This is a genomic window from Amycolatopsis sp. cmx-11-32 (genome assembly GCF_047608695.1).
Taxonomy (GTDB): Bacteria; Actinomycetota; Actinomycetes; order Mycobacteriales; family Pseudonocardiaceae; genus Amycolatopsis.
In genome coordinates, this window is the sequence record NZ_JADNQN010000012.1 from 56616 (window position 1) to 114006 (window position 57391).

Annotated in this window: 50 protein-coding genes and 2 pseudogenes (2 of these 52 only partly in view); 23 read left to right on the plus strand and 29 right to left on the minus strand. The window is 69.3% G+C overall.

Going from position 1 to position 57391, the window contains the following annotated elements:
• Window positions 1-3054, plus strand: partial view of an SNF2-related protein gene (locus ACM6LR_RS29885; RefSeq protein ID WP_414945002.1) — the 3' portion only. Its footprint begins 189 nt before the window's first position; the window shows 3054 of its 3243 coding nt (coding positions 190-3243); its start codon lies off the left edge, out of view; the stop codon is at window positions 3052-3054.
• A gap of 84 nt (window positions 3055-3138) precedes the next feature.
• Here the strand turns inward: ACM6LR_RS29885 and ACM6LR_RS29890 are convergent, their stop codons facing one another.
• The 3 genes from ACM6LR_RS29890 to ACM6LR_RS29900 all read right to left on the minus strand — a co-directional run bounded on the left by ACM6LR_RS29890 (window position 3139) and on the right by ACM6LR_RS29900 (window position 8755).
• A complete protein-coding gene (locus ACM6LR_RS29890; protein WP_414945062.1) occupies window positions 3139-6516 on the minus strand; it encodes a pyruvate carboxylase in 3378 nt (1125 codons plus the stop codon).
• Between the two features lie 88 nt (window positions 6517-6604).
• Complete coding sequence (locus ACM6LR_RS29895) at window positions 6605-7528, minus strand: S8 family serine peptidase (protein ID WP_414942097.1); 924 nt, start codon at window positions 7526-7528, stop codon at window positions 6605-6607.
• Between the two features lie 51 nt (window positions 7529-7579).
• Window positions 7580-8755, minus strand: coding sequence for an erythromycin esterase family protein (locus tag ACM6LR_RS29900; RefSeq protein WP_414945003.1), 1176 nt, complete (start codon window positions 8753-8755; stop codon window positions 7580-7582).
• 31 nt (window positions 8756-8786) lie between these two features.
• Between ACM6LR_RS29900 and ACM6LR_RS29905 the strand changes: the two genes are divergently transcribed.
• Window positions 8787-9392 (plus strand): TetR/AcrR family transcriptional regulator, encoded by a 606-nt coding sequence (locus ACM6LR_RS29905; RefSeq protein ID WP_414942095.1) that lies wholly within the window; start codon window positions 8787-8789, stop codon window positions 9390-9392.
• Window positions 9393-9449: 57 nt separating this feature from the next.
• Here the strand turns inward: ACM6LR_RS29905 and ACM6LR_RS29910 are convergent, their stop codons facing one another.
• The 4 genes from ACM6LR_RS29910 to ACM6LR_RS29925 all read right to left on the minus strand — a co-directional run bounded on the left by ACM6LR_RS29910 (window position 9450) and on the right by ACM6LR_RS29925 (window position 15733).
• Window positions 9450-11516 (minus strand): caspase, EACC1-associated type, encoded by a 2067-nt coding sequence (locus ACM6LR_RS29910; RefSeq protein WP_414945004.1) that lies wholly within the window; start codon window positions 11514-11516, stop codon window positions 9450-9452.
• A complete protein-coding gene (locus ACM6LR_RS29915; protein ID WP_414942093.1) occupies window positions 11513-11893 on the minus strand; it encodes a hypothetical protein in 381 nt (126 codons plus the stop codon). Before ACM6LR_RS29915 ends, ACM6LR_RS29910 begins: the two co-directional genes overlap by 4 nt.
• Before the next feature lie 98 nt (window positions 11894-11991).
• Window positions 11992-14145: an ATP-dependent DNA helicase RecG gene (recG, locus tag ACM6LR_RS29920; RefSeq protein WP_414945005.1), complete on the minus strand. Its 2154-nt coding sequence runs from the start codon at window positions 14143-14145 to the stop codon at window positions 11992-11994.
• 4 nt (window positions 14146-14149) lie between these two features.
• Complete coding sequence (locus ACM6LR_RS29925; protein WP_414942091.1) at window positions 14150-15733, minus strand: DAK2 domain-containing protein; 1584 nt, start codon at window positions 15731-15733, stop codon at window positions 14150-14152.
• 132 nt (window positions 15734-15865) lie between these two features.
• On the opposite strand from ACM6LR_RS29925, the gene rpmB reads away from it, so the two are divergent.
• On the plus strand, window positions 15866-16057 hold the full coding sequence (gene rpmB / locus ACM6LR_RS29930) for a 50S ribosomal protein L28 (protein WP_007031450.1): 192 nt from the start codon (window positions 15866-15868) through the stop codon (window positions 16055-16057).
• A 127-nt stretch (window positions 16058-16184) separates the two neighbouring features.
• Here the strand turns inward: rpmB and ACM6LR_RS29935 are convergent, their stop codons facing one another.
• The 3 genes and pseudogenes from ACM6LR_RS29935 to ACM6LR_RS29945 all read right to left on the minus strand — a co-directional run bounded on the left by ACM6LR_RS29935 (window position 16185) and on the right by ACM6LR_RS29945 (window position 17787).
• Window positions 16185-16862 carry a uracil-DNA glycosylase gene (locus ACM6LR_RS29935; RefSeq protein WP_414945006.1) on the minus strand — a complete coding sequence of 226 codons (678 nt, stop codon included), beginning with the start codon at window positions 16860-16862 and terminating at the stop codon, window positions 16185-16187.
• Between the two features lie 160 nt (window positions 16863-17022).
• A pseudogene (locus ACM6LR_RS29940) lies at window positions 17023-17341 on the minus strand (gamma carbonic anhydrase family protein); the annotation flags it as partial.
• On the minus strand, window positions 17317-17787 hold the full coding sequence (locus ACM6LR_RS29945; protein ID WP_414942089.1) for a GNAT family N-acetyltransferase: 471 nt from the start codon (window positions 17785-17787) through the stop codon (window positions 17317-17319). The pseudogene ACM6LR_RS29940 and the gene ACM6LR_RS29945, both read right to left, overlap by 25 nt.
• Window positions 17788-17997: 210 nt before the next feature.
• On the opposite strand from ACM6LR_RS29945, the gene ACM6LR_RS29950 reads away from it, so the two are divergent.
• On the plus strand, window positions 17998-18279 hold the full coding sequence (locus ACM6LR_RS29950; RefSeq protein ID WP_414942088.1) for a hypothetical protein: 282 nt from the start codon (window positions 17998-18000) through the stop codon (window positions 18277-18279).
• Window positions 18280-18427: 148 nt separating this feature from the next.
• On the opposite strand, the gene ACM6LR_RS29955 is transcribed toward ACM6LR_RS29950, so the two are convergent.
• Entirely contained in the window at window positions 18428-19384 is a 957-nt protein-coding gene (locus ACM6LR_RS29955) for a thiamine-phosphate kinase (protein WP_414942087.1), read from the minus strand.
• A 133-nt stretch (window positions 19385-19517) separates the two neighbouring features.
• Between ACM6LR_RS29955 and ACM6LR_RS29960 the strand changes: the two genes are divergently transcribed.
• Together ACM6LR_RS29960 and ACM6LR_RS29965 are read left to right on the plus strand one after the other, a co-directional pair.
• Window positions 19518-19751, plus strand: a complete 234-nt coding sequence (locus ACM6LR_RS29960; RefSeq protein WP_414942086.1) for an Lrp/AsnC family transcriptional regulator — start codon at window positions 19518-19520, stop codon at window positions 19749-19751.
• A 19-nt stretch (window positions 19752-19770) separates the two neighbouring features.
• Window positions 19771-20313 carry a DUF3515 domain-containing protein gene (locus ACM6LR_RS29965; protein ID WP_414942085.1) on the plus strand — a complete coding sequence of 181 codons (543 nt, stop codon included), beginning with the start codon at window positions 19771-19773 and terminating at the stop codon, window positions 20311-20313.
• Window positions 20314-20349: 36 nt separating this feature from the next.
• Here the strand turns inward: ACM6LR_RS29965 and ACM6LR_RS29970 are convergent.
• Window positions 20350-21267, minus strand: a pseudogene (locus ACM6LR_RS29970) (zinc-binding dehydrogenase); the annotation flags it as partial.
• Window positions 21268-21300: 33 nt separating this feature from the next.
• Window positions 21301-22662, minus strand: coding sequence for a PLP-dependent aminotransferase family protein (locus ACM6LR_RS29975; protein WP_414945007.1), 1362 nt, complete (start codon window positions 22660-22662; stop codon window positions 21301-21303).
• Window positions 22663-22753: 91 nt separating this feature from the next.
• On the opposite strand from ACM6LR_RS29975, the gene ACM6LR_RS29980 reads away from it, so the two are divergent.
• Window positions 22754-23407 (plus strand): pyridoxamine 5'-phosphate oxidase family protein, encoded by a 654-nt coding sequence (locus ACM6LR_RS29980; protein WP_414942082.1) that lies wholly within the window; start codon window positions 22754-22756, stop codon window positions 23405-23407.
• Window positions 23408-23978: 571 nt separating this feature from the next.
• Here ACM6LR_RS29980 and ACM6LR_RS29985 read toward each other — a convergent pair.
• Both ACM6LR_RS29985 and ACM6LR_RS29990 read right to left on the minus strand, forming a co-directional pair.
• Complete coding sequence (locus ACM6LR_RS29985; RefSeq protein ID WP_414945008.1) at window positions 23979-25415, minus strand: sensor histidine kinase; 1437 nt, start codon at window positions 25413-25415, stop codon at window positions 23979-23981.
• Complete coding sequence (locus ACM6LR_RS29990; RefSeq protein ID WP_414945009.1) at window positions 25412-26110, minus strand: response regulator transcription factor; 699 nt, start codon at window positions 26108-26110, stop codon at window positions 25412-25414. Before ACM6LR_RS29990 ends, ACM6LR_RS29985 begins: the two co-directional genes overlap by 4 nt.
• 117 nt (window positions 26111-26227) lie before the next feature.
• Between ACM6LR_RS29990 and ACM6LR_RS29995 the strand changes: the two genes are divergently transcribed.
• The gene (locus ACM6LR_RS29995) at window positions 26228-27541 is read left to right on the plus strand and encodes a ferric reductase-like transmembrane domain-containing protein (protein WP_414945010.1); all 1314 of its coding nucleotides are present in this window, start codon (window positions 26228-26230) and stop codon (window positions 27539-27541) included.
• Between the two features lies 1 nt (window position 27542).
• Here ACM6LR_RS29995 and ACM6LR_RS30000 read toward each other — a convergent pair whose 3' ends face one another.
• Window positions 27543-27683 (minus strand): hypothetical protein, encoded by a 141-nt coding sequence (locus ACM6LR_RS30000; RefSeq protein ID WP_414942152.1) that lies wholly within the window; start codon window positions 27681-27683, stop codon window positions 27543-27545.
• Between ACM6LR_RS30000 and ACM6LR_RS30005 the strand changes: the two genes are divergently transcribed.
• The 6 genes from ACM6LR_RS30005 (at window position 27618) to ACM6LR_RS30030 (ending at window position 31030) form a co-directional block, all read left to right on the plus strand.
• Window positions 27618-27953, plus strand: a complete 336-nt coding sequence (locus ACM6LR_RS30005) for an FMN-binding protein (protein WP_414942078.1) — start codon at window positions 27618-27620, stop codon at window positions 27951-27953. The two genes, ACM6LR_RS30000 and ACM6LR_RS30005, sit on opposite strands and share 66 nt — an antisense overlap.
• Window positions 27950-28084 carry a hypothetical protein gene (locus ACM6LR_RS30010; RefSeq protein WP_414942077.1) on the plus strand — a complete coding sequence of 45 codons (135 nt, stop codon included), beginning with the start codon at window positions 27950-27952 and terminating at the stop codon, window positions 28082-28084. The genes ACM6LR_RS30005 and ACM6LR_RS30010 overlap by 4 nt, the downstream gene beginning before the upstream one ends.
• The gene (locus tag ACM6LR_RS30015; RefSeq protein ID WP_414942076.1) at window positions 28035-28676 is read left to right on the plus strand and encodes an FAD:protein FMN transferase; all 642 of its coding nucleotides are present in this window, start codon (window positions 28035-28037) and stop codon (window positions 28674-28676) included. The genes ACM6LR_RS30010 and ACM6LR_RS30015 overlap by 50 nt, the downstream gene beginning before the upstream one ends.
• Window positions 28677-28718: 42 nt before the next feature.
• Complete coding sequence (locus ACM6LR_RS30020) at window positions 28719-29099, plus strand: VOC family protein (protein WP_414942075.1); 381 nt, start codon at window positions 28719-28721, stop codon at window positions 29097-29099.
• The gene (locus tag ACM6LR_RS30025) at window positions 29096-29920 is read left to right on the plus strand and encodes a class I SAM-dependent methyltransferase (protein ID WP_414942074.1); all 825 of its coding nucleotides are present in this window, start codon (window positions 29096-29098) and stop codon (window positions 29918-29920) included. The genes ACM6LR_RS30020 and ACM6LR_RS30025 overlap by 4 nt, the downstream gene beginning before the upstream one ends.
• Window positions 29921-30019: 99 nt before the next feature.
• Complete coding sequence (locus tag ACM6LR_RS30030) at window positions 30020-31030, plus strand: asparaginase (protein ID WP_414942073.1); 1011 nt, start codon at window positions 30020-30022, stop codon at window positions 31028-31030.
• 81 nt (window positions 31031-31111) lie between these two features.
• Here the strand turns inward: ACM6LR_RS30030 and ACM6LR_RS30035 are convergent, their stop codons facing one another.
• The 3 genes from ACM6LR_RS30035 to ACM6LR_RS30045 form a co-directional block, all read right to left on the minus strand.
• Entirely contained in the window at window positions 31112-31591 is a 480-nt protein-coding gene (locus ACM6LR_RS30035; protein ID WP_414942149.1) for a cysteine dioxygenase, read from the minus strand.
• Between the two features lie 269 nt (window positions 31592-31860).
• Complete coding sequence (locus tag ACM6LR_RS30040) at window positions 31861-32886, minus strand: NAD(P)H-dependent glycerol-3-phosphate dehydrogenase (RefSeq protein ID WP_414945011.1); 1026 nt, start codon at window positions 32884-32886, stop codon at window positions 31861-31863.
• Window positions 32886-33590 (minus strand): lysophospholipid acyltransferase family protein, encoded by a 705-nt coding sequence (locus ACM6LR_RS30045; RefSeq protein WP_414942071.1) that lies wholly within the window; start codon window positions 33588-33590, stop codon window positions 32886-32888. Before ACM6LR_RS30045 ends, ACM6LR_RS30040 begins: the two co-directional genes overlap by 1 nt.
• 105 nt (window positions 33591-33695) lie before the next feature.
• On the opposite strand from ACM6LR_RS30045, the gene cofC reads away from it, so the two are divergent.
• Genes cofC through ACM6LR_RS30060 form a run of 3 tightly spaced genes read left to right on the plus strand, consistent with a single transcriptional unit; the run spans window position 33696 to window position 37619 of the window.
• Entirely contained in the window at window positions 33696-34325 is a 630-nt protein-coding gene (cofC, locus tag ACM6LR_RS30050) for a 2-phospho-L-lactate guanylyltransferase (RefSeq protein WP_414942148.1), read from the plus strand.
• Window positions 34326-34383: 58 nt separating this feature from the next.
• The gene (locus ACM6LR_RS30055; RefSeq protein ID WP_414942070.1) at window positions 34384-36687 is read left to right on the plus strand and encodes an RNA degradosome polyphosphate kinase; all 2304 of its coding nucleotides are present in this window, start codon (window positions 34384-34386) and stop codon (window positions 36685-36687) included.
• Complete coding sequence (locus tag ACM6LR_RS30060) at window positions 36684-37619, plus strand: NUDIX hydrolase (protein WP_414942069.1); 936 nt, start codon at window positions 36684-36686, stop codon at window positions 37617-37619. Before ACM6LR_RS30055 ends, ACM6LR_RS30060 begins: the two co-directional genes overlap by 4 nt.
• Window positions 37620-38423: 804 nt before the next feature.
• Here ACM6LR_RS30060 and ACM6LR_RS30065 read toward each other — a convergent pair.
• The 3 genes from ACM6LR_RS30065 to leuC all read right to left on the minus strand — a co-directional run bounded on the left by ACM6LR_RS30065 (window position 38424) and on the right by leuC (window position 41399).
• Window positions 38424-39092, minus strand: a complete 669-nt coding sequence (locus ACM6LR_RS30065; RefSeq protein WP_414942068.1) for an HU family DNA-binding protein — start codon at window positions 39090-39092, stop codon at window positions 38424-38426.
• A 253-nt stretch (window positions 39093-39345) separates the two neighbouring features.
• On the minus strand, window positions 39346-39948 hold the full coding sequence (gene leuD, locus ACM6LR_RS30070) for a 3-isopropylmalate dehydratase small subunit (RefSeq protein WP_414942067.1): 603 nt from the start codon (window positions 39946-39948) through the stop codon (window positions 39346-39348).
• A gap of 32 nt (window positions 39949-39980) precedes the next feature.
• Entirely contained in the window at window positions 39981-41399 is a 1419-nt protein-coding gene (leuC, locus tag ACM6LR_RS30075; RefSeq protein WP_414942066.1) for a 3-isopropylmalate dehydratase large subunit, read from the minus strand.
• A gap of 79 nt (window positions 41400-41478) precedes the next feature.
• Here leuC and ACM6LR_RS30080 point away from each other — a divergent pair, with 79 nt between their 5' ends.
• Window positions 41479-42180, plus strand: a complete 702-nt coding sequence (locus tag ACM6LR_RS30080; protein ID WP_076162773.1) for an IclR family transcriptional regulator — start codon at window positions 41479-41481, stop codon at window positions 42178-42180.
• Window positions 42181-42250: 70 nt separating this feature from the next.
• On the opposite strand, the gene ACM6LR_RS30085 is transcribed toward ACM6LR_RS30080, so the two are convergent.
• The 6 genes from ACM6LR_RS30085 to eccCa form a co-directional block, all read right to left on the minus strand.
• Window positions 42251-42643, minus strand: coding sequence for a hypothetical protein (locus ACM6LR_RS30085; RefSeq protein WP_409490076.1), 393 nt, complete (start codon window positions 42641-42643; stop codon window positions 42251-42253).
• Between the two features lie 255 nt (window positions 42644-42898).
• Window positions 42899-44107: a hypothetical protein gene (locus tag ACM6LR_RS30090; protein WP_414942065.1), complete on the minus strand. Its 1209-nt coding sequence runs from the start codon at window positions 44105-44107 to the stop codon at window positions 42899-42901.
• A 34-nt stretch (window positions 44108-44141) separates the two neighbouring features.
• Window positions 44142-44558 (minus strand): hypothetical protein, encoded by a 417-nt coding sequence (locus ACM6LR_RS30095; protein ID WP_414942064.1) that lies wholly within the window; start codon window positions 44556-44558, stop codon window positions 44142-44144.
• Window positions 44559-44570: 12 nt separating this feature from the next.
• Window positions 44571-46064: a hypothetical protein gene (locus ACM6LR_RS30100; protein ID WP_414945012.1), complete on the minus strand. Its 1494-nt coding sequence runs from the start codon at window positions 46062-46064 to the stop codon at window positions 44571-44573.
• A gap of 9 nt (window positions 46065-46073) precedes the next feature.
• The gene (locus ACM6LR_RS30105) at window positions 46074-46457 is read right to left on the minus strand and encodes a hypothetical protein (protein WP_414942062.1); all 384 of its coding nucleotides are present in this window, start codon (window positions 46455-46457) and stop codon (window positions 46074-46076) included.
• Between the two features lie 90 nt (window positions 46458-46547).
• Entirely contained in the window at window positions 46548-50522 is a 3975-nt protein-coding gene (eccCa, locus tag ACM6LR_RS30110) for a type VII secretion protein EccCa (RefSeq protein ID WP_414945013.1), read from the minus strand.
• 142 nt (window positions 50523-50664) lie between these two features.
• Here eccCa and ACM6LR_RS30115 point away from each other — a divergent pair, with 142 nt between their 5' ends.
• Window positions 50665-50967: a hypothetical protein gene (locus ACM6LR_RS30115; protein ID WP_414942060.1), complete on the plus strand. Its 303-nt coding sequence runs from the start codon at window positions 50665-50667 to the stop codon at window positions 50965-50967.
• 10 nt (window positions 50968-50977) lie between these two features.
• Window positions 50978-51274 carry a hypothetical protein gene (locus ACM6LR_RS30120; protein WP_414942059.1) on the plus strand — a complete coding sequence of 99 codons (297 nt, stop codon included), beginning with the start codon at window positions 50978-50980 and terminating at the stop codon, window positions 51272-51274.
• Window positions 51275-51560: 286 nt separating this feature from the next.
• Here the strand turns inward: ACM6LR_RS30120 and mycP are convergent, their stop codons facing one another.
• On the minus strand, window positions 51561-52841 hold the full coding sequence (gene mycP, locus ACM6LR_RS30125) for a type VII secretion-associated serine protease mycosin (protein WP_414942058.1): 1281 nt from the start codon (window positions 52839-52841) through the stop codon (window positions 51561-51563).
• Between the two features lie 118 nt (window positions 52842-52959).
• On the opposite strand from mycP, the gene ACM6LR_RS30130 reads away from it, so the two are divergent.
• The 3 genes in view from ACM6LR_RS30130 to ACM6LR_RS30140 are tightly spaced (at most 16 nt apart) and all read left to right on the plus strand, a layout consistent with a single transcriptional unit that may run on beyond the window.
• Window positions 52960-53331, plus strand: a complete 372-nt coding sequence (locus ACM6LR_RS30130) for a YbaB/EbfC family nucleoid-associated protein (RefSeq protein WP_414945014.1) — start codon at window positions 52960-52962, stop codon at window positions 53329-53331.
• Window positions 53328-53672 carry a hypothetical protein gene (locus ACM6LR_RS30135; protein WP_414942056.1) on the plus strand — a complete coding sequence of 115 codons (345 nt, stop codon included), beginning with the start codon at window positions 53328-53330 and terminating at the stop codon, window positions 53670-53672. Before ACM6LR_RS30130 ends, ACM6LR_RS30135 begins: the two co-directional genes overlap by 4 nt.
• Window positions 53673-53688: 16 nt before the next feature.
• Window positions 53689-57391, plus strand: partial view of a toxin glutamine deamidase domain-containing protein gene (locus ACM6LR_RS30140; protein WP_414945015.1) — the start only. The gene runs 5249 nt beyond the window's last position; only the first 3703 of its 8952 coding nucleotides appear in the window; the start codon lies at window positions 53689-53691; the stop codon falls past the right edge of the window.

Genomic DNA, 57391 nt, shown 5'->3' on the forward strand with positions numbered 1-57391 from the left:
GGCGACCGACGCGAGACCTTCGAGGCGGGTAGCTGCACCTGCCCGGTCGGCTACAACTGCAAACACGTCGCGGCCCTGGTCCTGACCGCGATCGGCTCCCGCCCGGTTCGAGAAGCCAAGCCGAAGGTCCCCGCCTGGGAGTCGGTGCTGCGGCCGCTGCTCGGCACGGAACCGAAGACCGCGTCCGGCACCATACCGATGGCACTCGAGCTGACCGTCGTTCCCGGCTCGCGGAACCAGCGCGGCAGGCAGGGGCACACGCCGGCGCGGCTTTTCGCCAAACTGATGCAGCCGGGTAAGAAAAAGGGCTGGGTCAGTGGCAACCTGGCCTGGCACTCCGTCGGTTACCTCGGCTATCAAGGCCTCGACCCCACGCACGTGCGCATACTCAACGAGCTGTACGCCCTGTATCAGGCCGGAGGCTACGGCTATCAGTCCTATCAAGCCAAAACGATCGACCTGTGCTCGTTCCAGAGCGGGCGGCTCTGGCCGATCCTGGAGGAGGCACGGGCTGCCGGGTTACGCCTGATCCACTCGCACAAACACCTTGGCGACGTCGTCCTCGCCGAGGGCGCCGAGTACTCGTTGGACGCCATCCAAGCCACGGCGTCCGGGTCACTCTCCATCACGCCTGCCCTCACCGTCGGCGGATACCCGGTCGACGCCGTTCCGCTCGGTTTCTTCGGAACCGAAGGCCATGGGCTGCTGTACAACGAACGCGCGGACGCCGAGGCGGAACCCGATCCCACCCGCCGTCCGCTTCGGCTGGCACGGCTCGCCACGCCCGCCCCTCAGGCACTTCAGCAGCTGGTGCTCGCCAACGAGCGGATCGCGATTCCAGCAAAGCAGGTGACCAGGTTCCGCGAAAGCTACTACCCGCGGCTGCGTCATATCGCGCCGATGATCTCCTCCGACGAGTCGTTCGTCCCTCCGGTGATCTCCGATCCGAAACTGAGGCTGAACGCCGCCTACGGGTCGGGGCACTCGGTCGACCTCAGCTGGGAGTGGACCTACACGGTCGGGGACTCCCTGCTGCACGTCCCGTTGAACCAGGCGGAACAATCGGACAGCGGGTACCGCGACCTCGCCAAGGAAACCGAAATCCTGGCCGGGCTCGACCTCGCCTTAATCTCGAACCAGCCGAAAACTTTGCGTGGCAACGAAACCCTCCACTTCACCACGGAATCGCTGCCGCTGCTCGCGGACCGGCCGGAAATCGACGTCGAGATCAGCGGCGACCCCGCCGACTACCGCGAGGTGAGCGACACGCTGTCGATCGGCGTGTCCACCGAAGAGATCCACGGCGAGACAGACTGGTTCGACCTCGGCATCACGATCACCGCCGAGGGCCGCGAGGTCCCGTTCACCGAGGTGTTCCTGGCTCTGGCCGCGGGGCATCCCCATCTGTTGCTGCCGGACGGCGCCTACTTCTCCCTGGAGAAGGCCGAACTGCGGACCTTGCGCACCCTGATCGAAGAAGCGCGCGCCTTGCAGGACTCGCCTGGCGACCCGCTGCGGATCAGCCGGTACCAGGTCGGTCTCTGGGACGAACTGGCCGCGCTCGGCGTCGTCGGCCGCCAGGCGAAGCAGTGGCAGCGCCAGCTCGACGCGCTGCGCTCGGTCGACACCGTCGACGTCGTCGAACCGCCGGACACACTCGACGCGACCCTGCGCCCGTACCAGCTCGATGGGTTCCGCTGGCTGACTTTCCTGTGGAGGTTTCAGCTCGGCGGCATCCTCGCGGACGACATGGGGCTCGGCAAGACACTGCAGTCGCTGGCGCTGATCTGCCACGCCAAGCAGCAGGACCCCGATCTCCCACCGTTCCTGATCATCGCGCCGACCAGCGTCGTGTCGAATTGGGCTGCCGAATCGGCGCGGTTCTCCCCTGGACTGAACGTGGTGGCGATCTCGGACACCGCGCGACGCCGGGGTACGGCCCTCGACGAGATCGCCGAGGGCGCGGACCTCGTCGTCACCTCACATACCTTGTTCCGGCTCGACTTCGACGATTACGCCGCACTGTCCTGGTCGGGGCTGATCATGGACGAAGCGCAGTTCGCCAAGAACCACCACTCGCGGATCTACCAATGCGCGCGAAGGCTGCCGGCACCGGTCAAGCTCGCGATCACCGGCACCCCGATGGAGAACAGCCTGATGGAACTGTGGTCGCTGCTGTCGATCACCGCGCCGGGCCTGTTCCCCCACCCCACGCGGTTCGCCGAGTTCTACGCGCGCCCGATCGAGAGGGACGGCGACACCGACCTGCTCGCCCAGCTGCGACGGCGGATCAAACCGCTGATCACCCGTCGCACCAAGGAACAGGTGCTCACCGATCTGCCCGCGAAACAGGAGCAGATCCTCGAAGTCGAGCTGCCGCCGCGGCACCGCAAGATCTATCAAACGCATTTGCAACGGGAACGGCAGAAGGTGCTCGGCCTGATCGACGACCTCAACCGGAACCGGTTCACCATCCTCCGCTCCTTGACTCTGCTTCGGCAGCTGAGCCTGCACGCCGGGCTGGTGGACGAGAAGCACCGGAATCTCGCCAGTGCCAAGGTCGACGCCCTCCTCGAACAACTCGGCGACGTCGTGGCCGGGGGGCATCGGGCGCTGGTGTTCAGTCAGTTCACCGGGTTCCTCGACATCGTTCGCACCCGGCTGGACGCCGAAGGTGTCGAATACTGCTATCTCGACGGGAAGACGCGGAACCGGGCGTCGGTGCTCAAGAGATTCAAAGAGGGAACGGCGCCGGTGTTCCTGATCAGTCTCAAAGCGGGCGGGGTCGGGCTGAACCTGACCGAGGCGGACTACTGTTTCCTGCTCGACCCGTGGTGGAACCCGGCGACCGAAGCACAGGCCGTGGACCGGACGCATCGCATCGGGCAGACCCGCAACGTGATGGTCTATCGCCTCATCGCCAAGGACACCATCGAAGAAAAGGTGATGGCGCTCAAGGAGAAGAAGGCCGAGCTGTTCGCCGGTGTGATGGACGACGGCAACGCGTTCGGTGGCTCACTCGACGCCGACGACATCCGCGGCCTGTTCGGCTGAGCTGAAGGGGACTTTCCCCTCGTAAGACGCGACGAAGGGGCCCTTCACCGCATCGCATGCGGTGAAGGGCCCCTTCGGCTCACGTCACTCCAGGACCAGCAGCAGGTCTCCGCCTTCGACCTGCTGGACGGCGTTGATCGCGCGCCGCGACACCTTGCCGCCCGTGGAAGCGGTGATCGAGGCCTCCATCTTCATCGCCTCGATGGTCGCGACCGTCGCACCCGCCTCGACCTCGTCGCCCTCGGACACCTGCAGTGTGACCACGCCCGCGAACGGCGCGGCGACCTGCTTCGGATCGGACTTGTCGGCCTTCTCCGTCGCCGGGATGTCCGACGCGATCGAGGTGTCGCGGACCTGGATCGGGCGCAACTGGCCGTTGAGGGTGGACATCACCGTGCGCAGACCGCGCTCGTCGGCCTCGCCGATGGCCTCCAGCTCGATCAGCAGCCGGACACCCTGCTCCAGGTCGACCGAGTACTCCTCGCCAGGGCGCAGCCCGTAGAAGAAGTCCTTCGACGGCAAGACCGAAGTGTCACCATACTGCTCGCGGTGCGCCTCGAAGTCCTTCGTGGGCCCGGGGAACAGCAGCCGGTTCAGCGTCGAACGCCGGTTCTCGGCCAGCCCCTGGCGGTCCTCTTCGGACAGTTCCTGCACCGGCTTCGGCTTCGCGCGGCCTTCGAGGGCCTTGGTGCGGAACGGCTCCGGCCAGCCACCGGGCGGGTCGCCCAGCTCACCGCGCAGGAAGCCGATCACCGAGTCGGGGATGTCGAACTTGTTGGGCTCCGCCTCGAAGTCCTCCGGCGAAACGCCGGCGCCGACGAGGTGCAGCGCGAGGTCACCGACCACTTTGGACGAAGGCGTGACCTTCACCAGATGTCCGAGGATCCGGTCCGCGGCCGCGTACATCGCCTCGATGTCCTCGAACCGCTCGCCGAGGCCGAGCGCGATCGCCTGCGTGCGCAGGTTCGACAGCTGCCCGCCCGGGATCTCGTGGTGGTACACGCGCCCGGTCGGCGACGCGAGACCGGCCTCGAACGGCGCGTAGATCTTGCGCACGCTCTCCCAGTACGGCTCCAAGTCACCGATGGCCTGCAGGTCCAGCCCGGTCGGCCGGTCCGAGTGGTCGGTGGCGGCGACCAGTGCCGACAGCGACGGCTGCGAGGTCGTGCCCGCCATGGAGGCGACGGCGCCGTCGACGGCGTCCGCCCCCGCCTGGATCGCGGCGAGGTAGGTGGCCAGCTGCCCACCGGCCGTGTCGTGCGTGTGGATGTGCACCGGGAGGTCGAACTCCTTGCGCAGCGCGGAAACCAGTCGTGCCGCCGCCGGTGCCCGCAGCAGGCCCGCCATATCCTTGATGGCCAGGACGTGCGCCCCCGCGCCGACGATCTGCTCCGCCAGCTTGAGGTAGTAGTCCAAGGTGTACAGCTTCTCGGCCGGATCCGAAAGGTCCGAGGTGTAGCAGAGCGCCACCTCGGCGACCGCGGAACCGGTCTCGCGGACGGCTTCGGTCGCCGGGCGCATCTGCTCCACGTCGTTGAGCGCGTCGAAGATCCGGAAGATGTCGATACCGGTCGCCGTCGCCTCCTCGACGAAGGCGTGGGTCACCTCGGTGGGGTACGGCGTGTAGCCGACGGTGTTGCGGCCTCGCAGCAGCATCTGCAGGCAGATGTTCGGCACCGCTTCCCGCAGCTTCGCCAGCCGCTCCCACGGGTCTTCCGCCAGGAAGCGAAGGGCGACGTCGTAGGTCGCGCCGCCCCAGCACTCCAGCGAAAGCAGCTGCGGCGTGGTCCGCGCGACGACCGGCGCGACGGCGAGCAGGTCCTTCGTCCGCACGCGGGTGGCGAGCAGCGACTGGTGCGCGTCACGGAAGGTGGTGTCGGTGACACCGATGGTCGGCGACTCCCGCAGCCAGCGGGCGAAGCCGTCCGGGCCGAGTTCGGTGAGCTTCTGCTTCGAGCCGGGCGCCGGTTCGAGGTCCTTGGGCAGCTTCGGCAGCTTGACCTGCGGTTCGAGGGTGCGCGGACGCTCGCCGTGCGGCTTGTTGACCGTCGTGTCGGCGAGGTAGGTCAGCAGCCGCGTCCCACGGTCGGCCGAGTGGCGCGCGGTGAGCAGATGCGGGCGCTCCTCGATGAACGAGGTCGTGACGCGGCCTTCGCGGAAGTCCGGGTCGTCGAGGACGGCCTGCAGGAACGGGATGTTCGTGGCCACCCCGCGGATCCGGAACTCGGCGACGGCACGGCGGGCGCGGCCGACGGCGGTCTGGAAGTCACGGCCACGGCAGGTGAGCTTCACCAGCAGCGAGTCGAAGTGCGCGCTGATCTCGGTGCCGGAGAACGCGGTCCCGCCGTCGAGGCGGATACCGGAGCCGCCGGGCGAGCGGTACGCGCTGATCATCCCGGTGTCCGGGCGGAAACCGTTGGCGGGATCCTCGGTGGTGATGCGGCACTGCAGGGCGGCGCCGCGCAGGTACACCTTGTCCTGCGAGAGCCCGAGGTCGTCGAGTGTCTCGCCGGAGGCGATACGCAGCTGCGACTGGACGAGGTCGACATCGGTGACCTCCTCGGTCACCGTGTGCTCGACCTGGATCCGCGGGTTCATCTCGATGAAGACGTGGTTGCCGTCCTTGTCGAGCAGGAACTCGACGGTGCCGGCGTTGCGGTAGCCGATCTGGCGGGCGAACTTCACCGCGTCGGCGCAGATCTGATCCCGCAGTTCGGACGGCAGGTTCGGCGCCGGGGCCAGCTCGATGACCTTCTGGTGCCGTCGCTGGACCGAGCAGTCGCGCTCGAAGAGGTGGATCACGTTGCCCTCGCCGTCGGCGAGGATCTGGACCTCGATGTGGCGGGGCTCGACGACGGCCTTCTCGATGAACACCGTCGGGTCGCCGAAGGCCGACTCGGCCTCGCGCGCGGCGGCCTCGATGGACTCGCGCAGCACCGCCGGGTCACCGACGCGGCGCATCCCGCGTCCGCCACCGCCGGCGACGGCCTTCACGAAGACCGGGAAGCCGATCTTCTCGGCCGCGGCGATCAGCGCGTCGATGTCGGAGGACGGCTCGGAGGAGCCCAGCACCGGAACCCCGGCCTCGCGAGCGGCCTTGACCGCGCGGGCCTTGTTCCCGGTCAGCTCGAGGATGTCCGCGCTCGGCCCGACGAAGGTGATGCCCTCTTCCTCGCACGCGCGCGCGAGGTCCGGGTTCTCGGAGAGGAAGCCGTAGCCGGGGTAGACGGCGTCCGCGCCCGCCTTCTTGGCGGCCGCCACGATCTCCTCGACCGACAGATAGGCCCGCACCGGATGACCGGGTTCGCCGATCTCATAGGCCTCGTCGGCCTTCAGCCGGTGGAGCGAATTGCGGTCTTCGTGCGGGAACACAGCCACCGTGCCCGCGCCGAGCTCGAATCCGGCGCGGAACGCGCGGATGGCGATCTCACCCCGGTTGGCGACCAGTACCTTGCGGAACATGCCGGTCCTTCCCATCTTCGGATCGGTAGGTGGGGCACGTTACCTGCTCGGTCTCGGACGGCGGGAGTTGTTGCCCAGGTGATGGACGTCATCCCCGCCCGAGTTGCGCGCCAGGACTCTGGAGCAACCGGTTCGCCGTGCCCGCGTGGACACCGGTCAGCACGTCGGCCGAAGCGAGGTCCACGAGCACCTTCGTGACGTCCGTCGCCGAGACCGCGGGGTGCAGGGCGCGGTACAGCGCGGCCACCCCGGCGACGTGCGCGGCGGCCGACGAGGTCCCGCTGAGCAGCCTGCCGCCGCTGCCGCCGACGTTGGGTCCCGGCACGTCCACGCCGGGAGCGAACAGGTCGACGACCTGGCCCTGATTCGATGTCGGGTCGATCCGGTCACTCGCGTCGGTCGAGCCGACGGTGAGCGCCTCGGCCACCCTGGCGGGTGAGAACTGCCCCGCGTCGGTGGCCTCGCCGCCCGCCGGAAGGGCGACCGGGACGACCGCCGCGAGCGCGCGGACGGCGGCGTCGAGCCGGTCGTTGGGCGCGCCGCCGATGCCGAGGACGGCGACCGCGGGCTGCCGTGCGTTCTGCGTCACCCAGTCGATACCCGCGATGATCTTGTTCATCGACCCGCCACCCTGCGCGTCGACCACCCGGACCGGGACGATCTGCGCGCCCTTCGCGACGCCGAACGTCCTCGACGCGGCGACGCCCGCCAGGTAGGTGCCGTGGCCGTTGGTGTCGGAGGTGTCCGTGCCGCCGTCGAGGAAGTCCTTACCGGGCTTCACCCGTCCGACGAAGTCCGGATGCGCCGCGTCGACGCCGCTGTCGATCACGTAGACGGTGACGTCCTTGGCGTCGGTCTCGTAGTGATAGAGCTGATCCAGGCCCGTTCGCTGGTCGATCCGGTCCAGCCCCCAGTTCGGCGGGTTCTGCTGGACTTCCGTCGCGGAGGCGGGCTGCGCCAGAAGCACCACGAGGGGCAGCGCGGCCATGACCCGTACCAGTCGAATGATCATGCCTCGGGCCTACGCCTGTCACTCGCGGGTGGCAACCTCAACCTCCGGTCGTCACCCGATCGGTTGGGGCTGGTCGGAGGTGAGGTGTCCACTGACCGTCGATTCCGGGAAGCAGACCAATGCGTCGAAGGCGTTGACGACATCGACGGGGTTGAACATATGCGCGTGACGGATGCTCTGGGGTCCCTCGGTTCCGCGTCGCGCGCGGAGGTCCATCAGCCCAGGCCCCTCGGCTTCGACGCTGCCGTCGGCGGGTGCGTCGAGTTCCTGGCGGTACACGGTGAAACCGAGCCGAGCGGCCGGATCCGGCTTGAGGCCGGTGGTCTCACCTTCGACCGCGGTGAGCGCCAGCGCGAAGTAGTCGTCGCCGAACTCGGCCGCGAGGTGTGTTCCGGCCGAGGGTGAGGTGAGTCCGGGGAACGGCGAGAACGGCACACGCTGCAAGTGTCCGTTGTGGAGCATCACGACGATCTTCGTGTCGTCGCCGTGCAGCCGCCTGATCAGTCGCACGGTTTCGGCAAGGTACGTGTCGCGCGAACCGCTCTGCAGGGCGGGTGCGTCGCCGGACATCATCGCGGCCACCTCGGCGAGGTAGGTGTCGACGCGCAGTGCGCCTTCGGCGTGGTGCTCCGCGACGGCTTGCGCATCGGTGTTCCCGTACACTGGGCGCAACGAGGTGAGATGCGCCTTGAGCCTGGTGAGCGCCGCGGTGGCCCTGTCTTTCGCGACCGCGTCGAGTGCGGCGTACTTGGCCGGGGATTCCGCGCTGCTGACCGACGCGTAACCCGCTGTCGCCTCGATCGCCGCGTCGACAAGGCTCACGGCAGGCTCGTCCACAGTGGACAGATAGGCGCGGACGGCTGCCAGCGATGGCACGGGCGAGCCCGCGGAACTCGGCACGTCGAGGCCGAAGTACCGGACGTCGCCGCGTTCGCGAAGCCAGGTCAGCATTTCGTGCGCCTCGGGCGACTCGCCGAGCGAGAAGGTGAAGCCGTCGCGGCCGATGTCGGTGACGTCTCCAGGAGCGCCGTTCAGCCACTCGTCGACGAGCTTCCCCTCGGCGAAACCGGATTCGAAACCGACCACGCGGAAACCGCGATGCTCGACGAGGTGGCGGAGCAAACGATTGCGCAGGTCCCCGAACTCGTGGAGGTGGTGGTTGTTCTCACCGATGGCGACGATCTTCGCGTCCCCGATGATTTCGGCGATCTTCGCTGGGTCTGACATACTGGCCACACTAACGCAACAGGAGTAGCAATTGGCAACCTCCGGTACCCAGCGGCCCGGTGGCCGGACCGAACGCACGCGCCAGGCCGTTCTGCACGCCACCCTCGAACTGCTGGCCGAACGCGGCTTCAGCGAACTGACCGTGGACGCGGTCGCCGAGCGGTCCGGCGTGCACAAGACGACGGTGTACCGGCGGTGGACGTCATCGGACGGCCTCGTCGCCGCCGCGCTGCAGATGGGCGCGGAGGATGACTGGAAGGCGCCCGACACCGGATCTCTCGAGGACGATCTGTACGGGGTGGCGGCCGAGGTGGTGCGATACTTCACCGAGCCGGCGCTGAAGGAACTGCCGACGGCGTCGGTACTGGCGGCCTTCCAGTCGCCGCAGGCGGCCGAGGCACTCCACGATTTCTATCAGGACCGGCATGTGCGGATGGCGCCGATCGCGGAGCGGGCCGTCGCGCGGGGCGAGGTCCCTCCCGGCACGGATGGCGACGAGATGATCCGGGCGGTGTGCGGACCGCTGTTCTACCGGCTGTTCTTGTCGCGGGAGGGTGTCACGGTGGCGGACGCCCGGGTCACGGCACGGGCGGTGGCGGTGGCGGCGCGGGAAGGCGCTTTTGTGCCGGGTCCGTGAAGGACTCCTTGAGGGACTCTCGGTCCCTCAAGGAGTCCTTCACGGACCGCGATCCCGTTAGGCCTTCGCCGGCTTTCTGAACGCGGCGAAGCCGGTGACGACGGCGAGCGCCAGCACCGCCCCCAGTGCGGTCCACCAGCCCGCACCGGTCACGGACGAACTGCTCGGGAGCGCGTAGGACAGCACGCACACCATGACGAGGCCGCCCCCGGCAACACCGCCGAGGAAGGCGGTCCCGAACGCCGCCGGCCGCAGAAGCGCGCCGAGCACCGTCCCGAGCAGGAGAACCACCGAGACCATGAGGTAGCTCGCGGCCTCGTCGGCGCGACTCGACGAGTAGCCGATCAGCTCGCCCGCCTGGATCGCCAGCCCGGCCATGGTGACGACGGCGAGAACGATGGCGGTCACGGCGAAATTGTCACGAGGTTTGCCCAGTCCGAGCCGGAAACTCCGGTCACGCCGCAGCGCGACCAAGGCGCAGATGGCGGCGATGAGCAGGCACCCGTCGGCGAGCACGAAGACGGCCGAGCCGGACGGGGTCGCCGTGAGCAGCGCCAGCCCGCACAGCGATCCCGGACCGATCATCCGGCGCGTCTTCGGGGCGAGCATCGCGACCGCCACACCGAGAGCGAGCACGACGAGCGGGATCACGGTCCAGCCACCGTCCTCGAAGAAATCCTCCATGCTGCCACCGAGTGTGGACGCGATGACCACCAGGTAGATCGCGGCCACGATCGCGAACCCGCCTGCCACGCGGGTGAACGGATCGGCCTTGGCCCGTGGAACCACGGATCCGGCCTGCCGCACGGGTTCGGGCGGCGGCGGGAGAACGGGAACCGGCGCTGGTTCAGGTTCCGGCGCGGGTGCCGGACGCGTCGCCGGTTCCTGGACGAGCTGCCCCTCGACCCGCACCACCAGTTCCCCGGTCGGCCCGGTCACGGTGATTTGCCCGTCGAACGCCCCGATCTCCAGTAGATCCAGTGAAATGTCGGCTCCGCCGGCGACTTCGGTCACCTGCAGCCAGGCATGCGACGACGCGAACCGGCAGGCCCGCGCGATCGGCGGTCCCTCCAGCCGGATCCTCGCCACCGGACGCGATCCTCGGACGACTTCACCGAAGCGCACCACGTCGGACTCGGCGCGCACCCGTGCTTCCCGGCGGGCGAGATCGGCGGCCTCGGCGAGGTGCTGGATGTCGGTCTGCGCCATCGTGGTGAGGACTTCGTGGGCTCCGATGGCGACGGAGAGGTTGTCGCTCGCCAGCCGCCGCTGGAGTTCCGTCACCGCGCCGAGGCGGGTGAACATGTTCGGATCCTCGCTCGCCGCGCGCAGATCGGCGGGGACCGGGGCCGGTTTGATCCGGCGGCGCCTGCTCCTGGCCAGATACAGCTCGCCCTGCATCTCGATGTCGCGGCTGGGCGTCTGGTTCGGGTTCCGCTCGCGGACACTGTCGAACAGGTAGTCGTAGAGCTCGCCGAGCGCGATCCAGCCGTCTTCGTCACGGTCCGCGTCGCCCGTCCGGAGACCGTCGACCAGTGCCGAGGTGAACACCGACGGCCGGACGTGGTCGTCGGCGAGGTGATCACCCTCGAAGGCGTACTCGATGGAGTTCGACGCGGTGATCACCGCACGGCCACGGCCGCCGAAACCGCCGCCGGGGAACGCGTCGAGCACGTTGGCCTCACCGGAGGCGCGTACCGCGACCCCTTGGCTGAATGCGCCGCCGTAGCAGCAATCCAGCAGGAGAACGATGCTCCGTGACCGGCTCATCCGCATACAGCGCTGGACGAAGTCGGCGGGAACGGCACTCGACGCCAGCCGCTCCGGCCGGGTGTTGCGCGCGGCGAAGAACAGCTCACCGGACTCGCTTTTCAAGCCGTGACAAGAGAAATGCACCAGCAGGACGTCGTCCGGCGCGCTGTCGGCGAACAGGTCCTCGACCCGGCTCGCGATCACGTGCGCGGTCTCGTCGCGCACCACCTGGACGTCGAACTCGCTGATGTCGCGGTCGGCGAGGACCTCGGCGAGCGCTTCGGCGTCGGCCGCCGGGGACCGAAGCGCGCTCAGCCCGGGGTTGTCGTACTCCCCGTTGGCGATGATCAAGGCCCGCCGCTCGCCGGTCATGACGCCGAATGCCTGCTCACGAAGAGGTCGACAAGCTTGTCCTGGTCGGTGAGGCTCGCTTCGGACAGCTCCAGCACGTCGCCGTCGATCTCCAGCCGGACCGTGCGTTTGACCCGGCCGCCGCGCGAAAGCCATTCCCGCACGGCCGTGACGACCGAGCGCAGACCCTCGGCGGACTGTCCCAGCGTGACCAGCAGTCCGCCCACCGTCGCGACATCGAAGGCGCGCGAGCCGAGCGGCGCCGGACCGGCGGGCAGCGCCTTGACCTCGGCGACCCCGCGATCGATCAGTTCGCTTCGGAGGTACCCGGCGAGCTGATCGACCCGCTCGGCGTCGGCCCCGTCCTCACCGAGCTGAACCCGCACCGCTGACGTCATCCCCAGCCTCCCTCGCGCGCACAGAACGAGGCTGTGCAGAACAAGGAAAGCCCTTGGCCCGTCCGGCTACAAGGTCCGATCGGGCAGAGATGTTCACGTCAGCTTTTTTCCAGATACTCCACACGATCTTCATCGACGACGTCGGCGATCATATGCGCGAGCCCCAGGTAATTCCCCAAAGCCGGATCCTTCTCGACGATTTCCAACGCGCGAGCCCTCGCCTCGGCGATGACGTCCTCGTCCTGCAGGAGCGACAGCAGTTTCAGGGTCGACTTCTTGCCCGACTGCGCGGCACCGAGGATGTCGCCCTCGCGGCGCAGTTCCAGGTCCATTCTGGACAGTTCGAAACCGTCCGTCGTGGACTCGACGGCGGCGAGCCGCTCGCGAGTGATCGTCCCGTCCAGGGTCTCGGTGACCAGCAGGCACAGCCCCGGCACACTGCCCCGGCCGACCCGGCCACGCAGCTGGTGCAGCTGGCTGATGCCGAACCGGTCGGCGTCCATGATCACCATCGCGGTCGCGTTCGGCACGTTCACACCGACCTCGATCACCGTGGTCGCGACGAGCACGTCCAGGTCACCCTTGGCGAACGCCCGCATCACGGCGTCCTTGTCGTCGGCGTGCATCCGGCCGTGCAGGACCCCGATCTTCAACCCCTTCAACGGTCCTTCGGCCAGCTCGGGTGCCACCTCGAGTACCGCGAGCGCCGGCCGCTTGTCGCCCTTGTCCGACGCCGGTTCGTCGCCGATGCGCGGGCAGACGATGTAGGCCTGGTGCCCCTTGCCGCATTCCTCGCGGACCCGCTGCCACGCCCTGTCCAGCCACGCGGGCCGCTCCGCGACCGGCACGACCGAGGTCGCGATCGGCGACCGGCCGACCGGCATCACGCGCAGGGCGGAGATCTCCAGGTCGCCGTAGACGGTCATCGCGACCGTACGCGGGATGGGCGTCGCCGTCATGACGAGCACGTGCGGGCTGGTCTCGTCGGAGCCGCGGGAGCGCAGCGCGTCCCGCTGCTCCACCCCGAAGCGGTGCTGTTCGTCGACCACGGCCAGGCCGAGGTCGGCGAAGGACACCGTGTCCTGGATCAGCGCGTGGGTGCCGACGATGATCCCGGCCTCGCCGCTGACCGTCTCCAGCAACGCCTTCTTGCGTTCCTTGGCACCCATCGAACCGGTCAGCAGGGTCACCCGGGTCGCGTTGTCCGCGCCGCCGAGTTCACCGGCCTGCCCGAGGTCGCCGAGCATCTCGCGCAACGACCTCGCGTGCTGCGCGGCGAGGACCTCGGTGGGCGCCAGCATCGCCGCCTGCCGCCCGGAATCGACTACCTGCAACATCGCGCGCAGCGCCACCACGGTCTTGCCGGAACCGACCTCGCCCTGCAGCAGCCGGTTCATCGGGTGCTCGGTGGACAGATCCCGGGAGATCTCCTCGCCGATCTCCTGCTGGCCCGAGGTCAGCGCGAACGGGAGCCGCTTGTCGAAGGCGTCGAGGATGCCGCCCTCGGTGTGCGGGCAGGCTTTCGCGGGCCGGGAGACCAGGGAATGCCGTCGCTGCGCGAAGATCAGCTGCACCGCCATGGCTTCGTCCCATTTGAGCCTGCGGCGCGCGGAGTTCAGCGCGTCCCAGCCCGACGGGCGGTGGATGCCACGCAGCGCGCTTTCGAGGTCCGGCAGGCCGTACCGGGCGAGCAGTTCGGTCGGCATCGGGTCCTCGTCGACCTCCAGCACGTCCAGCACCTGCCGCACGCTCTTGGCGATCACCCAGGTCGGGATCCCCTGGGCCGCCGGGTAGACCGGGATGATCTCGGCGAGGAAGTCGTCCAGCGCCTCGGCTTCCCGGTCGGCTTCGAACAGCTCGTACTCGGGGTTCGCCAGCTGCAGGACGTCACGGAAGGCGGTGACCTTGCCCGCGAAGAGTCCGTTCTTGCCGGGCACGAGGTCCTTTTCGCGCCAGGCCTGGTTGAAAAAGGTGCACTGCAGGCGGCGTTTGCCGTCGGTGATCACCATTTCGAGCAGCGTGCCGTTGCGGGCCTTCATCCGGCGCTTGTTGACCCGCTCGATCCGCGCCATCACGGTCGCGTGCTCACCGAGTTCAAGCCCGGCGATGTCGGTGAGCTGGCCGCGTTCGGCGTAGCGGCGAGGGTAGTGGCGCAGCAGGTCGCTGACCGTCTCGATCTTGAGGCCCTTGGCGAGTGCCTTCGCCGTCGCCGCGCCCACGACCAGCTTCAGGTCCGCGCGCAGGTTCGTCATGCGGTCACTCCACCCCCATCAGCAGCACGGCGTCGGGCTGGCCGCCGGCGTAACTCGTCAACTCGATCTCGGGATGTTCCAGGCGGAGCTGATCGGCGACCTCGCCGGGCAGCCGGACCGGCACGTCGACACCGGTCAGCACGGTGACCAGCTCGCCGCCGAGGGCCAGCATCCGGTTCAGCACGCTGACCGCGGCCGCGACCAGGTTCGTCTCCGAGGCGGGCGCGGGCTCGATCAGCACGACCTCGCCGTCCACGAGGCCGACGACGTCGCCGGCCTGCGCCCTGCCCACCCAGGTTAGCGACTCCTCCTGCGCGATCCGCAGCTCACCACGCCTGGTGGCGGCGGCCGCTTCCGCCATCGCGACGACGTCGTCGTTGGTGCGGCGGTCCGGGTCGTGCACGGCCAGCGCGGCCAGCACCTGAACGGGGGAGACGCACGGGATGACGACGACGTCGCGGTCCGCGGCCATCGCGTGGCCCGCCGCCGCGTCGGCGGCCGCCGTCAGCCGCTGGCCGCCGGGGAGGACGGTGACGTGGTGCCCGGCGGCCTCGTTGATCAGGCCCAGCATCTCTTCGACCGTCGGCGAGCCCCCCGGCGGCACGGACAGCACCGCGACACCCTCGGCCCGCAGCAGTTCGGCCAGCTGCCCGCCGTGGACCACGGCGACCACCGAGCGGTCGATACCGCCGCCGACCTCGACCGGCGTGGGCGTGATCAGCGGTTCGACCCGAACTTTCCGGGGGCGGCCCAGCTCGATCCCGGCCTCCAGCGCCGCGCCGATGTCCGCGCAGTGCACGTGGACGGCGAAGCTTCCCGCGCCGTCACCCGCCACGGTGACGCTGTCGCCGAGCCCGCTGAGGGTTTTGCGCAGCGCGGGGAGGCTTTCCTCTTCGACGCCGTCGAGCAGGTACATGACCTCCCACGCCGTCGGTGCCTCGATCGTGTGGTGGTGATGCGCCTCGAGCGGGTGTGCCGGCTCGGTGACGCCGCCGGAGAGCACGCCGGAAAGGGCGTCGAGGACCGCGACCAGGCCGCGGGCACCCGCGTCGACCACCCCGGCCACGGCCAGCACGGGCAGCTGTTTGGGGGTCTCCTCCAGAGCCTCGGCGGCGACACTCGCCGCCGAGGCGGCCACCTCTTCGAGTGACCCGGTCGCGTCGCGGACGGTCGCGGCGACGGTGTGGAGGACGGTCAGGATGGTCCCGGCGACCGGACGGCTCACCGCACCCGTGGCGGCCCTGTCCGCGCACCCGAGCGCCTCCGCGAGCCCAGGTCCGTCGATCTCCCTGGCCGCCGCCGACTCGGCGATCCCGCGCACGACCTGCGACATGATCACGCCGGAGTTGCCCTTGGCCGCGGCGACCGCGCCCCTGGCGAAGACCGCCAGCGCCTCGGCGGCGGTCCTCGGCTCGGCCTCCGCCAGCGCGTCGCGGGCCGCGGTCATGGTGAACAGCAGGTTGGAGCCGGTGTCGGAGTCGGCGACCGGGTAGACGTTGATGCCGTCGATCACCGGCCGCAGCACCGACAGGCTGTGCACACAGGCCGCCGACCAAGCCGACACCGCCGCCACGTCCAGCACCCGCACGCCGTAACCTCCTCGCTGTTCCAGCGAGGGTATCGACCCGGTGCCGGAGGGCTCTGAGCCACTGGTTACTATGGTCGAGTTGCCCAGCGTGCTGGGCACCATTCTTTCGTCCCATATCCAGAGGAGTTCGACGTGGCTGCCGTGTGCGACGTCTGTGGCAAGGGACCGGGCTTTGGCAAGTCGGTCTCGCACTCCCACCGGCGTACCAACCGCCGGTGGAACCCGAACATCCAGACCGTTCACGCCAAGATCGGTCTGTCCCAGCGCAAGCGCCTGAACGCCTGCACCTCGTGCATCAAGGCGGGCAAGGTCGTTCGCGGCTGAGCCGGGGTTTTGGGGAATGGCGGGTGCTCTTCGGAGCACCCGCCATTTTTTATGCCCGTTTAGTCCTCTGGTTGCGGTAGTTGCGCGTGCAAGTACCGCAACTAGAGGACTACTTGCGGGGGGTCGGTCAGGGGAGCTTCCAGTCCACGGGACCGGCGCCCTGGTCGGCGAGCAGCTGGTTCGCCCGGCTGAAGGGACGCGAGCCGAAGAACCCGGCGTGCGCCGAAAGCGGGCTCGGGTGGGCCGACTCGATGCACGGCACCTTCCCCAGCATCGGCTTCAGGTTCCGCGCGTTGCGGCCCCACAGGATCGCCACCATCGGCTCGTCCCGCGCCGCGAGGGCCTTGATGGCCTGCTCGGTGACGTCCTCCCAGCCTTTGCCCTGGTGCGAGTTCGACTTGCCCGGCTGCACCGTCAGCGCCCTGTTGAGCAACAGGACACCCTGGTCGGCCCACGGCGTCAGGTCGCCGTTCGACGGCAACGGATGCCCGAGGTCCTCGCAATACTCCTTGTAGATGTTGATCAGGCTCTTCGGGATCGGCCGGGTGTCCGGCGCCACCGAGAAGCTCAGCCCGACGGCGTGCCCGGGCGTCGGGTACGGGTCCTGGCCGACGATCAGCACCCGGACGTCGTGGAACGGCTGCTGGAAGGCCCGCAGCACATGTTCCCCGGCCGGGAGGTAGGTCCGGCCCGCGCCGATCTCCGCGCGGAGGAACTCTCCCATCGCGGCGACCTGAGGCGCCACCGGTTCGAGGGCTTGCGCCCAGCCTGCTTCGACGATGTCCTGCAGCCGTCGTGCGGTCACGGCGAGCGAGCTTACCCAGGCCGGTCGGGGCCGGTTCTTCCGCCCGCGTTGAGACGCCGGTCACCAGCGAGTGCGCTCTACTCCACGGGTTTCGCGTGATCGGAGAGCGAACTCGCGTGCTTAGACGGCGATCTCGCGTGATTGGAGGGGGAAGACGCTGGTCCAGCCGCCGGAATTCGACCCGGAACCGGGCCGCACGCTCGACATACCCGTCGACGACCATTCCCGCCGTCCTCGACGACAGTTCCGTTCGGCACCACCGATCCCGACGCGATCAGGCAGCCCTCGCCGATCTCGATGTGTCCGTGGTCGCCCCGCAACACCGTCTACGGCCACACCGAAGCGAACGCCGCGATCCGGACGTCGCCGATCACCGTCGCGTCGGGGTGGACGTAGGCGGCCGGGTGGATCGAGGGTTCGAGGTCGCCCAGTGCGTAGACCGGCTTGCGTTCTCCTAGACCAGCGCCTTGCCGAAGCAGATGTTCTCCGGTTCGTCCTTGTAGTACCCGAAACTCGGTATCTCCCGGTAACCCGCCGACCTGTACAGCGCGATGGCCTCCGGCTGCTTGTCACCTGTCTCGAGCACCATGCGCAGCCGTCCGGCCTCGGTGGCAGTCCGCTCCAGGCCGGCGAGGATCGCCCGCGCGATCCCTCGCCCCCGTGCCGAGGCCAGCACGAACATGCGCTTGATCTCGGCGTCGCCGGGCAGCAAGGGGTCGGGCCCGTCATGCGACCGCCAGGCGCCGCACGCGACCGGGGCGTCATCGAGGTACGCGGCCAAGAACAGTCCCCGCGGCGAGGCGAACTGGGCCGGATCCATCGGCGTCGCGTCTTCGCTGCCGTACCGGGCGGCCAGCTCGAGCTGGGCTTCGGCCAGCAGCTTCACCGCGTCGGGGTGGTCATAGGGCAGCACACGAAGGTCCATGAGCGCGAGATTAGCGAGCAGCCGTGCCGCGGGGAAAGCTCGTGCCGTCCGGGATCGGCCCATACGGACGCCGCGTGATCGGCACTGTCGCCGAAGCCGTTCCGCACCTGGGGTTCCGGTCATGTCGACCGAAGCCGGGGCGCCACTGCGCCAGGCCCGCAACCCCCCGCCGCGTTCCGGGCCGCGACCGGCCGGTCCCGCGGCCACGAGGTGATCCGCCGTCGCGGTTTCCTCGCCGTCGCCGGTGACGAGCGCCCGGGACTGCGTGTCCTGATCCAGGAGCCCGACCTCACCGCCGAACCCGCGATGGAGGTAGTCCGGGGGTACGCGGAGACGGACCTGCGGGCGGCCGAACGCGCGGTGATCACGGGCTTCGAGCCCTACCGCGCGCGTGAGGTGTTCCCCACGGCTCTGCTCGGACATCCGGCGGTCGAGGTGTTCGTCGCGCGACTCGACGGCGAAGTCGCCGGGGCGTGCGTCACGGCCGTCTAGAACGGCTTCGGCAGCCATTACTGGGTCGGCACTCCGCAGGCCTTCCGCTCTCGCGGCGTCGGACGGGCGGTGATGCTCGGCTCCCTGGCCAGGCGGCCGGTCACCCTCACCGCCCAGTCGACCTGGTGGGCCGCACGCTGACCCGCGCCTAGCGCCAGTGCTCCCAGCCGCCGCTGTGTCCGTACTGCTTTCCGTCCACCGTCACCCCTGAATCGGGCATGGTCACCACGCCGATCTCGGCCCAGCCCTCCGGCAGGTCGGCGAAGGCGGGGAAGGTGGCCGCGAACGCGTGGTCCTCGCCGCCGGTGAGCACCCACTTCAGCGGGTCGGCGCCGAGCGCGGTACCGACTTCGGTCAGCCTGCTCGACACGTCGAGATCCGCCGTCCGCACGTCGATCCCCACGCCGGAAGCCGAGGCGAGGTGGCCGAGGTCGGACAGGAGCCCATCGGACACGTCGATCATCGACGTCGCGCCGCCGTCGGCCGCGCGGACGCCCGCCTCGTAGTCCGGTTCGGGGCAGCGCTGCGCGTTGACCACGCTGACCGGTGAGCGGAAACCTCGGCCGAGCACGGCGAGCCCGGCGGCCGCCCAGCCGAGCCGTCCGCAGACCGCGACGACGTCGCCGGGGCGGGCGCCGGAGCGCTTCACCGGTTCACGACCGCCGAGGTCACCCAAGGCGGTGACACTGATCACGATCTGATCGGCACGCACCATGTCGCCGCCGACGATCCCGACGCCGGCGCGGTCGGCTTCGGCCCACATGCCCTGCGTGAGTTCGGTGACGAGCGACGTCTCGGTGTCCGGTGGACAGGCGAATCCCATCAGGACGGACGTCGGGCGCGCCCCCATCGCGGCGATGTCGGTCAGGTTCACCGCGACCGCCTTGCGCCCCACCTGTTCCGCACTGGACCAGTCGAGGCGGAAGTGAACACCCTGCACGAGGACGTCGGTGGAGACCACCGTCCGGCCATCGGGGGTGGCCACGACGGCCGCGTCGTCCCCTGGTCCGAGCAGTGTCGTCTCCGGCTGTTTCCGGCCGGACGTCACCGCTTCGATCAGCCGGAACTCACCGGTCCCGGCGACCGTGCTGTCCTTCGGTGACACCCGTCACCTCCACTTTCCCTTGTCCGGACAAATGTCGATCACCGATAGTCGGAAGCCCTAGGTTTTTCCCGGGGCTGGCGATACGTTGCTACAACGTTCCTACCTTGAGCCGACTTTTACGAAGGGGCGCGCCGTGGTCCACGCATACATCCTCATCCAGACCGAGGTCGGTAAAGCCGCCGCGGTCGCCGCGGAGATCTCCACCATCTCCGGTGTCACCAGTTCGGAGGATGTCACCGGCCCGTACGACGTCATCGTCAAGGCCGCGGCCGACAGCGTCGATCAGCTCGGCCAGCTCGTGGTCGCCAAGGTGCAGAACGTGGAGGGCATCACCCGTACGTTGACCTGCCCGGTGGTGAATCTGTAAGAGGTGGTGTAGTGGTCCGGTGGCTGACACGGACACCGGCGCTCCCCCGAAACCACTGCTGATCGCGGCCGCCTGCCTGGCGGTCCTGCTCGTCGCGGGCGTGGCCGTCTTCGGGCTGACCCGCGGCGCGGACTCCGTCGCCCCGGCCGCCGACGGCCCCCTCCCGCTCGTCCCGGTTCCGGCGCCGCAGTCGGGATCCCCGGAATGCGCGAAGCTCGTCGGCGCGCTCCCGCACGAGCTCACGTCGTCCGGGAACACCCTGGTCCGGCGGAAACTGGCCGACCCCGCCCCCGAGGCGACGGTCGGCTGGGGCACCGGTGACCCGGTGGTCCTGCGGTGCGGGCTCGGCAAGCCGCCGGAGCTGACCCAGACCTCGCAACTGCGGACGATCAACGGCGTCCAGTGGCTGCAGGTCGAGGGCGAGGGCACCGCGACGTGGTTCGCGGTGGACCGGCCCGTCTACACGGCGCTCACCGTGCCGGACTCCGCGGGGACGGGACCGCTCCAGACCATTTCGGACGTTCTCGCCGCCAACCTCCCCGCGGTGCCGCTGCGCTTCTGATCGCGGACAGGGCAGGAGCAAACCCTTCCCGACGTACCGCCGCGCCTCGATGTCGCGGTGCGCGGCGGACGCCTCCGCCAGCGGATACGTCCGGCCGATGATCGGCGTCAGCGTCCCGGCGGCCGCCAGCCGCAGCACTTCCCGCACACGCCGCGGCGTCTCGGGCCAGAACTCCGGGAGCTGCGCCATGTCCACAATGGTCAGCCGGTTCCGGTCTTCGGCACCGATCACGGTCTCCGCGCCACTGGACATGCCGTAGCCGGAGAACCGGCCCCCGTCGGCGAGCAGCGCGACGGCCGACGCGCCGAGGGTTCCGCCGACGCCGTCGAACACCACGTCGAACTCGCCGCCGGTGGTCCGTTCGCTCGCTGAATAGTCGAGGGCTTCGGCGCCGAGTTTCCTCGCGATGGCCGCCTTTTCCTCACCGCGTACCGCCGCGACGACGGTGGCGCCCGCCGCGTGCGCGAGTTGCACCAGCAGGCTGCCGAGACCGCCGACGCCCGGCGCAACCAGGATCCGCTCCCCGGCCTGGACCGGGGTCTTCTCCAGCAGCGCCAGCGCGGTGCTGCCGTCGTCGAGCAGGGCGACCGCCTGCTGGGGATCGAGACCCGCCGGGATCGGGAAGGTGTCGTCCGGCAGCGCGATGACCGTATCCGCGTATCCTCCGCCGTAGCCGCCGGCCGCGCTGGAGACGACCGACTTGCCAAGCCAGGTCTCGTCGACTCCGGCGCCCACCGCCTCGACGGTGCCCGCCACCGCGCCACCCGGCACGTACGGCGGCTCGATCCCGAACACGGCGGGACCGTCACCCCGCCGGATGAGGGCGTCGAGCCAGCCGACACCGGCCGCCGCCACCGCGACGCGAAGCTCGCCCTCCGCGGGTTCGGGGGTGGGCAGTTCGACCTGTTCGAGAACGCTGGGATCGCCGAATCGGGACACTCTGATGACCTTCATGATCGCAAGGTATGACCTCCAGCGAGGTGGAGGTCAACCGCCGAGGACGGCGAGCAACGGTTTGAGCGAGGAATGGAGCGCTTCCCGCGAGCAACCCGCGTAGCCGATGAGGCTCCCGAACACCGTCGGTGTCCCGGCGAAGTGCCGGGCCAGCCCGTCGAGCCGGATCCCGGCGCGTTCCGCCGCCGCCAACCGCGCCGCTTCCTCGTGAGCCGATCCACAAGGGACGACCAGATGCGCGCCCGCGTCGTCGCCGAGCACCGGGATCCCCGCCGACGTCAGCGCGGCCGAAACCAGCGACCGCCGCTCCGAAAGTTCCCGCCGGAGCCGCCGCAGGTGCCGCCCCAGGTCGCCGTGGCGCGCCAGTTCGGCGAGCACCCGCTGCCCCGCGGGCGACGGGCGCGTTCCGGTCCCTTCGCGGTACTCCAGCACCGCGGCCGCGATCTGTGGCGGCGCGACCATCCAGCCCGCGCCCAGCGCCGGGGTGAGGATCTTGCTCGTGGTCCCGAGATGCGCGACGACGTCGGGGGCGAGCGCGGCCAGCAGCGGCAGCGGCGCGACGTCGAACCGCAGCTCACCGTCGTAATCGTCCTCGATCACCAGCATGCCCTCGGCACGGGCGAGTTCGACCAGTTCGACCCGGCGGGACGCGCTCATCCGGCTGCCGAGCGGATACTGGTGCGCGGGCGAGCAGTACACCGCGCGCACGTCGGGCGGGACGGCGTCCGGGCGCAGGCCCTCCTCGTCGACTTCGGTGGCGACGACCTCCATCCCCGCCCGCCGGAACGCCTGTACCGCGCGCTGGTAGCCCGGCTCCTCGATCGCGACCCGGTCGCCGCGCGAGAGCACCGCGCCCGCGAGTTCGATCACCGCCGCCGTCGTCCCGCCGGTGGCCAGCACGGTTCCGGCGGAAAGGCCGCGGTGGCGCAGCAGGTGCTCGGAAACGGCGTCCCGATAGGCGGGCAGCCCGGCTCTGTCCTCGCGATAGGTCGGACGCGGGTCGGCGGCGGCCCGCCACGCGCGGCGCCAGGCCGACTTCTCAATGCCGTCGGCCCACGGAACGCCAGGGGTGAGGTCGACCAGCGTGAGCGGTGCGGCGGCCACACCCGGCGCGAGTCCTTTCGACGGCCTGTCCGCCGGTGGTGTCGTGGTGACGTAGGTGCCGGAGCCGTGACGGCCCGCGATCCAGCCCTCCGCGTGAAGCTGCTCGTACGCGGCCGACGTCACCGTGCGGCTGACACCGAGCCGGTGCGCGAGGGCCCTGGTCGAGGGCAGCCTGTCGCCGCCGCGCAGATGCCCGTCACCGGCGGCGGCGCGCAACGCGTCGGCCAGCTGGACCGCGAGCGGGACAAGCGAATCGCGGTCGAGACTGACGGGCAGAGCGGTGTCGGACATGCTGTACTCCACGCTCCCGAGAAAGTGGCCTTCTCAAGCATAGGAGAATTGGACGTTATTACAGGCCACTCTCGTGGGTGAGACTGCTCGCATGTCCACCCCGCTCTCTCCCACCGACCGGACCACTCTCGGCCGCAAGAAGAACCGCGCGCTCACCGACCGCTCGGCGCTGTACGCGGTACTCGACGAAGGCCTGATCTGCCATCTCGGCGTCGTGCGCGACGGCGTTCCGCTGGTCGTCCCGACCGGCTACGGCCGCGACGGAAACACGCTCTACCTGCACGGATCCACCGGGGCGAAGAGCATCCGCGACTCCGACGGCGTCGACGTCTGCGTCACGGTGACCCTGCTCGACGGCATCGTCTACGCGCGTTCGGTCAACAACCACTCGATGAACTATCGCAGCGCGGTGATCCTGGGCAAGGCGGCCATGGTCACCGACCGCGAGCGGAAGACGCACGGCCTGCGCGTGCTGACCGACCACCTCGCGCCCGGCTCCTGGGAGCACGCGCGCGATGTCAACGCGAAGGAGTTCGCGTCGGTTTCGGTGCTGGAACTGGACCTCACCGAGGCGTCGGTGAAGATGCGCGGTGAGGGTCCCGACGATCCCGAGGACGAGGTCGCGGCCGATGTCTCGTGGGCGGGGGTGCTGCCGGTGCGGACCGTGTTCGGGGAGCCGGAGCCGTCGGTGGACCTGGTTTCGGAGTGGGTCGTGCCGGACCACGTGAAGGGGCGGGTCGGGTAGGCGCCTTTTGCCAAGTACCTGAAGGCCCCCTTTTCTTGTACCTAGGCGCAGGGTCCCGGCAGAGTCGCAGAGCTGGTCAAGCGGGTCGTGAGTGGCGATTCGGTTTCTGCCCGACCTGTCTTTGCCTACTGGCTGAAAAAGGTGTCATCCTCCCCACTCGACCGAGTTGACCTTGATCAACGGAGGATCGGGGACGTCGAGTGTCCCCCATCCTCCGTTGATCAAGGTCCCTAACCCAAATCGTCACCCCCGACCGAAACGTGACTCAGACGTCAAGCGCGGCCGCCCCCTGGTGTCGCGAAAGCCACTTTCGCGACACCAGAGGTCCCGAAAGTGGCTTTCGCGACACCGAACGGCAATTGCGCGACTTTGCCGGAGCCCTGTACCTAGGGCGCAAGGAAGGGGCCTCATGTACTTCGAACCGAGGGCGCCGTACTGAGTCGGCCCACCTTGCTGCGGTGACGTGGGAGCGGAACACCCACAACCTCGCCACGCGAAGGACGCTTTCCCCGCATCGGATGCGAGGAAAGTCCCCTTCAGCCCCAGCCAGGACGAAAGGTGCCATGAAGGGCTACGGACGTCGCCGCGGCAGCCGGACGGTGAACGTCGTCGTCCCCGGCGCGCTCGCGACGTCGATCGTGCCGCCGTGCGCGGAGACCAGCGAGAGCACCACCGAAAGCCCGAGCCCGGTCCCGCCGTTGCCGCGCGTGCGGGCGGTGTCGACCCGGAAGAACCGGTCGAAGATCCGTTCCCGCGCTTCCGGCGGGATCCCCGGCCCCGCGTCACTCACCCGCAAGAGGACATCCGAACCCGAGACCGAAGCCGAAAGCGTCACCGCCGTTCCGGGCGGCGTGTGCACCGCGGCGTTGGCGAGCAGGTTGTCCAGCACCTGTCGCAGACGCACCGGATCCGCTTGCAGGACAACATCTTCGGGTAGCGGCTCGATGGTCAGCGGATGCTCCGGGCGGCCGGCGGCGAAGGCCTCCCCCGCGTCGGTGATCAGCTCGGCGAGGTCGACGTCGACCAGCCGCAGCGGCGCTTCGGTTTCCGGCGCGTCGAGGCGCGCGAGGAGCAGGAGGTCGTCGACGAGCACGCTCATCCGCTGGGTCTCTTCGCGGATCTTCGACAGATGCGCCTCGCGTTCGGCGGGTTCGTTCGCCGCCGCGTAGCGGAAAAGCTCGGCGTAGCCACGGATCGACGTCAGCGGGGTGCGCAGTTCGTGTGAGGCGTCGGCGATGAACCGCCGCAGCCGTTCGTTGGCCTCCCGCCGCGCGGCCAACGAGGAATCGAGGTGCGCCAGCATCAGGTTGAACGCCGTCCGCAATTCCTCGACCTCGGCGCCACCGCCGTTGGCCCGCGCGCGCACCGGGAGATCGGCGTTCGTGGTCAGGTCGTGCGACGCGATGTCGTGCGCCGTCCCGGCCATGTCGCTCAGCGGCCGCAGCCCGCGCCGCAGCACCAGCCGTCCCGCGATCACCAGCACCGCCAGCGCCAGCAGGAACGCGACGACCTCGACCATCACCAGCTGGCTCACCGTCCGGTCCAGATCCGCCTGCGGCGCGGCGCTGACCAGGACGATGTTCCGGTCGCGCTCGATCGGGCAGGCCCGGACGCGGTAAGTGCCCTTGTCCTCGATGTAGACCGTGCGCAGCACCTCGGTCCGCGTGGCGTCTTCGGCGACCTTTTCGAGCGCCTTCGTATCCGGCGGAAGGGAACCACCCGCTTGCGGCAGCGCGTCGCCGTTCTGCACCGAGAAGACCGCCGAGAACCAGCCGTAGGCCTGCTGCGGTTTCCCGCCGTGTGTGGTGCGCAGCGACGGCACCTGGCTGATCTGGGTCTTGGCGAGTTGTTCGTCGAGCCGGTCGTTCAGGTAGCCCTTCATGATGCCGACCATCGCGGTGCCGACGACGGCGAACACGACCAGCGCCAGCACGCCGAGCCCGAGCGCCAGCCGGGTGCCGAGCCTCGACCGGCGCCAGGCGTCGTACCACCGGCGCAGCATCTTCATCTCGCCGCCTGCCGGACGACGTAGCCGACACCGCGCACGGTGTGGATCAGCGGCTCGTGGCCGGCGTCGAGTTTGCGGCGCAGGTGCGAGATGACGAGTTCGACCACATTGGACCGGCCGCCGAAGTCGTACTCCCAGACGTGGTCGAGGATCTGCGCCTTCGTCAGTACCGAGGGCGAACGCCGCATGAGGTAGCGCAGCAGTTCGTACTCGGTCGGCGTCAGCTCGGCGGCGTCGCCGTCACGGGTGACCTCGCGGGTGTCCTCGTTCATGGTCAGGTCACCGACCCGCAGCAGGGCGGCAGGCCTGGCCTGGCTGCCACTGCGCCGAAGGACGGCGCGCAGCCGCGCCATCAGTTCCTCCACGGAGAAGGGCTTGACGAGGTAGTCGTCGCCGCCGCGGGTGAGCCCCGCGACACGGTCCGCGGTCGCGTCCTTCGCGGTGAGGAAGACAACGGGCACCGCGGTCCCGGACTCGCGAAGCCTGTCCAGCACGGTGAACCCGTCTATCCCGGGCAGCATCAGGTCGAGCACGACGATGTCGGGCCCGAACTCGGCGGCCCTGGCGAGCGCGGCCTCACCCGATCCGGCGGTGACGGCCTGCCAGCCCTCGTACCGGGCGACGGTGGCCACCAGGTCGGCGATATGCGGCTCGTCGTCCACCACGAGCAGGCGGACGGGGTTTTCGGTGTGCACAGGGCCCATCCTCCGTGAACCCGCGCGCGAGGGCGAGGCGGGAGCGCACACGACAGGAAGCCGACAGCTTCCGCCGAGAAGGTCACCGCGGTTGAACCGGATCGGAGGGGACCGCGTGTGACCACCATGACGCAGACCGCCGTGAGACCGCGCCCGGCGATCCGTCCCAGGATCGCCGCACGCTCCGGGCTCTTCCTCTTCATCGTGGCCAACGTGGCCGCCGTGACCATGCTCTTCTTCGCCGCCGGGCCGTCGGACAACGTCCTCATCGGCGTCGGCAGGCTCGCCGGGCTGTACGGGGCGCTGACGATGGCGTTCCAGCTGCTGCTGGTCGCCAGGCTGCCGTGGCTCGACCGCCGTCTCGGCATGGACCGGCTCACCGGCTGGCACCGCTGGACCGGGTTCAGCCTGCTGTGGACGCTGCTCGCGCACCTCGTCTTCATTGTCTTCGGCTACGCGCGGGTCGAGGACAACGGCGTGGTGGACGAATTCGTCACGATGGTGACCGAACTGGAGGGAATCCTGCGCGCGGTCGTCGCGTTCGCCCTGATCCTGCTCGTCGGCGCCGTGTCCGCGCGCTTCGCCCGGCGTCGGCTGCCGTACGAGACTTGGCATTTCCTCCACCTCTATATCTATGCCGCGGTCGTACTGGCGTTCAGCCACCAGATCGCGCTGGGCGGATCGTTCGCGTCGTCGCCGGGCGCAGAGGCCTACTGGTGGGCGGTGTGGGGCGTCGCGCTCGGTTCGGTGGTCGCGGGCTGTGTGGTGCTGCCACTGGCGCGGAACCTGCGTCACCGGTTGAAGGTCGTCGCCGTCGTCCCCGAATCCCACGACGTCGTCTCGGTGTACATGACCGGCGAGCACCTCGACAAGATGCCCGCGAAGGCGGGGCAGTTCTTCCTCTGGCGCTTCCTGACCAGGGATCGCTGGTGGCAGGCCAACCCGTTCTCCCTTTCGGCCGCGCCGGACGGCCGGACCCTGCGGCTGACCGCGAAGGCCGCCGGTGACGGCAGCGCGTCGTTGCGGTCGCTGAAGGTCGGCACGAGGGTGTTCGCCAAAGGACCGTACGGCGCGTTCACCACGATGCACCAACGAAAAGCGGACGCGCTGCTGGAGGAGATCTCCGGAGATGTCGTGGTGCTTTACCGCGTCCGTGACGAACGCGACGCCGTCCTGCTGCCGGAGCTGAGAGGGCTGGCACAGGCGCGGGGAGCGGTCGTACATGTCCTCAGTGGACCGTCAAATCCGGCCGGTCCACACGGCCCGGTGCTCGGCGCGCACAGCCTGCGACGGATGGTCCCGGACGTCCGAAACCGGGACGTCTTCGTCTGCGGCCCGCCCGGGATGACCTCGGCGACGCTGCGCGGCCTGCGCGAACTGCGGGTGCCGAACCAGCAGGTCCACGCTGAACGCTTCCGTCTCACCGCCTGAGTCAGGGAGTCCCGATCATGAAGAAGACCATCGTCGCCGCCACGGTCGCCCTCTCGGCCGCCGGTTTCCTTGGCGTGTGGCTGTACGAACCGGGCCCGCTCGGTTCGGAGACCGTGGCCGTCACCGCCCCGAGCTCGTCCATTTCGGACGGTGGCGCTTCCGAAGGTGCGGAGCGCACCGTGGACGGGTCGGTCGAGAGCAACCGGTACGGCACCGTCCAGGTGCAGGTGGTGATCTCGCCCGAGGACAGGATCTCCGAGGTCCGGCTGCGGCGGCCGGCCAGCGGGCGCGGCGTGGCCGCGATCCCCGTGCTCCGGCAGGAGACGCTGACCGCATCGACACCGTCTCAGGGGCGACCTCGACCAGCGAGTCGTACGTCAACTCGCTGCAGGCGGCGCTGGACGCCAGATGAACCGCGTCGAACAGGTGATGGGACTACCGGTCTCGGTCGACGTCCGGGCCGGTGGTGCCCTCGTCGAGCACGCGATCGACGGTGTCTTCGGCTGGCTGCGGGAGGTCGACGCCCGGTTCAGCCGACAGTGAGGTCTGCCGTTACGACCGCGGCGACCTCGCTCCGTCGGAGCTGAGCGACGACCTGCTCGAGGTGCTTTCGCTGTGCGAGCACTACGAACGGCTGTCCGGCGGGGCGTTCACCGCCCGGCTCCCCGGACGGCGGCTCGACCCGAACGCGGTGGTCAAGGGCTGGGCGGTACAGCGCGCGGCGGCACTGTTGCGGGCCGAGGGCCTGGACGTCTTCTGTGTCAACGCCGGTGTGGACGTGATCACCTCCGGCGAACCGGAACCCGGTCGCGCCTGGCGGGTCGGCATCCGGCATCCCGAACGGCCCGACGCGATCTGCGCCGTGGTGGAGTCGTCCGGCGGCGCCGTCGCGACCTCGGCGGAATACGAGCGTGGCGCGCACAGCCTGGACGGCCGGACCGGGCGCCCGGCGACCGGGCTGCTGAGCGTCACGGTCGCCGCCGACGACCTCGTCACAGCGGATTCCCTGGCCACGGTCGCTTTCGCGAGGGGAACCGAGGGAATCGCCTTGGTCGCGTCACAGCCGGGTTGCCAGGTGCTGATCATCGACGCGGAACGACAGGTGCACCGGTCGCCGGGGCTGCGGCTGGTTTAAACCGTTGGCCGGGTTTCGTGGGCTCGGGCAGACTGCGGCTCCATGACCTCTGTCGTACAGAATTTCTTCTTCGATTGCGCCGACGCCTACGAGCTGGGGCGGTTCTGGAGCGGCGTCGTCGGCAAGCCGATGGCCGATGACGACGTGCCCGGCGACCCCGAGGCGATCATCGTGCTGGACAACGGCGTGACCCTGTTCTTCGGGCAGGTTCCCGAACCCAAGACGGTGAAGAACCGGATCCACCTCTGCCTGGAGCCCGACATCCCGCGCGACGAAGAGGTGGAACGCCTGCTGAAGCTGGGCGCCACCCTGCTGCACGACCGGCGCAACCCCGACGGCACCGGCTGGGCCGTGTTGGGCGATCCCGAAGGCAACGAATTCTGCGTACTGCGCAGCGCCGCCGAGAAGGGTGCGACGTCGTGAACGAGTACCTCACCGTCAATCGCGCGAACTGGGACGAACGCGCTCCGGCGCACGCCGCGTCGGCGGATTACGGCTACGAACGGTTCGTGAAGGACCCCGCGCATCTCAGCGGTGTGGTCACCTTCGACCGGCCGCTGCTCGGCGACGTCTCCGGTGCGCGCGGTGTCCACCTGCAGTGCCACATCGGCACGGACACGCTTTCCCTGTCCCGCCTCGGCGCCCGGATGACCGGACTCGACTTTTCCCCACCGGCGCTGGAGATCGCGCGACGGCTCGCCGCCGAGACCGGCGCGGAGATCGATTACCACGAGTCCGATGTGTACAGTGCCGCCGACGTGCTGGGCGCCAGGGAGTTCGACCTGGTCTACACCGGGATCGGCGCGATCTGCTGGCTTCCCGACATCGCCCGCTGGGGACAGGTCGTCGGCTCATTGCTCAAACCGGGCGGACGGCTGCTCATCCGCGACATGCACCCGATGCTGGGAACCCTCGACGAGACGCAGCCGCAGATCACCCCGCGCTACCCGTACTTCGAGCAGGCCGAACCGCTGGTGTTCGACGAGCCGGGGACCTATGTGGACACCGACGTGTCGTTCGAGCAGAACCGGACGCACGAGTGGAACCACGGGCTGGGCGAGATCGTCACGGCGCTGCTCGACGCGGGGCTGACGCTGACGAAGCTGGTGGAGCACGACAGCGTGCCGTGGAACGCGCTGCCCGGGTTCATGAGCCTGGACGCGGCGACGGAGGAATGGCGGCTGGCGAAGGATCCGCAGCGACTGGCGGCGAGTTTCACCATCGAAGCGGTCAAACGCCCCTGAGGCCCCGGTGCTCGCGTTTCGTCCTCTAGTTGCGGTGGTTCGGACTACCAACTACCGCAACTAGAGGACTAAACGCGGCGACAAGTGAAGAATGGACGTATGTCGAGTGAGTTCAGGCGGCCACTTGTCGCCGTCGCCGCCCTGGGCGGCACCATTTCCATGGTTCCCGGCGACGGCGAAGACCACGCGGTCCCCCGGCTCACCGCGGCCGATCTGCTCGGCGACCTCGGCGAGAACCTGGCGATGGACGTCCGCGCGGAGACGCTCGCGGGGATTTCCAGCGCGTCGATGGACTTCGCGACGCTGGTCAAGACCCGCGACTGGGCCGCGCGAGCCGTCGACGAAGGCGCGGAAGGCGTCGTCGTGGTCCAGGGCACCGACACGCTCGAAGAGACCGCGTACTTCTTCGAGCTGACGTGGGCTTCCGAAGCCCCGATCGTGATCACCGGCGCGATGCGCAACCCCAGTCTGCCCAGCGCCGACGGGGCGGGAAACCTGCTCGCGGCGCTGACCGTCGCCGCCGAACCCCGGAGCCGGGGCCGCGGCCCGCTGGTCGCGTTCAACGACGACGTCCACCTAGCCCGCTGGGTCCGGAAGGCGCATTCGAGCCACGTCGAGGCGTTCTCCTCGAACCCCGCCGGACCGCTCGGGCTGCTCGCCGAGGGCGCGGTGCACTATTTCCACCCGGTCGCGGAGCGCCCGCCGGCGCTGTCGCTGGAGAACGCGGACTTCTCCGGACTGGTGCCGATCGTCGAAAGCGGCGTCGAGGACACCGGCGAACTACTGGAGACGCTGGTCAAGGCCGGGGTCAAGGGTGTGGTGCTCGCCGCGAACGGCGCCGGGCACGTTTCGGCCGGGTCCGCCGACGTGGTCGAGCGGGCGTTGCCGGAGGTGCCGATCGTGGTCGCCGGCCGCACCGGCGCCGGGCCGACGTTCCGGGGTACCTATGGCTTCCGCGGTTCGGAGTCGGACCTGATCGCGATGGGCGCGACCATGGCGGGCTGGCTGGACCCGCGCAAATCCCGGCTCCTGCTGCACACCCTGCTCGCCACCGGTGCCTCGCGAGACCGCGTCGAAGCCGAATTCCGCCTGCGCGGTGACCTCACCTAGCCTCATCTACCGCAATTCGTCCTCTAGTTGCGGTAGTTGCGTGTGCAAGGACCGCAACTAGAGGACTAATTGCGGAGAGGGCTAGTCCCGGATCGGGCCCGAGATGGGGTCCAGGTGGTACGGGCGCATGGCGCGGGGCTGGTGCCGGTAGACGTGCACGCTCACGGCGGGGTCCGGGCCCTCGTTGCGCACTTCGTGGATGTAGCCGGGGCCGAAGACGCGCGACTGGCCCGCCGACAGCGAATGCAGTTCCGTCACCGCCCGTCCGTCGGACGCGCGCCGGGCGACGGTCTCGCTCAAGTGCCCGCTGACGACGGTGAACGCGCCCGCGGCGAATTCGTGGTCGTGCAGGTCGGTGTGCTGGCCGGGCAGCCAGCTCATCAGCCAGACCTCCTGCAGTTCGTCGCTGTCGACGAGCGCGGAGAACCGCTCCTCGGGGTCGTAGCGCAGCAGGTGCCGCCAGCGGTCACGATCCGCCGCGAACTCGATCGCGACGCGCACCGGGTGGCGCAGGGCGGGGTTTTCGGGAATGACGAGCGTGTTGTCCGGGACGGCGAACATGAAGGAGTCCTCGCAGAAGGAAGTGGTGTCGAGCTGGGCCGGGGCGGGGTTCACCGACAACAGGAACACGACGCACACGCCACAGCGCCAAGACCCGAGAGGCCCCGCGACACAGTCATCCCACGTGCGAACATGCCCTCAGCGAACCAGTGCGGAGCCCGGCGGTCAACCGATCTCACCCCGTGGACCGTGAGTTCTGCACCTGCCGACCATGCTGGCAGCACGAATCCGCCCTGGTCTGTCTCGTTCGTGCGGTCTTCCTTGCGTTCTCAGGACCACTCGTGCTTTTGCGACCGTCCGAGCAGCTCGGCTCCGGCCCGCCGGGGGTCGACCCCTTCGTGGCACACGCGGTGCATCGCGTCGGTGATGGGCATGTCGACGCCGAGGCTCAGCGCGAGTTCCCGGATCGACGTGCACGACTTGACGCCCTCGGCGACCTGCCCGCCCCCGGCGTCCAGCGCCTGCCGCAAGGTCTCGCCACGGCCCAGCCGCTCACCGAAGGTCCGGTTGCGCGACAACGGCGACGAACATGTCGCCACCAGGTCTCCGACGCCGGCGAGTCCGGCGAAGGTCAGCGGGTCGGCGCCGAGTCTCGCGCCGAGCCGCGCCATCTCGGCCAGCCCGCGGGTGATCAGCGTCGCCATCGTGTTGGTGCCGAGCCCCAGCCCGGCCGCCATCCCGCAGCTCAGCGCGATGACGTTCTTGCACGCGCCGCCCAGTTCGCAGCCGACGACGTCGGTGTTGGTGTACGGCCGGAAGTACTGGTTGAAGCTCGCCCGCTGGATCGCCTTGGCGTTGTCGTGGTCCGTGCACGCGAGCACCGCGGCCGACGGCTGCCCCAGCGCGATCTCCTTCGCGAGGTTCGGCCCGGAAACGACCACGATCTGGCCGTCGTCGACCCGCGCGATCTCGGCGATGACCTCGCTCATCCGCTTGAGGGTGCCCAGTTCGACGCCCTTGGCGAGGCTCACCAGGATCGTCCCGGACGGCAGCAGACCGGACCACTCCGAAAGATTGGTCCGCAGTGTCTGGCTCGGCACCGCGAGGACCACGGCCTGCGCGCCGTCGAGCGCCTCGGCCGGGTCCGCCGTCGCGGTGATCCGCGCGGGCAGCTCGATATCGGGCAAATAGGACGAATTGCGGTGGCGGTCCCGGATCTCCGACGCGACCTCCGGCCGCCGGGCCCAGATGGTCACGTCACGTCCGGCATCGCCGAGCACCTTGGCGAACGCCGTTCCCCACGACCCCGCGCCGAGCACGGTCAGGCGCTGGACCTCGGCGGCGGTTCCGGCCATCAGGCGTCGTCCCCCGGCTTCTTCGCGGGCGGTTCCTCCTGGCGGATTTCCGCGAGCAGGGCGGTGATCTCGGTCATCATCAGCTCGGTGACCTCGCGCAGCTTGGACGCGCCGCGCGTCGACCCGTCCCGGTAGGCGGACAGGTCCATCGGCTCCCCGACCAGATGGGTGATCTTCTTGCGCGGGAACGGCGTGAACTTCTTCGTATAGCCGTTGAAAATGTGGTTCGTGCCCCAGCGGGCGATCGGGATCACCGGCACGTCGGTCTCCAGCGCGAGCCGCGCGGCACCGGTGAAGGGCTTCTTGGGCCAGCCGTCGGGGTCCTTGCTGATCGTCCCCTCGGGATAGATCACGACGACCTTGCCGTCCCGCAGCGCCTGGTGGGCGGCCTTGAGGCTGTCGCCTGCGGCGGCCGAACCACGGGAGACCGGGATCTGGCCCGCGCCGACGAAGATCTTGCCGAAGACCGGCGTCCTGGTCAGCGCCTCCTTGCCGAGGAAACGCGGCACCCGCTTCTGGCGGTGCACGAACACCGCGTCCACCGCCGGGTCCATATGGGACACGTGGTTGAGCAACAGCAGCGCGCCGCCTTCACGGGGGATCCGCTCGGTGTTGCGGTAGACCCGCTTGCCGATGGCCGTCGCCGGGTAGAACAGTGCGGCGGCGATGCCAACCCAGATGCCGCCCTTCTCACGCCGGGCCAAATCGTCCTCCTCGAAGTCACACGTGTCGTCCCAAGCCCTTGATCCTGCCGCGCGCACGCGAGCGCGGTCCAGGGAGGGTCGGGTAAGAAGAGAGATGTGGACAGTGTGGGCATCGACCTGATCGTGCCGATGAAACGCCCGGCGGAGGGCAAGTCGCGGCTTCGCGGCGCGGTCGTGCCCGAGCGGCACCCCGAACTGGTACTGGCGCTGGCCTACGACACGCTGTCGGCGGCGACCTCGGCGGACGGGATTCGCCGGGTGTTGGTGATCGCAGCCGACCCGGCGTCGGTGGCGGATCTCACCGAGCTGGGCGTCGAGATCGTCGCCGAGCCGTCGCGAGGCGGGTTGAACGCGGCACTGCGGCACGGCGAGGAGTTGCTGCGCCGGGACACGCCGTCCGGTCTCGTCGGTGCCCTGCAGGCCGACCTTCCCGCGCTGCGGACCGAAGATCTCACCGCCGCGCTCGCCGAAGCCGCCGGGCATCGGGCATTCGTCGCGGACCGGCAGGGAACGGGCACGACACTATTGCTCTCGGGGGCGGGCCGTCCGCTGGAACCCCGGTTCGGCGGGGGTTCCGCGCGGGCGCACACCGCGTCCGGTGCGACCCCGCTCACGCTCGCGGGCGGATCGCTCCGCGCCGACGTGGACACCGCGGATGATCTCGCTCACGTCCGCACCCTGGGTGCCGGAAAGCGCACCTCAACGCTGTTGGGGACACCCTGCGTGGTGATGTGACGAGAGTTCACCCCGACGACCCGCGCGCGGTGCACATAATCGGGCCGAGTGGTGAACAATGAAGCCCGTGAGCACAAACGACGGCGGCATCCCGAACTCGGCAAGGAAGCGGAAGACCTCCGCCGCGAAACCGGAACCGGACAACGGCGCGACCAAGCCCGTCAGGGCGAGAAAGACCAGTCCCGCGAAGAGCAACGGCACCCCCCGTGCGACCCGCGGCGGTTCGGCGAGCCGTCCAGCCCAGGAGTTCCACGCGCTACCCACCGCGCCTCCCGCGGTGACGTCCGCGCCCACCGCCGTCGAGACACTGCCCGACGACCGGTACTTCAACCGTGAGCTGTCATGGCAGGACTTCAACGCGCGCGTGCTCGCACTGGCCGAGGACGAATCGCAGCCGCTGCTCGAACGCGGCAAGTTCCTGGCGATCTTCGCGTCCAATTTGGACGAGTTCTACATGGTGCGGGTCGCCGGGCTGAAGCGCCGCGACGAGACGGGCCTCCCGGTCCGCAGCGCGGACGGGCTCACCCCGCGCGAGCAACTGGCGTACATCGCCAAACGCAACCAGGATCTGGTCGAGCGCCACACGAAGGCCTTCGAGCTGCACCTTCGGCCGCAGATGGCCGCCGAAGACATCCACATCGTCGGCTGGAACGACCTCACCGGCGCCGACCAGCTCCGGCTGTCCAACTACTTCAGCGAGCAGATCTTCCCGGTGCTCACACCGCTGGCCGTCGATCCCGCGCACCCGTTCCCCTACATCTCGGGTCTTTCGCTCAACCTCGCGGTCACCGTCCGCGATCCGGAGGGCGGCACCGAGCGGTTCGCGCGTGTCAAGGTGCCGAGCAACGTGCCGCGCCTGATGCGGATCGAGCAGCAGCCGCGAGAGAGCCGCACCGGGACGTTCCTTCCGCTGGAGGAACTGATCTCCGCCCACCTCGGCGAGCTGTTCACCGGCATGGAGGTCACCGAGCACCACGTGTTCCGGGTCACCCGTAACGCGGACTTCGAGGTCGAAGAGGACCGGGACGAGGATCTGCTCCAGGCACTGGAACGGGAACTGGCCCAGCGCCGGTTCGGGCCGCCGGTGCGGCTCGAAGTCGCGCAGGACATGAGCGAGCACATGCTCGAACTGCTGCTGCGCGAACTGGAGGTCGACCCGCGTGACGTCGTCGAGGTCCCGGGTCTGCTGGACCTGACCTGCCTGCACCAGCTTTCCGGTGTCGACCGGAAGGAACTCAAGGACCGTCCTTTCGTGCCCGCCACGCATCCGGCGTTCGGTGAGCGCGAGACGCCGAAGTCGGTGTTCGCGACGCTTCGCGAGGAAGACGTCCTCGTGCACCACCCGTACGACTCGTTCTCCACCAGCGTCCAGCGGTTCATCGAACAGGCCGCCGCGGACGACAAGGTGCTGGCGATCAAGCAGACGCTGTACCGCACCTCCGGCGACTCCCCGATCGTCGACGCGTTGATCGACGCCGCCGAGGCGGGCAAGCAGGTCGTCGCGCTGGTCGAGATCAAGGCGCGGTTCGACGAGCAGGCCAACATCACCTGGGCCCGCACACTGGAACGCGCGGGCGTGCACGTGGTCTACGGGCTCGTCGGGCTGAAGACGCACTGCAAGGTGTCGATGGTGGTGCGCCAGGAGGGTTCGACCATTCGCCGCTACTGCCACATCGGCACCGGCAACTACAACCCGAAGACCGCGCGCCTCTACGAGGATCTCGGCATCCTGACCGCCGACCCGACGATCGGCGCGGACCTGACGGATCTGTTCAACGTGCTTACCGGGTATTCCCGCCAGGACACCTACCGCAACATCCTCACGTCACCGCACGGGATCCGCCGCGGCATCGTGCGCGCGATCGGTGAGGAGATCGAACTCGCCCGCGCCGGCCAGACCGCCGGGATCCGGATCAAGTGCAACTCGCTCGTCGACGAGCAGATCATCGACGCGCTGTACCACGCTTCGCAGGCCGGAGTGCCGGTCGATGTCGTGGTACGCGGCATCTGCGCACTCAAGCCGGGTGTGGAAGGGCTGAGCGAGAACATCCACGTGCGCTCGATCCTCGGCCGTTTCCTGGAGCACTCGCGCATCTTCACCTTCCGCGCGGGCGGCACGCGGTGGATCGGCAGCGCGGACATGATGCACCGCAACCTCGACCGCCGCATCGAGGCGCTGGTGCGGGTCAAGGATCCGAAGCTGACGGCGCAACTGGACTACATCTTCGAATCCGCGCTGCATCCGGCGACCCGGTGCTGGGTGCTGAACTCGACCGGCGAGTGGACACCGTTCCCCGCGACCGGCGACGACGTCCGCGACCACCAGGTCGAACTGGCGAAACGACACGGAGCCGCCGGATGAGCGGGGTCGTGCGGGCGGCCGGGGCCGTCCTCTGGCGTCGGAACGGGGACCGCGTCGAGGTCGCGCTGGTCCACCGGCCGCGCTACGACGATTGGTCGCTGCCGAAGGGAAAACTGGATCCGGGCGAGACCATCGCGCGAGCCGCGGTCCGCGAGATCCAGGAAGAGACCGGGTTCGAGGCAGTGCTCGGCCGGTACCTGTTCCGGACCGAGTACACCGTGGCGGGAGCGCCGAAGACCGTCGACTACTTCTCCGCCCACGTGGCTTCCGGCGCGTTCGCCCCGAACGAGGAGGTCGACGAACTGCGCTGGCTCGACGCGGAGACCGCGGAGAAACTACTGACGCGGCCGGGTGACGTGCGGGTGCTGCGCGAGTTCTCCGCGCTGCCGCCCGAACTCACCACGGTGATCCTGGTGCGGCACGCCAAAGCCGGTAAGCGTGACGAGTGGAACGGCGACGACGACCTGCGGCCGCTGTCGGACGCGGGCCAGCGGCAGGCCGAAGCGCTGCGTTCGCTGCTACGGCACTACGGGCCGGGCAGGGTGCTGTCGGCGCCGCGGCTTCGTTGCGTCCAGACGGTGAACGGGCTCGCCGAAGATCTCGAAGTCGAGATCCGGCACGAGCCGCTGCTGTCGGAAGAGGGCTACTGGCCGGACCCGGTACTCGGTGTCGCACGGTTGCTGGCCATCGCGGGCGACGGCGGGACGCCGGTGATCTCCAGCCAGGGCGGTGTGATCCCGGACGTCGTCAGCGCGCTCGCCGATCGCGACGGTGTCGACCTGACCGCCGCGCGTGGCGGTGTGGTGCCTTCGAAGAAGGGCTCGTTCTGGGTGCTGTCGTTCCGGGCGCCGACCGAAGAGGACGGGCCCGTGCTGGTGGCGGCGGACTATTTCGCGTCGCCTCTGCCCACGCCCGCTCCCGCGCATCCCTGAGCTTGATTCGCGCCTTCACGCGCTGGGGGTGGATGTTCCCCATGCCTCATTGGGAACACGGACAGAGCGCCGCCGGGGACGTGAGTGGCAATCAGGATCGCGGTCCGTGAAGGACTCCTTGAGGGACCCAGAGTCCCTCAAGGAGTCCTTCACGGACTCGGAACACTCGGCGGTCGCCTCAGCACCACGGTGGCGTGTGAAGGACCCCTTCACGCGGCTCAGCGAGGAAACTCGACCCCAAGTACCTGAAGGCCCCCTTCATGTATTTCAGGTGGGCATCGCGCGACAGGAGCCACCGGACCAACGCTCACCCCGCGCCGCGTTCCACCAGGCGACTCCCCCACTTGGGTGATGCGTCTCTACTCCAGCCGTGTCCGAGCGAAGCAAAGTCCGAAGTGCTTGTGAGTAGGCGGATCCGCCGCGAAGTGAGTTCAGCCACCGCAACGGGCTTCGTCTCGCGGGGCGTTGTCCAGCGGTAACAGCCCGATGCGGACGATCGTCGCTCCACTGTGGAGGACAATTCTGGAAAAAAGACGATGCGCCATCGGAGTGACCAGGACGCCCGCGCGGTTCTACGAAGAGTGGCACCGTTCCGAAGCGACCCACCGTAGGCACGGCACATTCGCCCACAGACCGCCGCGGATCCGTTCCGGTACCCGTTTTACCCGGACACCCGTTCTCAAGGGCGTTGAGGGGAAAGGAGACGGCCGCGGCGCACTGGTCCCGACTGGCCTCCCGAAAAATGCGGCAGGGCCCCGCGCCGTGCGCGGGGCCCTGCCGTTGGCTCACTCTGGAAGAGGGAGCTTACTTCTTCTTCGCGGCAGCCGAAGTCCGCTTGGCCGGAGCCTTCTTCGCGGGAGCCTTGGCGGCAGTCGCCTTGGCGGCCGGCTTCGCGGCGGCCTTGGTGGCGGTCGCCTTCTTGGCCGTGGTGGCGCGAGTCGTGGCCTTGGCCGCGGTCTTCGGCGCCGCCTTGGTGGCGGTCGTCTTGGCGGCGGCCTTGGTCGCGGTCGCCTTGGCGGCCGGCTTCGCAGCCGTACGCGTGGTGGCGGCCGCGGCGCGGGTCCGCGTGGTGGTGCTACGCGTCGCGGCCGGGCGGCTGGCGGCCGTCCGGGTCGTCGTCGCGCGGGTGGCGGCGGTCCGAGTGGTGGAGGTGCCGGTGGTCGCGCGCTTCGCAGCGGTGGCCTTCGGCAGCTTCTTCGAACCGCTGATGACGTCCTTGAAGGTCGTACCGGCGCGGAAAGCGGGCACGTTGGTCTTCTTGACGCGAACGGTCTCACCGGTGCGCGGGTTCCGCGCGGTGCGGGCGGCGCGGGCGCGCTTCTCGAACACACCGAAACCGGTGATGTTCACCTTCTCGCCCTTGTTGACCGTCCGGATGATGATGTCGACAAGGCCATCAACGGCCTCCGACGCGACCTTTTTGTCGCCCAGGCGCTCCGACAGCGCCTCGATCAGCTGGGCCTTGTTGGCCATTCCAGTCCTCCAAGAAGAACTACTTGTACACGGCCCCGTCGGCCGACTTAGCGCACACGGTATTACCAATGCAGCACAAATTCCAAACGACGCGCGGAAATTTCCCTTGTCTCGGGGGCTGTTCCGCCTCCCGAGGGACCCCTCAGGGGCCTCTCGAGGTGCCGTTCGGTGTGGTTTCGGGGCAGTCGCGCAGACCCTCGTCCGGGGTGCGGATTCCCTGCTCAGCAAGGGAATCCGCCCCCTTCGACGAGCCCTAGAAAGAGGCCGCCGGGAGGGTCACCGGCTTCCAGGAGGGGCGCTGGGACTCGAAAGTGTCGATCTCCTCCGCGTGGCGGAGTGTCAGGGCGATGTCGTCGAGCCCTTCGAGGAGCCGCCAGCGGGTGTAGTCGTCGATCTGGAAGGGCGCGGTGAAGTCCTTGGCTCGTACCGTCTTCGACTCGAGGTCCACCGTGACCTCCGTCCCGGGCTCGTTTTCGAGCAGCTTCCACAGCAGTTCGACGTCGGCCTGCTCGACCTGAGCGGCGACCAGACCCTGCTTGCCGGAGTTACCGCGGAAGATATCCGCGAACCGGGCGGAGATCACGGCACGGAAGCCGTAGTCCATCAGTGCCCACACCGCGTGCTCACGGGAAGAACCGGTGCCGAAGTCCGGGCCCGCGACCAGGACCGACCCGCTTTTGAAGGGCTCTTCGTTGAGGATGAACGACTCGTCGGAGCGCCAGGCGGCGAAGAGCCCGTCCTCGAAGCCGGTGCGGCTCACGCGCTTGAGGTAGACCGCCGGGATGATCTGGTCAGTGTCCACGTTGGACCGGCGCAGCGGGACCCCGACGCCGGTGTGGTGGGTGAACGCGTCCATGGGTGGGAACTCCTTCGCGGATGTCAGCGATGTCAGCGGACGGTGGCGGGCCGCAGGTCTTCGGGGCTGGACAGGGTTCCCCGCACGGCCGTGGCGGCCGCCACGAGCGGGGAGACCAGGTGCGTCCGGCCGCCCTTGCCCTGCCTGCCTTCGAAGTTGCGGTTCGAGGTCGACGCACTGCGCTCGCCCGGCTTGAGCTGGTCCGGGTTCATGCCGAGGCACATCGAGCAGCCCGCCTGACGCCATTCCGCGCCCGCTTCGGTGAAGACCTGGTCCAGCCCTTCGGCTTCGGCCGCCTGGCGGACACGCATCGAGCCGGGGACGACGAGCATCCGGACCGACCCGGCGACCTTGTGCCCGCGCAGGACGTCCGCGGCGGCCCTCAGATCCTCGATACGGCCATTCGTGCACGAGCCGAGGAAGACGGTGTCCACCGCGATCTCGCGCAGCGGTGTGCCCGGCTTCAGGTCCATATAGGACAGGGCCTTCTCAGCGGCGATGCGCTCGTTCTCGTCGCCGATGCGCTCGGGATCGGGCACCTCGGCGCTCAGCGGGAGACCCTGGCCCGGGTTCGTGCCCCAGGTCACGAAAGGCGTGAGCTCCTCCGCGTTCAGGTGCACCTCGGCGTCGAAGACGGCGTCGTCGTCCGTGCGGAGTTCGCGCCAGTTCTCGACGGCGGCGTCCCAGTCGGCGCCCCGCGGAGCGTGCGGACGGCCCTTCAGATACGCGAACGTCGTCTCGTCCGGAGCGATGAGCCCGGCGCGCGCGCCGGCTTCGATGGACATGTTGCACACCGTCATCCGGGCTTCCATCGACAGCTTTTCGATGGCTTCGCCGCGGTATTCGAGGACGTAGCCCTGCCCGCCGCCGGTGCCGATCTTCGCGATCACGGCGAGGATGACGTCCTTCGCCGTGACACCGGGACGCAGTTCGCCGTCGACCGTGATCGCCATCGTCTTGAATGGACGGAGCGGCAGGGTCTGCGTGGCCATCACGTGTTCGACCTCGGAGGTGCCGATCCCGAAGGCCATCGCGCCGAAAGCGCCGTGTGTCGAGGTGTGACTGTCACCGCACACCACGGTCATCCCGGGCTGGGTCAGGCCGAGCTGCGGGCCGATGACGTGCACGATCCCCTGTTCGGCGTCACCCATCGGATGCAGCCGGACGCCGAACTCCTTGCAGTTGTTGCGAAGGGTGTCGACCTGGGTGCGGGACACGGGATCCGCGATCGGCAGCTCGATGTCGATCGTCGGGACGTTGTGATCCTCGGTGGCGATGGTGAGGTCGGGGCGGCGCAGCTTCCGGCCGGCCAGGCGGAGTCCGTCGAACGCCTGCGGGCTGGTGACCTCGTGCAGCAGGTGCAGATCGATGTAGAGCAGGTCGGGCTCGGCCCCCTCGCCGCGCCGCACCAGATGCGACTCCCACACTTTCTCGGCCAGTGTCCGGGGCATTTCCGGCTCCTCACATGCGGTGAAATCGGTACTTCCCACCATCTGGACATCTCAAACTTCGGGAAGATAGTATCGGCTTGTGGGACAGCATAGCGGTATCGGAGTACTCGACAAGGCCGTGGCCGTGCTTCAGGCCGTGGCCGAAGATCCTTGTGGCCTGGCGGAACTGTGCACGCGGACCGGTCTGCCGCGCGCGACGGCGCACCGGCTCGCGGTCGGTCTCGAGGTGCATCGCCTGTTGCGCCGCGGCCCGGACGGACGCTGGCGGCCGGGCACCGCGCTCGCGGAACTGGCGGGCGGTTCGACCGACCCGCTGCTCGACGCGGCGGGTTCGGTGCTGCCGAAATTGCGCGACATCACCGGGGAAAGCGTTCAGCTCTACCGCCGCGACGGCGTCCAGCGCGTCTGCGTTTCGACCGCGGAACCGCCCAGCGGTCTCCGTGACACGGTGCCGATCGGTTCACGGCTGCCGATGACCGCGGGCTCCGGCGCGAAGGTGCTCGCCGCGTGGTCGGATCCGCACACGCAGCGGACGATCCTTTCCGAGGCGGTGTACGGGGAGCGCACACTGCTCGAAGTCCGCCGTCGCGGCTGGGCCCAGAGCGTGGCGGAGCGGGAACCGGGTGTGGCGAGTGTCTCGGCGCCGGTACGGGATTCGACGGGCACCGTGGTCGCCGCGGTGTCGGTTTCCGGGCCCATCGAACGTATAGGGCGTAAGCCGGGGGCCCGCTGGGCCGCGGACCTGCTCGCCGCCGCGGACGCGCTGCAGGAGCGCCTCTGATCTCTCGAAATACGTGAAGGGCCTCTTGCTCACGTCGCGAGCAAGAGGCCCTTCACGTTCTACCGTCCTATCAGAACTCGTCGGCTCGGGTGAGCTCGTGTTCGAAGGCGTCCGCGCGGGTGACGAGGGACGTCAGTGGATGCCCGAACTCGTTCTGCAGGTTCAGGTCGGCCAGCGGGATCGTGTGCTTGAGCAGGGCGACGCCGTCCACGATCGCCGCGCCGCCGACCGAGTCGCCGCCCGCCAGTTCGAGCAGGCGCCGCAGGTCGATCTTGTCCGCCCACCCGACCGGGGACGAGAGTTCGACCCACTCCAACCCGTCGTGGTCCGGCAGATGGTGCAGGGTGACCTGCTGGCCGCGGCCGTCCTCGGTGTCGACCCGGAACCGGAGCCAGTCGCCCCGTTCTTCGAGCACTTCGTACCGTGCCCGGACGAAATTGATCACGCCTGCCCAGATGGACACCCTCGTCACCTCTCGGTTTCGCCGCCTCGTGCGCTGTCGAGCATGGCACATCCGGAGCCGGTCGAGCCCGTGGGATAGCGCGCGCGGTGCGCGCCGCCGTGTCGTCCGCCTGATCACGCGAGTTCGCCCTTCCCGCACAGACGGCTTGTGTGCGTGGACGGACGACTCGCGTGATCAAGTGGACGACACGCGTGATCGGGTGTCCAGGCCGCCACTTTCGCACCGGCGGCACCACCGGTCACGGCGCCGCGTCGGTCACTGCCAGGTGTCGTCCTCCAGCAGTTGCAGCGATCCCGTGTCCGACTCGGCCACCCGGCGGTGGCCGGGCATCGTGAAGCCGTTGCCCTCGGCATCGACCGCCCTGCCGCGGAGTGCCGCCATCACACCGTCGGTGCCCAGCGCGGGCCGCCGATCCTCACCGGACCTTTCGTGGGGATGCTCGGCCGCGCCCGGCCGCACGGCTCCGGCCGCCCCCGACGAATGCTGCTGCGCTCCCGGAGGCATCATGCCGCCACCTGCCGGACTCGCGGCGCCCGCCGGACCGACGGTGCCACCTGGCGTGATCTCCATGGCCGAAGTGGTGGCGCGCTTTCCCATGCCTGCCCGCGGCGCCCCCGGAATCCCGCCGAGCCCGCCGGCGGCGCCGAGCGTCCCCAGCGGCATCGGTGGCAACGAAGCCAGGCCGGTCGGGGGCAGCCCGCCCCCCGAGAGGCCACCCAACGGGGCGCCCGCGAAGTTACCGGGCGCCAAGGCGTTCGGCGCCAGCCCGGCCAGCGTCGGCCCGCTTCCCGCCGACGAGGTGCCCGGAATCGACGCGGGCGGCGGCTGCGAACCGGTCCAGCCGTCGAGAAGACCGGACGAGTCCGGAAGACTCGCCCCGCTCCCACTTCCGAGTGACTCGGTCAGGCTCTGCACCTCGGTGAGCAGGTTCACCGCCGCGTCGGCCGTTTTCACCGCGTCCGCGGCGGAACCGGTGATCTCGGGGAACCCTGGCAGAAGGTCCGCCGGATTCGCGATTCCGGCGGCGGCGCACATCGACAGCATCGCCGTGTCGAAACGGCTGCCCAACGCGCTCAAGCACGCTCCCGCCTTCTGCTGGACCTCGATCGCCAACGGGGCCGTGAAGGGATTGGATATCAGCCCCAAGTACTCCCCGTAGAGGCCCATCACGATCCCCTGTGTCTGAGGAAGGGTGGCGGCCAGCGAAGCCAGCGTCTCGGACACCTTGGAGTCGTCGATCCGCTGACCCCACATCGTCAAGTCGGCGAGTGACTGCTTGGTCTTCTCCTCGAACGCCCGGCCCGCGTCGTCGGTCCAGTCCGGGGCCAGGTTGTTCGCGCGGGTCTGCAACTCCACTTTGGCGTCTTCGACCCAGCCACGCGCCTCCTTCCACATCTTCGACTTCTCGGTGAGGACCGGGACGCAGGCCTGTGTCTGCGTGATGCACCCGACTATGACTTCCATCGGAAACACGCCATACGGGAACAAGAGAGGCTCCTTAGGTCGTCTGCCGCGAGTCTTCGCCCGCGGCCGTCTTGGTGGGATCCGTGGTGCCGGACTGCGCGTCGCCTGCTCCTGCCACCTGCTTGGCGACGCCGATCACCTTTTCGCCGAGTTCGGCTCCGGAGGTGGCCAGGTCGAGCGCGCTGGTGAGGTCGGCGAGGGAATAGGTCGCGGCCGCCTGCTTGACCTTCGCGCCGTAGGTGACCATGTCCGCGGTGACAAAGCCCAGATAGGCGTTGATCTCGGCGGTGACGGCCACGTCCAGCACCGACAAGAGCGCGCTCTCGACCATCCCGGACAGATTCGCCGGGGTGGCGAGGCCGGTGGTGACCGACGCCGGTATCGGGGGTGCCTTGAGTTGCTGGGAGTACGCGAACATCGAACTGGTGTTGCCGTCGACGAGGTCGGACATGAGCCCCTCCTTCTAGTATCCGGTGCGATATCCCGGTTGATCAGTGGCCGGGTCGACCTGCCACAGGTCTTCGTCGAGCACATGCGCGACGTCGTTCTCGACGGCCGGGCGCCGGCGGGTGACCGGTGGCCGCGGCGGGGCGCCCGCTTTTCCGCGCAGGGCGACCCCGGGATTGCCCTCGGGTTTGCGCGAGCGGACAGCGTTGACGTGTTCGGCGGCTCCCGGCCTGATGTCGCCGCCCGCTCGCCCGCCCGCGCCACCCTGCGGATACATGGGCATCATCCCGGGACTTCCGCCAGCCGTCCCGCCGGCCGCGCCTGACGCCGCGGCGATTCCCGGCAGCCGGTTCGCATACCCCGCGGCACCGGCCAAGGGCGAAGCGATTCCCTGCGCCGGAGGAACAGTGCCACCGGAGCCGATCCCGCCCGCGCCGATCCCGCCCGCGCCAAGGCCACCGCCGGCCCCGCCGCCGCCATCGGCGAGACCGGCGAGACTCGGCAGGCCCAGCGGATCGCCCGCGCCGGGAAGGCCGCTCGGTGCCGGCAGGTCGCCGGGTTTCCAGCCGTCCAGCGGGTTCGGCACGGTCCCCGGTTCGGGAACGTCCACCGATCCGGTCCCACCCGAGCCGAGCAACTGCTCCGCGACCTTTCCGCCGAGATCGACCACCTTGCCCGCGGTGTCGAGCCCCTGCGACGCCAGATCGAGCTGTTCCTGGAGCGTGAGCGGCTTCTGTTCCCCGGGGGTCTCAGGTGTTTCGGCCGGCTCCTGCGGCGGGGTCTCGCCGGGGTCCGGCGCTCCCGTGTCTCCACCGGTGCTGCTCGGATCCCCACCGTTGCCGCCGGTGTCGGCGGCAGGCGAATCCGATGTCAGCTTCGGGACCACCGCGCTGCGCGGGCCGGTCCACGACAGTCCTTTGGCGTCGGGCAGCGCGTTCCCTGACACATCGCGGTAGTGGTTCGCGAGGTTGTCCAGTGCCGCCCCGCCCTTCACGCGGAGATCGTTCTCCAGTGCCTTCTTGTCCTCGTCCTGGACACCTGGCCTTTTCACCAGTTCGAGGTAGTCGCGACGCAGACCGTCCAGGTAGACGAACGTGCGCTCGATGTCGTCGGACAGGGCACGCAGCCGATTGGCCACATTGGACATCGTGATGCCGTGCGAAGGACGGTTCAGTTGTGCTTGGAGGCCGGGCAGCATCGGGAGGACGACCCCGCTCGTCACGGGGATCTGCGCGTCCGGCGTCTGCACCCAGGAACGCAGTGCGTCGATGTCCCGGTTCGCGACCACGCGGAACGCGTCTCCCGCCTGGTCCGGCCAGTGTGAGACGAGGTTTTCCACCTGCTGGTGGAAGGAGCCCACCTTGTCCGTGATCCACGTGGCGGCCTCGTCCCACATGTCGGCCGCCGCGGTGAGCCTCGGGACGTGCGCGCGTTCCGCGCTGATCTTGGTGTACTGCTCGTTGAACGAGAGCAAGGTGTACCCGTAGATACCCTCGAGGACGCCGCCCATACCGGTCTCCTACTTCGCCTGCGGTGCGCCGGGCACCCCTGGTGGGAGCGCCTTCGTCTGGTCGGGAAGCCCGGCCCCGCGATCGTCGCGCCAGCCGTTGAGGAGCACCGCCGCGCCCGCCTGGTCCGCGTCGCGGTAGGCGATCCCGGAGCTCTGGGCGAACTTCCCGTAGGCCGCGATGCCGTACCTGACGTCCTGGACGAACGTCTGAAGTGCCTTGGTCGCATAGGCATCGGCCTGCACGAGCGGCCCGCACTCGGTCAAGCCGTTGCCGCACGAGGCGTCGACGGAACGGCCCATCAGCTTCGGGACGTCCTGCACGATGTTGTTGAAACTCTGGGCGGCCTGCACCATCGCCGCGGTGTCACCGTCGACGTTTTCGTCGGATCCCATGTCCGCTCCTTGCTATTCGTTCCCCGGTTGAAGGCAACCACGCCGGCGACGTGGCGGGCGGGCCGCGACAGGAAGCGGCCACGCGCGCGGTCATTCCTTCGGTGGCAGCCAAGCGATCTGCGTCAGGCTCTTGCCACCGCGACGGTCCACCAGCCAGCCCCGGCCGGGCGGCAGCACCTGCGGGCGCATCCCGCCGAGCAACGGACCCTCGTCGCGGTCGCCGGACATCATCAGGCCGGACGCGCCGACGTCTCGCAGCCTGGCGAGGAACGGCTCGCCGAGGCCGAGGCCCGCACCGCCGCTGCGCCGGGCGAGCACGACGTGCAGGCCGATGTCCGAAGCCTGCGCGATCAACGGGAAGAGCGCGAACAGCGGATGGTCCTTGTGCGTCGCCACCATGTCGTAGTCGTCGACGAGCACGTAGATGTCCGGCCCGGTCCACCAGCCGCGGTTCCGCAGCTGTTCGGTGGTGACGTCCGGTCCAGGCAGGCGGGCGGCCAGCCGTTCGGCCACCTGTGCCAGCAGTTCGGTGCTGTGCGCGTCGTTGACACCCATGCCGATCAGGTGTTCGTCATCGACCTCACCGAGCAGTCCCCGGCGGTGGTCGATGAGCACGATCTGTGCCTCGTCCGGGGTGTACGCCTGGCAGATCCGCCTGGCGAGCACCCGGAGGAAGCCGGTCTTGCCGCTGCGGATGTCCGCCAGCACCAGGAAGTGCGGGTCATCGGCGAAGTCGAGGCGCAGCGGGCCGAGGTCTCGTTCGTGGATGCCGACGGCGAATCCGGCGTCGGGACCGGACAGTTCGTCGGCGGCGGGCAGTTCCGCGTACGGCAGGACTGTCGGCAGCAGCCGAACCGAGGGCGCGGGCTCACCCGGCCAAGCCTTCTCGACGGCGTCCACGAGGGTGGCCACCCCGGCGGCCAGATCCTCGGTGCCGCTCACTCCGTCCACTCGGGGCAGCGCCACCAGCATCTGGTGCCCGGTCATCGCGACACCCCGGCCGGGGGAATCGGGCGGCACGCTCATCGCGGCGCGCCGGTCGATGGCCGAATCGATCGGATCGCCGATCTTCAGCTCGAGCGTGCTGACGAACAGATCCCTGACGTTCATCCGCAGATCGAAGGCACGGGTGGCGCCGGCGATGACGTGGACACCGAAGGCGAGGCCACGCCCGGCGATGTCGTTGACCGTCTCTTCGAGATCCATGAAATCGTTGCGCAGCGTCAGCCAGCCGTCGATGACGAGGAATACGTCGCCGTGGAGGTCTTCGGCGAACCGGCCCTCCGCACGGAGCTTGCGGTAGGTGGCCATCCCGTCGATCCGATGCTGGGCGAAAAGCCGCTCCCGTTGCGCGAGCACCGTCGCCACCTCGGCGACGGTGCGGCGGACCGCGCCCGTGTCGAGGCGGCCGGAAACACCGCCGACGTGGGGCAGGCCCGCGATCGAGGCGAGCGTGCCGCCGCCGAAATCGAGGCAGTAGAACGTGGTCTCCCTCGGCGTGTGGGTGAGCGCGAGGCTCGTGACGAGCGTGCGCAGCGCGGTGCTCTTGCCAGCGCGAGGACCGCCGAGCACCAGCACGTGCCCGGCGCCGCCGGCCAGATCCAGCGTCAACGGATCCCGCCGCTGCTCGAAGGGCCGGTCGACGACGCCGAGCACCGGGCGGAGCGCTCCCGCCGACCCGGCCGACCGGGGAGTCACCCCGCGCTGCGGGTGGATGACCAGCGAGGGCAGCAACTGATCAAGGGTCGGCGACTCGCCGAGCGGCGGCAGCCACACCTGATGGGCCGGGGTTCCCTGTCCTTCCAACCGATCGACCAGGATGTCCAGCAGGGTCTCGCCGGCGGCCTGCTCCGGATCGTCCTCTCGCGCGGGCTCCTCCGCCGGGTCGTCGTCGAGGTCCGGGGCGAGGTAAGCGGTGGTGTACTCGTGCAGCGCGAACGCCTCCGCGGTGGACGCGGACGAACCGGCCCCGGTGCTGCGCTGGTACACGCCGGACACGTAAGCCGAACGGAACCGGTCCATCGGCTCGGTGCCGACCTTGAGGAAGCCGTGGCCAGGAGCCCTCGGCAGTTTGAACGCGTCCGGCACCCCGAGCACCGCGCGACTGTCCATATCGGAAAAGGTGCGCAGCCCGATCCGGTACGACAGGTGGGCTTCGAGACCGCGAAGCCTGCCTTCGTCCAGCCGCTGCGAGGCGAGCAGCAGGTGCACGCCGAGCGACCGGCCGACCCGTCCGATCTGGACGAACATGTCGATGAAGTCGGGCTTGGCCGAAAGCAGTTCCGAGAACTCGTCACAGATCACCAGCAGTGTCGGCACCTCTGGCAACGGCGCGCCCGCCGCTCTCGCCTTCTCGTAGTCACGCAGGGACGAGAAGTTCCCGGCCGCCCGGAGCAGTTCCTGGCGGCGGATCAGCTCACCGTTGATCGCGTCGGTCATCCGGTCGACCAGATGCAGTTCGTCGGCGAGGTTCGTGATCACGGCGCTGGTGTGCGGGAGATTGTCGAGCCGGGTGAAAGTGGCGCCGCCCTTGAAGTCCACCAGTGCGAAGTTCAGCGAGTTCGGCGGATGGGTGACCGCGAGCGCCAGCACGAGAGTGCGCAGCAGCTCCGACTTCCCCGAGCCGGTCGCCCCGATCAGCAGGCCGTGCGGTCCCATCCCGTCCTGGGCGGATTCCTTCAGGTCGATGTCGATCGGCGTGCCGTCTTCCTTGATACCCAGCTTGATCCGGAGCCGGTCCCGGTTTGGCCGGGGCACCCAGGTGTCGACCGGGTCGAATTCGAAGGGATCACCCAGGTCCAGCAGTTCGGCGAGGCCGAGCTCGCTGCTCATCGGTGCGTCGCCGCGCAAACCGGCGGTCAACCGCAGCGGGGCGAGTTGCCTGGCGAGGCCTTCCGCGGCCACCGCGCCGAGCATGTCCGCGTAGCCGAGCCGGGCGGTGCCGTCGACGGTTTCGCTGATCAGGCCGCCGTCCGCGCCGACGTCGAGAAGCACGGTGGTCCGGTCGAAGGCCCTCGGCGGCACGGTGCTCAGGTCCACCACGGTCACGCCTTCGACGCCACCGCCGGTCATCAGGTGGTCGGAACCGGCGACCGCTCCCCCGTCCAGCACCACCACCAGATGCGGACCGGGCACCCGCGTTCCCGCTTCCGGGTCGAACCTCGGGCGCCGGGTCAGTTCCTCTTCGAGCAGCGATTCCAGCGCCGGGATGGTCGCGGCGACCAGGCGCAGCGGCCCGAGCGCGTCGGTGCGCTCCGGATGCAGGGCGTGGGGCAGCCATTTGACCCATTCCCAGTCGTCACGACGATCCTCGCTGACGCACACCGCGACCCGCAGATCGTCAGGGGACTGCATGACGGCCAGCTGCGCCAGCATCGCGCGCAGGAGGCCCAGCACGCCGTCGCGATCGCCGCGCACGTGGATCCGGCTGAAACCGTTGATCGCGATGGCGATCGGCAGATGGTCGATCGTGGCGTAGGTGGTGACGAACCGGCGCAACGCCAGTGCGGAAAGCGGTTCGAGCTCTTCGAGCGGTTTCGTGTCCGGCGCGACCACGGTGAGCGCGGGCCGCTGCCGTCCCAGGGCGATCCGGGCGACGGCGAAATCCGGGTCTTCCTTGCGCCGCTCCCAAAGCCGGTAGCTGGCGGCGAGCGACCACAGCGAAGCGGGATCCGGGTGCAGGTACTCCATCGCGGCACGCTGTTTGCGGGCCGAGCGACGCAACCGCAACCGGTGCTGGGAAAGGTGGCGAAGATACTTTCGCCTGGCGTAACCCATTTCCCGTTTGCTCGGACCTCCGCCCTGCAGGAAACCCATGGCGACCATGCCGAGCATTCCGACGCCCATCAAGCCGTAGACGACGAAGCGCATGGAACCGCCGATCGAGCCGGAGTACATCAGCAGCATCGCGGCCATCATGGCCACCATCGGCAGCACCATGAAGATCTGCGTCCACTGCCTGACCGGCGGTGGCGGGATCTCCGGCGGCGGCTGCAGAAGCAGCTCTCCGGCGGGCATGTCCGGCGCCGACCGGCGGGCGGGCCTCTTCACGACGACTGTCGACATACCCCGGATCGTCCGCTGCGACGCGGTCCCGGCGGCGGCGATGGCAGGAAGATGCCGGTCGGCCGAGTGCGGGCGTCACGCCGCCTACCTTCGCTGAGGAAGGACCGTGATCGTCGATCCAGCGAACAGGAAGGAGTGCCCCATGGCGAATTCAGACGTCGATCTCGATCTGGTGGCGGGCCAGCGTGAAGTGTCGTTCATGAACGAGTCCGTCACGCAGATCCAGGACGGCCAGCAGCGGCTGAACGGCATCACCCAGGCGATGGTCGCGCAGAACAGCGGCCGGATGAACATCGCGGCCAACGACGCCTTCGAGCTTCTCGGGACGAAGGTCACCAAGGTGGGCAGCGACTACAACGAGACCGCCGACAACATCCATTACGGCCTGAATGTCCACGGCTCCGCCGATGACCAGGCCGCCGGCGGCTTCAACTACGGGAGGTAGACGAATGGTCATGAACCCCGATCGGGTCACCTGCAATGTGAGCGCCTCGCTCGAGACCGCGGCGGACACTTCGAAGACCGGTGCCGCGGCACGCGACAACACCGATCTCTTGATGCGCCGCGCGCAGGGTTTCAGCCACGAAAGCGCGCAGGGCGAATACGGCCAAGCCGTGCTGGCGAAGAATCTCCAGCACCAGCGGCTCGCCAATGAGCAGTGGGATGGCCACGACAACCTGAGCGGCAGTGTGACCAATGGTGTCCACGGCCTGGTGAACGCGAAGATGAGTTCGATCAACCGCTTGGGCTGAACCTCGTGGGTGAACACCGGAAAGTCCCGGCGGGCCTGGCTCGCCGGGACTTTCTCGTTTCGGGTGACGGCTGGGCGTGGGCGGCGACGCCACGAAGCCCGCTACGCCTGCTCCAGGCGCTTCGGCTCGCGCCGACGTCCTCGCGACCCCCGGCACGACGCTCCGGTTTCGCGTGATCCTGCTTGCTTGACGTTCGGTTCCGCGTGATCAGACGGAGATCTCACGTGACTGGACGGAGATTACGCGTGATCAGACGGAGATCTCGCCGCCCACCGCACCGCCACGGTCACCGCCGCGGGATCAGGAACACCTGCTCGGGCGGTTCCGCCACGCTCGGCTCGGACGGCATGGCGGTCACCCTTCCCGGCCGCCAGCGACGCCGGTTCCCGCGAGGGAGGATCGCCGCCGTCAAGCCGGCGAGGACGAGTGCGCCGATCGCGGCGGCGGTCAGCCATTTCGCCGTCACCCCGGTCTCCTCGATCCGCGCGGCCCGCTCCAGTCCCGCCTTGTCCGGTGGTGGCGGCAGGAAAGCGGGCATCGCCGCGGGTTTCTCCGGATCGAGACCGTCGGTCACCGCACGGTAGGGATCGACCAGTCCCGCGCCGTAGGCGTCGCTGCCGCGTCCACCGCGTGCCGGATCGGCCGTGGCCTTCAGCCGCTGGATCACCTGCGCGGCGGACAACCTCGGCCACGCCGAGCGCACCAGTGCCGCGGTCGCGGCGACGAACGGCGCGGCGAAACTGGTTCCGTCGACCTGGGCGTGGCCGTCCTCCCTGGTCGTGGTCAGCACCTCGGCACCGGGCGCGACGATACCGACGTACGGGCCGATCTGGGACGTGCCCATCCGTGCTCCCGCACGGTCCACCGCGCCGACCCCGAGCACACCGTCGTAGGAGGCCGGGTAGGACGGCAGCCCGGCGGGCGCGTTCTGCTGCGAATTACCCGCCGCCGCGACCACGACCACGTCCCTGGCCACCGCGTGGGCCACCGCCGCCCGGATGGCGGGGAAATCACTGAACCCGGCCAGCGACAGGTTCATCACCCGCGCGCCCTGATCGGCCGCGTAACGGATACCGGCGGCCACCGCGTCCGGGTTGATCCGCAGCGATTCTCCCCGGTCGCTGATGTCCCGGTCGGTGATCCGCACGGGCAGGATCTCCGCGTCCGGCGCGAGACCGTGGAAACCGGTACCGGGCAACGGATCGGCGGCGATGATCCCGGCCACCCCGGTGCCGTGGGACACGCAGTCGAACGCACCGGGCAGCCCTCCTGGCAAGAAGAAGTCACGGCCGGTCCGCACCTTCCCCGGCCTGCGCAGCTGGGGATGGTCGGCGTCGACGCCGGAGTCGACCACCGCGACCAGCACGCCTGCCCCCCGGCCGCGCGACCAGACCCGTCGCGGATCGAGCGCCTGCTGTGCCCAGGGGAGCGTCTGTACGCGTTCGTGGGCGGGCTCGGGATCGTTGCACACCCCCGCTGGAGGAGCCGCGAACGCCGGAACGGCCCCGCCGACCAGGTGTAGCGCGGCCAGCGCACCGGCCGCCGCGAGTGCCGGAAGTCGTCTCATTTCGGCAATCGTCGGGCAGGACACGCCGGATCTCACCGTGGTGGCCGCAACCTGTCACGCCGCCTCGCGGCACCGCCCTTGCGGGAAGACTCGTGCCGGACGGAATCGAGGAGGCACAGTGGGCACCTTCACCGACAGGCGGGCCGGGTACGCGAGGACTGAACAGCGCCTCCGCGACCAGCAGCGACGGATGGCGGAAGTCCGGGCCACCGCCGAATCCGAGGACGAGCTGATCAGCGCGACCGTCGGGGGCCACGGCGAACTGGTGGAACTGCGCCTCGACCCGCGCGTCTTCCGCGTCCCCGATTCGGCGGGCCTCGCGCGGGCCATCACGGGCACCATCCATCGCGCGGCGGAACTCGCGCAGGAGGAGGGCTTCGCCATCATCGAAGAACACTTCCCCGCCGAGACCACGGCCGCGACGGCGGATCTGCGCCTCGGCCCCGTGCTGCACGAACTGGACCGGCGGATCGCGGGAGGCGAGCGATGAGCGCGGAAGACACCGTCAGCATGAACGGCGGGAATGTCGTCGACATGCACACCGTCGAGACCGCTCACGAGATGACCGTGATCGACGCCGAAGGAACTCATCTCGAGACGGCCTGGAACGCCATCAAGGGCACGCTGCCGGAGCCAGGGACGTTCGGCCACGGCCTGATCGGTGTCGTGTTCAACAGCCGAACGTCCGATCTGGACGGTTCGGTCCGCGCGGCGGCGGACTCGGTCCCACCCGCCTACCGGAACCTCGCGGCCGCCGGTCAGCAGCTGGTGAAGACCTACCTCGCGCACGACGCCGAGGCCGCGAACTTCATCCTCGTCCAGCTCTCCTGAACGGACTCCGGCGAGTATGGCTGACGGCGACGTCCAACAACCGGACTGCGACCTGTGGGACGCGGTCCGGAAGCTGCTGCCCGCACCCGCCGGCTGGCCGCCCGACAGCGAGTCGCTCGCGACACAGGTGTCCGAGCGATGGGCCAAGGCCAAGGTCGTGTTCGAGGACTCCTTGAAGATCGTCGACGGTGCCGCCGACCGGATCCACCCGGACGGGGGCGGCGGGACCTGGCCGGACGAGGCCGGTGGCTTCATGCGGGGGGTCGTCAAGAGGGCTAACGGCCAGGAAAGATTCGGCCAGATCGCCGGCGCGCTGAACGGGATGGCCAAGGAGTACGACTTCTACTCCAAAATCCTCACCAGCGCCAAGACCGGCGTCAAGAACTACGTCGAAGATCTGAGCTGGCAGTACACCGCGCTCGGTTTCAACATTCCGAAGTACGCGAAGCGCAACCAAGAGGACTTCGCCAGGAACGTGGCGCGAGAAGTCCTCGACATCATGAAAGAGCACGCCGGTTACGTGAAGGACCCGTCCACGCTTCCGCAGCCCGAAGACCCGAGCAACAATTTCTTCGTTGGGCTGTGGGATTCGGTGGTCGACCAGGGCAAGGCACTCGCGGGATTGTTCGGCCGGGGCGAAGACGGCAGCTGGTCGATGTTCAACTCGCAGGTCGCGTGGGGGCATCTGAACAAACTCCTCGCCAGTCTGGCCGTGTACTCCATGCCGAACGGCCTCGGCAAGGAGATCGACGACAGGCTGTTCAACGGCGTCTTCGGTGATTACCTGGCCGAAGCGGGCAAGGCCTTCGTCGACTACGACAACTGGGACAACGCGCCCCTGCACGCCCTCGGATACACCACCGGCATGGTCGCCGGGCTGCTCGGCCCGACTCGCGGGGTGGGCGCCGCGGTCAAGCTCGCCGGACGCGGTTTGCAGGCACCGAGGGTCATCAAGGTCGGTGACCGCATCGGGAAATTCACCTTGACCCATGGGGCGTTCAAGGTCATCGACAAGATCGGTGAAACCGCGAAGCCCAAGGGCTACAACCTGCATCCCGCCGTCACCCCCGACGTCGCACGCCTGATCCACGACCGTCCTGGCGACCCTCCCGCCACCGGCGGGCGCGGCCCCCACGGCCCCGAGCCCCAAGGACCGGGGCCGACGAAACCGCCGTCCCCGGACGCGCCATCGCCCGAGGGGCGGCCATCCAGCCGTCCACCGCACGACCAGCCACCCACACCGCCGGGCCACGGCGAAAGGCTCCTCGGCGAGAGCCCGCGAGGGACCGAACCGCGGACCCCGCCGGGTGATCAGCACCCCGCGGCCAAAGGCGATGGTGCCGACCCCGTCAAACGGGAGCAGGGACACGAGCGAAGCGAACCTCCTGCCTCCCGCCCCGAAAGGGACCAGTCCCCCGCTCCTTCGGAGTCGCGGCAGGCGCAGTCGCCCCAGCACCTGGCCGAGCACACCCCTCCGCCGCCGTCCACCGCCGACCACGCGCCGACCACGAGGGCCGAACCCGCGCACAGCGCCAGTGGCCACGAGTCGGGACGTGGTGCCGACGCCGGGCAGAACCGCCCCGCCGAGGTGTCGCAGAACGAGAAAGCGGCTCTGGAGTCACCCGCCGACCGGCCGTCGCATACGGCCACGGGTACGCCACCCACCCGCGCCGAGGTCAGGGAAATCTTCATCGAACGCGAGCTCGCGCGCATGATCCACGGTGAATCCCCCTATCCCCGCCATGTGCAGCGGGCGTGGGTTGAGCACACCATGAACGCCGGACACGGCCAGAGCGCCGAACGTGGGCTGTCCGGCGACGCCGCCGGCCGGGCGCAGGGCGGGAAACACGGTGATCCGGAGGCCGGGGCCGCCCGGAAACCCCCTGGCCGGGTTTCGCTCGAAGACTTCGCGAAGGAGCGCTTTCCGGACGAGTACCGCAAGGCACAGGAGAAAGGCGCAGCCGGACCGCATGAAGACGGCCCGGGAGGCGCCGGGAGTCCTGACCGGCCTTCACCAGGGCCACGCCCCTCTGGTCAGGGAGGCGGTGCCGCGCATCCCGAGGCCGCGCGAGGCGGTGTCGCACTCGAAACGCGGCCGATCCACGGTGCGGTCGAGCAGGTCGCCGAAAGGCTCCGCTCGACCGAGAAAGCGCCTGCCGCGGCGAAGGCCTCAGCGGCGGCTCCGGCGGCGGCGCGCGAAATCGCCCCGCCCGAACCGCTGACCGCGCGCCCGATCCCGAACAAGGCGGTCATCCTTCACCCCGACGGCACACCCGAACCCTTGCGGCCCGGCACGGTGGAGATCCAGCCCACGCGCACCGGCGAGCCGGACGGGCCGGTGAATCCCGGCTCGCCGGTGCGCGCCGTCCCCGGCTGGGCGGAACCGCCAAGGGTCGGCTGGGCGGAACCACTCAGGGTCGACTGGCCCGAGCCGTCGAAGATCGGTGAGCCCGTCGCACCGGGTGTCGGCCTGCCCCGGCCGCCGGATGTCGGCTGGCCCACTCGTCCGGCCCCGGACGCGCCCGCGCTCCCCCGGCCCGATCACGCGACCGATCCCGTGCCGCCGGGCGGACCGCGCGAACCGGCGGGGCCGAAAGCGCCTTCTCCCAAGGGTCCTTCGGAGATCCCGGCCAGGCCCACCGTTCCGGCCGTCCCGGACATCCGGGAGTTGCCCAAGGATCCGGAGATCCGGGAACCGCTCAAGGATCCCGAGGTCCCGACGCGACCGGAGGGGTCGAAGATCCACGGGCTGCCGACGGATCCCGAAATCCCCGCCCTGCCAAGGGAACCGGAGATCCGGCCGAGGCTGGAGGAACCGGAGATCCCGGCGGATCCGCTCCAGGCCGCGCGAGAGAGGCCAGACCACCAGTTCCGGCCGTGGGATCACTGGACCGATCCGGGGCGGGTCCACACGCCCTGGCCCGCCGCGGACGGCCTCCAGGACTACCTCACCGGTCTCATGGAGCGAAACGAGGAACGCGCCCGCGCCGAAGCCATCGACGAATGGATCGCGGCGTGGGAGCCCATGGAGCGGGAAAACCTGGAGGAAGCCCACCTGGACAAGGTGGCGTTCGGGGTCGACCCCGGCGAGCACCTGACGCCCGAAGAGCGCGCGAGGGTCGCGGCGATGGACGACTACGCTCCCGAGCTTCGCCAGCTCCGTGCCGCGCTGGATCAGTTGCGGGAGAACGGACATCCACTCTACGACGACATCGTCGAGATGTTTTCCGATCCGCAGAACTCCTTCGACAGGAAACTGTTGATCGCGACCGAGATCTTCATGCCCGCCGGTACGCCCTCACTGGACGAACTTCCGGCACGGGTCGAATCGGCCGCGGCGTCGGCGCGGGCCAGGCTGGAAGAGGCCAGGGAACAGGGGCTGATTTCATCCGCGGAGTTCGAGCGGCGCGCGGCCGCGTGGGACGGTCTCCTCGAACAGGCCGACGGATTGCGCGAGCTGATCGAGGAGACGCGGCGAACCGAGGACGCGCGGCCGGTGATCGGCGGGCTGCGCGCGTTCAGCGAAGCTCTGCGCGAGTACGCCAGGGCATCCGCGGATTCCCCCGTCCCGGCGTGGCGGGAGGTCATCCGGTTGGATCTGCTGGATCCCTATCGCCTGCGGACCCTTCATCCGTCGGTCTCCGCGGACGGCCACTTCGACGTCGTCACCCAGGCGGTCGTGGCGCATTTCTTCGACTTGGTCTTCGGACCGGCGGGGG

Coding starts and splice junctions, on each gene's coding strand:
- ACM6LR_RS29890 (WP_414945062.1), bottom strand. CDS start 6,516: ATGTTCCGCAAGGTACTGGTCGCCAACCGGGGTGAGATCGCCATCCGC.
- ACM6LR_RS29895 (WP_414942097.1), bottom strand. CDS start 7,528: ATGATCATTCGACTGGTACGGGTCATGGCCGCGCTGCCCCTCGTGGTG.
- ACM6LR_RS29900 (WP_414945003.1), bottom strand. CDS start 8,755: ATGTCAGACCCAGCGAAGATCGCCGAAATCATCGGGGACGCGAAGATC.
- ACM6LR_RS29910 (WP_414945004.1), bottom strand. CDS start 11,516: ATGACCGGCGAGCGGCGGGCCTTGATCATCGCCAACGGGGAGTACGAC.
- ACM6LR_RS29915 (WP_414942093.1), bottom strand. CDS start 11,893: ATGACGTCAGCGGTGCGGGTTCAGCTCGGTGAGGACGGGGCCGACGCC.
- recG (WP_414945005.1), bottom strand. CDS start 14,145: ATGACGAACCTGCGCGCGGACCTGAAGCTGGTCGTGGGCGCGGCGACG.
- ACM6LR_RS29945 (WP_414942089.1), bottom strand. CDS start 17,787: ATGGACCTTCGTGTGCTGCCCTATGACCACCCCGACGCGGTGAAGCTG.
- ACM6LR_RS29975 (WP_414945007.1), bottom strand. CDS start 22,662: ATGTCCGACACCGCTCTGCCCGTCAGTCTCGACCGCGATTCGCTTGTC.
- ACM6LR_RS29980 (WP_414942082.1), top strand. CDS start 22,754: ATGTCCACCCCGCTCTCTCCCACCGACCGGACCACTCTCGGCCGCAAG.
- ACM6LR_RS29985 (WP_414945008.1), bottom strand. CDS start 25,415: ATGAAGATGCTGCGCCGGTGGTACGACGCCTGGCGCCGGTCGAGGCTC.
- ACM6LR_RS30000 (WP_414942152.1), bottom strand. CDS start 27,683: ATGGACGAGCTCGGGGCGGTGACGGCCACGGTCTCCGAACCGAGCGGG.
- ACM6LR_RS30010 (WP_414942077.1), top strand. CDS start 27,950: ATGAACCGCGTCGAACAGGTGATGGGACTACCGGTCTCGGTCGACGTC.
- ACM6LR_RS30020 (WP_414942075.1), top strand. CDS start 28,719: ATGACCTCTGTCGTACAGAATTTCTTCTTCGATTGCGCCGACGCCTAC.
- ACM6LR_RS30030 (WP_414942073.1), top strand. CDS start 30,020: ATGTCGAGTGAGTTCAGGCGGCCACTTGTCGCCGTCGCCGCCCTGGGC.
- ACM6LR_RS30035 (WP_414942149.1), bottom strand. CDS start 31,591: ATGTTCGCCGTCCCGGACAACACGCTCGTCATTCCCGAAAACCCCGCC.
- ACM6LR_RS30040 (WP_414945011.1), bottom strand. CDS start 32,886: ATGGCCGGAACCGCCGCCGAGGTCCAGCGCCTGACCGTGCTCGGCGCG.
- ACM6LR_RS30055 (WP_414942070.1), top strand. CDS start 34,384: ATGAAGCCCGTGAGCACAAACGACGGCGGCATCCCGAACTCGGCAAGG.
- ACM6LR_RS30060 (WP_414942069.1), top strand. CDS start 36,684: ATGAGCGGGGTCGTGCGGGCGGCCGGGGCCGTCCTCTGGCGTCGGAAC.
- ACM6LR_RS30065 (WP_414942068.1), bottom strand. CDS start 39,092: ATGGCCAACAAGGCCCAGCTGATCGAGGCGCTGTCGGAGCGCCTGGGC.
- leuD (WP_414942067.1), bottom strand. CDS start 39,948: ATGGACGCGTTCACCCACCACACCGGCGTCGGGGTCCCGCTGCGCCGG.
- leuC (WP_414942066.1), bottom strand. CDS start 41,399: ATGCCCCGGACACTGGCCGAGAAAGTGTGGGAGTCGCATCTGGTGCGG.
- ACM6LR_RS30090 (WP_414942065.1), bottom strand. CDS start 44,107: ATGGAAGTCATAGTCGGGTGCATCACGCAGACACAGGCCTGCGTCCCG.
- ACM6LR_RS30095 (WP_414942064.1), bottom strand. CDS start 44,558: ATGTCCGACCTCGTCGACGGCAACACCAGTTCGATGTTCGCGTACTCC.
- ACM6LR_RS30100 (WP_414945012.1), bottom strand. CDS start 46,064: ATGGGCGGCGTCCTCGAGGGTATCTACGGGTACACCTTGCTCTCGTTC.
- ACM6LR_RS30105 (WP_414942062.1), bottom strand. CDS start 46,457: ATGGGATCCGACGAAAACGTCGACGGTGACACCGCGGCGATGGTGCAG.
- eccCa (WP_414945013.1), bottom strand. CDS start 50,522: ATGTCGACAGTCGTCGTGAAGAGGCCCGCCCGCCGGTCGGCGCCGGAC.
- ACM6LR_RS30115 (WP_414942060.1), top strand. CDS start 50,665: ATGGCGAATTCAGACGTCGATCTCGATCTGGTGGCGGGCCAGCGTGAA.
- ACM6LR_RS30120 (WP_414942059.1), top strand. CDS start 50,978: ATGAACCCCGATCGGGTCACCTGCAATGTGAGCGCCTCGCTCGAGACC.
- mycP (WP_414942058.1), bottom strand. CDS start 52,841: ATGAGACGACTTCCGGCACTCGCGGCGGCCGGTGCGCTGGCCGCGCTA.
- ACM6LR_RS30135 (WP_414942056.1), top strand. CDS start 53,328: ATGAGCGCGGAAGACACCGTCAGCATGAACGGCGGGAATGTCGTCGAC.